Genomic DNA, 57,671 nt, shown 5'->3' on the forward strand with positions numbered 1-57,671 from the left:
ATTCGACTTCACCGACCCCAGCCACAACGGCCGCCCCTCCGGCCGGCCTTGACCGTAGGTCGCCAGCAACGCCTGCGCCTCGATCGGATCCCCCAACGCGGTCCCCGTACCGTGCGCCTCCACGGCATCCACATCAGCCGCCGACAGCCGCGCACTCTCCAACGCCGCCCGGATCACCCGCTGCTGCGACGGCCCGTTCGGCGCCGTGAGCCCGTTGCTGGCCCCGTCCTGATTCACCGCACTGCCGCGGATCACCGCCAGCACCTCATGCCCGTTCCGCCGGGCATCCGACAACCGCTCCAGCACCAGCACACCCACACCCTCACCCCAGCCCATGCCGTCGGCCCCCGCCGAGAACGCCTTTGAGCGGCCGTCAGGGGACAGTGCTCCCATGCGGCTGAACTCGATGAGGCCCTTCGGGCTGGCCAGCATCGACACGCCGCCGGCGAGGACCAGGGAGCATTCGCCGGTGCGCAGTGCCTGGCCGGCGAGGTGGAGAGCCACCAGCGACGACGAACACGCCGTGTCCACCGTCACCGCCGGCCCCTCGAGACCGAACGCATACGAGACGCGGCCCGAGATGACGCTGCCCGCGCTGCCGGTGACGGCGTAGCCTTCGGCGCCTTCCGGTACGCGGTTCTCGGCGGTGGCGTATCCGTCCGCGCCGGCGCCGACGTAGACGCCGACCGCCTGACCACGCAGGCTCGCCGGGTCGATGCCCGCTCGCTCGAGGGCTTCCCAGGAGGTTTCCAGCAGCAGCCGTTGCTGCGGGTCCATCGCCAGCGCCTCACGGGGCGAAATCCCGAAGAAGTCCGCGTCGAAGTCACCGGCGTTCAGGAGGAAAGCGCCATTCCGTACGGACGTCATGCCGAGGGTGGCGTAGAGCCGTTCGAGGTCCCAGCCACGGTCGGTGGGAAGCCCGCCGACGATGTCGTCACCGGCCGCGATGAGACGCCACAGTTCCTCCGGGGACTGGATACCACCGGGGAGGCGGCAGGCCATTCCGACGATCGCAACGGGGTCGTCGTCTGCCGGTGTCACCGGTGCGGGGGTGTGGGCTCGTCCGGGTGTCCGGGCCGCCTGCCGTACCTCGCCGGTGGCTGCGGTCAGCAGGTGCCGGGCCAGGGCAGCGGGGGTGGGGTGGTCGAAGATCAGGGAGGCGGGCAGCGCCAGCCCTGTCGCCTCGGCGAGCCGGGTGCGCAGTTCCACGGCCGTGAGGGAGTCGAAACCAAGGTCCCTGAACGCCAGGTCGGCCTCTACCTCCTCCGGAGTGTGATGTCTGAGGACGGACGCCACGTGGGCGCGCACCAGGTCGTGGACGACGCGCTCCTGCCCCGCCTCGTGTACTCCGGTGAGGCGGCGTGCGAGTTCCGGCTCCGGTTCGCCGTCGCTCCGCGCCCCGGGACGGACGGCGGTCGCCGCGGGGGCCGGGCGAGCCTCGGGCACCTCGTCCAGCAGCGGACGTGGGCGCGCCATGGTGAACAGCGTGGCGAATCGCTCCCAGTCGACAGCGCTGATGACGACGGATGTCTCGTCGTGGTCGAGGGCCTGCCGCAGGGCCTGGAAGGCCAGGCAGGGGTCGAGGCGGGGCAGCCCCTGGCGCAGGGACCGCTCGGTAAGCAGCTCGCGCCTGGTCGTGTCGTCGTCCCGGTCGTTGAAGGCGTCCCAGATGCCCCACGCCACCGACGTGGCCGACAGTCCGGAGGCCCGGCGCTGCTCGGCCAGTGCGTCGAGGTAGGCGTTGGCCGCCGCGTAGGCGCCTTCGTTGCCGCTGCCCCAGGTGCCGGCGACAGAGGAGAACAGGACGAAGGCGTCCAACTCGTCGGTGCGGAACAGCTCGTGGAGGTGGTGTCCGCCCGCGACCTTGGCGCGGACTGCGGAGGCGTAGCGGTCCACCGTGGTGTCCGCGAGCAGGCCGACGGCCGGGGCCATGGCCGCGTGGAAGACGGCCCGGATGGGCGGCCCCTCGGCCCGCAGGTTCTGGACCAGGGCGGTGAGCGCTTCGCGGTCCGCCACGTCGCAGGCGGCGATCGTCACACGGACGCCCTGTGCCTGGAGTTCGGCCCGCAGTTCGGCGGCGCCCGGTGCGGCCTCGCCGCGTCGGCCGGTGAGGACGATGTGTTCGGCGCCGTTGTCGGCGAGCCGGTGTGCGAGGTGGCTGCCGAGGGCTCCGGTTCCCCCGACGACCAGGACGGTGCCGCGAGGTTTCCAGGTGCGTGGCGCGGGCGTGCCGCCGAGGGGGGCCCTGACGAGGCGGCGTACGAGGATGCCGGAGGTGCGGACGGCCAGCTGGTCCTCCGCCTGGTGACCGGCGAGTGCGGTGCACAGGTGTTCCAGTGACCGCTCGTCGGGGTTGTCGGGCAGGTCGACGAGGCCGCCGTAGCGCTGGGGGTGTTCCAGGCCGGTCACCCGGCCCATGCCCCAGATCTGCGCCTGTTCGGGACGCCGTACGGGATCGTTTTCCGCAACGGAGACGGCGCCTCGGGTCACGCACCACAGGGGGGCGTCGATGCCCGCGTCTCCGAGTGCCTGGGCGATGCTCAGGGTGGCGGTGATTCCGGCGGCGAGGTCGGGGTGTTCGGGGTGCGGGGACTCGTCCAGCGCGAGCAGGGACAGTACTCCGCCGCAGGTTCGGCCGTCCGGGGTGGCCCGGCTGAGCAGTTCGGTGAGTGCTGCCCGGTCGTCGCCCGCGGGATCCACGGGTATGTGCGCCACGTCCGCGCCGCGGTGGGTGAGGGCGTCGAGAGCGGCCTGGATCCAGGGGTGGCCGGTGTTCCGCCGCGAGGTGACGACCAGCCAGGTGCCGGAGAGCCGGGCGGGGGCGGGGGGCCGGGGCATCGGCTTCCAGACGACGCGGTAGCGCCAGGAGTCCAGGACGGAGCGGTCCCGGAGCTTTCGCCGCCAGGAGGCCAGGACCGGGAGGAGCTGTTCGGCGTCTCGATGGCCGGTTCCGGGGCTGTCGGTGTCCGGGGGGAGTTCGAGGGTGCGGGCAAGGTCGGCGAGGTCGCCCTGCTCGACGGCAGCCCAGAAGCGGGCCTCCGCCGGGTCGCCCCCCGTGGACGTTTCGGCGGCGGGGCTCGTTCGGCTCTCGAGCCAGTACCGCTGCCGCTGGAACGCGTACGTGGGCAGGGCCACTCGATGTCCTTGGGGCACCAGCGCCTTCCAGTCGACCTCGACACCGTAGACGGACGCCGTGGCCATGGCGGTGACGATTGCCTCGTGCTCGGGCCGGTCCTTGCGCAGCAGCGGGATCGCCACGGCGTCGGTACGGCTGTCGGGTACCTCGATCAGGGACTCCTGGCTGAGGGCGGCCAGGGTCCCGTCCGGGCCGACTTCGAGGAACGCGGTCACGCCGAGCCGTCGCAGCTCGCGGATGCCGTCCGCGAACCGGACGGCGTCACGGGCGTGCCTCACCCAGTACCCGGCTGAGCACAGTTCGCCGGGCTCGGCCCGCCGCCCGGTCACGTTGGACACCATGGGGATCCCCGGCTCGTGGTAGGTGATCTCCTCTGCCAGGCGTCGGAAGTCGTCGAGCATGCCGTCCATGTGTGCGGAGTGGAACGCGTGACTCACCTGCAGGCGCCTCGTGCGGTGTCCCCGTTCGGCGAGTACGGCGGTCAGCTCCAGTACGGCGTCCTCGTCACCGGAGACGACCGTGGCCCGGGGGCCGTTGACGGCGGCGATGCCGAGCCGGTCCTGGTGGGCGGAGCCGGCGATGGCCTCGGTGACCTCCTCTTCGGGCGCCGACACGGCGACCATGGCGCCACCCGGGGGCAGGGCCTGCATCAACCGGCCGCGGGCGGCCACCAGGCGGGCCGCGTCGGGGAGCGAGAACACTCCGGCCGCGTATGCGGCGGTCAGCTCGCCTATGGAGTGGCCCATCACGTAGTCGGGCTCGACTCCCCAGTGGCGCAGCAGCCGCAGAAGAGCGACCTCCACCGCGAACAGCGCGCTCTGTGTGTACCGGGTCTGGTCCAGCAGCCGGGCGGTCTCCGAGTCCGGCGCGGCGAACATCACCTCGCGCAGTGGCCGCTCCAGCCGGCGGTCCAGTTCGTCCGTCACCTCGTCCAGGGCAGCGGCGAAGACGGGGTGGCGGTCATACAACTGTCGTCCCATGGTGGCCCGTTGGCTTCCCTGTCCGCTGAACAGGAAGGCTGTCATGCCGGGCTGACCTGCCCTGCCCTGTATGACGCCCTCGGCGTGACGGCCCTCGGCGAGTTCCGTAAGGCCGCCGAGGACGGTGTCCCGGTCGTCCGCGGGGGCCAGGAGCACGGCCCGGGTTTCCAGCAGGGAACGGGTGGTGGCCAGCGAGTACGCGATGTCCACGGGGTCCAGGTCCGGGCGCGCGGCGACGAATTGCGCCAGTCGCGCGGCCTGACCGCGCAGCCCCGCGCTGCCGCGGGCCGACACCACCCACGGCACGAGCCCGGACGACGGGGCGGGCGCCGCCGTACAGGCGTCCGCGCCGCCGACGCGGGTGGCCTGTTCGACGAGGACGTGGGCATTGCTGCCGCTGAAGCCGAAGGAGGACACGCCCGCCCGGGCCGGCCGGCCACGCTCCGGCCAGGCGCGGCGCTCGGTGACGAGGGAGACGGGCAGCCTCTCCCAGTCGATCCGGCGGGAGGGGGTGTTGATCAGGTGCGGGGGGATCTCGCGGTAGTGCAGGGAGAGGATGACCTTGAGCAGGCCGGTGATGCCGGCTGCCGCCTCCAGGTGGCCGATGTTCGCCTTGGCCGAGCCGATGTACAGCGGTGCGCGCTCGTCGCGTCCGGGGCCGAGGGCCTGCGCCATGGCGTGCACCTCGATGGGGTCGCCCAGGGGGGTGCCGGTGCCGTGTGCCTCCACGTAGTCGACGTCGGCGGGTGCCCAGCCCGCGCGGGCCAGTGCCTGGCGGATCAGGGCGGTCTGCGCAGCCGCGTTCGGGACGGTGAATCCTCCGCTGTCACCGTCCTGGTTGACGGCGGTGCCGCGCAGCACGGCGTAGATGCGGTCGCCGTCGCGTTCGGCGGCGGCCTGTGGTTTGAGGACGAGTGTGACCGCGCCCTCACCTCGCCCGTAGCCGTCCGCCACCTCGTCGAAGGTCTTGCAGCGGCCGTCGGGGGCGAGCGCCCCGCCGGCAGACATCGCCACCGACACGGTGGGCGACGCGATGACATTGACGCCGCCGACGAGAGCGACCTCGCAGTCGCCCGCCCTCAGTCCCTGGCAGGCGAGGTGCACGGCGGTCAGCGAGGCCGAGCAGGCAGTGTCCACCGCCAGGCTGGGTCCGCGCAGTCCGAGGAAGTACGACAGCCGGCCCGCGGAGGCGGCGAAGGTGTTTCCGGTGCCGTAGTAGAGGTCGATGTCGGCCATGTCGCGGGTGAGCAGTTCGTGATAGTCGGCCGTGTTGAGGCCGACGTACACCCCGACCTGGCGCCCCGTCAGGTCGGACGCGGGGTATCCGGCGTCCTCCAGCGCTTCCCAGGACACTTCGAGGGCGAGCCGCTGCTGTGGGTCCAGGGAGACGGCCTCGCGGGGCGAGATGCGGAAGAACGCGGCGTCGAAGCCGGAGACGTCGTCCAGGTAGCCGCCGTCGGTGGGTACGCCTGGGCCCGCCTCGGCCCAGATCGGATCGTCACGGCGGTGCGGTGGCGGGCTGGACACGGCGGAGCGGCTCTCGGTGAGCAGCGACCAGAAGTCCTGCGGGGAGGAGGCGCCGGGGAGCCGGCAGGCAATGCCGATGACTGCGAAGGAGCCGTCCTCCCCGGAATCGGTGACGCCGGCCGAGGGCGCGGGCTGTGGGGTCTCCTCTCCGGAGCGCTGCTGCGTCAGCTGGGTGAGGTGGGCGGCCAGGGCCTGGACCGACGGGTGCTCGAAGACCACGCTGGAGGGGAGCGTGACCGCGAACTCCGCTTCGAGGCGCTTGTGGAGTGCCACGGCGGTCAGCGAGTCCAGGCCCTGCTCGAACAGGCCTCGCCGGTGGGGCAGCGGGTGGCCCAGGCTGAGGCCGAGGAGGTGCCGGACGCAGGCGTCGACCCGGTGCGTGACCTGCGCGGAGGGCCGGGCGCCATCGACGGGCACCGCAGGCCCGCCGGATGTGGACGGTGTGTCGAGCGCGGGCCTGGCGACGGGCTCCGGTACGGCGTCCGGTATCGCTGCGGGGGAGCCGTTCTGCGCGGGCTGCCGGCCCTCTCGCAGCGCGGGCAGCCAGTACCGCTCGCCGTGCCAGGAAGGCACCGGCAGATCCCGGTAGCGACGCGGCCTGCCGGTGACCTGTTCCCAGTCCACCGCCGCCCCGGTGATGTGGAGCCGGGCCAGTGCCTTGTGCAGTGCCACGGGGCCGGGCTCGTCGCGACGCAGCGTGCCGAGTACGGCGCTGTCGCGCCCGCGGCGCCGTACGGCGTCGATCAGCGGCCGGGTGAGGACCGGGTGCGGGCCGATCTCCACCAGGGAGTAGGGCTCGGGCTCGGACAGGAGGCGGTCGATCGCCGGCCACAGCCGGACGGGTTCCGTGATGTTACGGCCCCAGTACGCGTCGTCGAGCCGGCCGGCGTCAGTGTGGGGATCGACGCTGGACAGGAGGCGCAGGGCCGGGTCGTGCGGAAGGAGGCCGGCGATCGCCTCCCTCAGGCGCGGGCCGCACGCGGCGACGAGCGGGCTGTGGAACGGGTAGTCGACGCGGGTACGGCGGCAGGGCAGCCCCCTGCCCTCCAGGACCAGCACAGCGGCCTCCACGGCGTCGTCCGGCCCGGCGACGACGACCGACTCGGGGCCGTTCACGGCGGCGACGACGACCGGGAGTCCGCTGTCCGCGAGGAGCCGCTCGACGGTGTCGGGGGCGCCCTGAACGGCGAGCATGCGTCCGGTGCCGGCGGTTTCCCGCAGGATCTGCCCTCGGCGCACGATCAGCCGGACGGCGTCCGGGAGATCCAGCACGCGGGCCGTGTGGGCGGCGGCGATCTCGCCGACGCTGTGGCCCACGACGGCCGCCGGGACGACTCCCCGCCGGGCGAGCCAGCGGGTCAGGGCCACCTGCACGGCGAAGATGGCCGGCTGGGCCAGGTCCGTACGGTCCAGGCCGCCGTCCTCGTGCCGCCGCAGCGTGTCGATCAGCGACCAGGACGCCTCGGCGCGGATCAGCGCGTCGCACTCGTCGAGCGTTTCCCTGATCTCGGGCTCGCTGCGCTGAAGGTCGGTCGCCATGCCGGGCCACTGGCAGCCCTGGCCGGAGAAGACGAAGACCGGCGCGGGTTCGCCCTCGGCGCCGAGGACGCCCGAGCAGGCGCCGTCGGGGTCCTCGAGTGCCGCGATCAGCCCTTCCCGGTCGGTGGCGACGGCCGCGAAGCGGTGGGCTTCGTGGGTGCGCCGCGTGGCGGCGGAGGCGAGCGTGTCGCCGAGCGGCTCGTCATCCTGTGCCAGTCGGTCTCGCATCGCCGTGATCTGGCCGGCGAGGCCTTCGTGGCGGGCGGCGGAGACCAGCAGGACGTGCGCACCCGGCGCCGGTGGTCCGGCGGCCGGTTCGGCCTCGTCGGGCGGAGCCTCCGCGATGAGGTGGACGTTGGTGCCGCTGAGACCGAACGCGCTGACGCCGGCGCGCAGACGGCGGCCGGTCCCGGCCGGGTCGGTGGCGGTCAGGTCGGTGCCGGTCAGGGGCACTGCGATGCCGCCGCCGCGCCAGTCGACGGCGGGGGTGAGTTCATCGATGTGGGGCTGCACCGGTGCATGACCGGTGGTGATGACCCAGATCGACTTGAGCAGTCCGGTGATTCCGGCGGCGGCGTCGGTGTGCCCGAAGACCGCCTTGTGCGAGCCGAGGAAGAGCGGCTTGCCGCCGGTACGGGCCGTGCCGTAGACCTCGGACAGGACGCCCAGCTCGATCATGTCGCCGAGGGGGGTGCCGGTGCCGTGGGCCTCCACGTAGTCGACGTCGTCCGGCCCGAGCCCCGCGTTGGTGAGGGCCGCCTGCAGGACGGCAGCCTGCGCCTCGGCGTTGGGGGCGGTGAGGCCGAGGCTGCCGCCGTCGTTGTTGACCGCGGAGCCGCGGATGACGGCATGGATCCGGTCGCGGTCGGCGACGGCGTCCGTAAGCCGTTTGAGGACGACGACGCCGCAGCCCTCGCCGCGGACGATGCCGTCGGCCGAGGCGTCGAACGGCCGGCACCGGCCCGAGGGCGAGATGGCTCCGATGCGGCTCATGAACACGCTGATCTCGGGGCTGAGCAGCAGGCTGACGCCGCCGGCGAGCGCGGTGTCGACGTCGCCGGCCCGCAGGCTCTGGCAGGCCTGGTGCACGGCGTAGAGCGAGGAGGAGCAGGCGGAGTTGACGGCGACAGCGGGTCCTCGCAGGTCGAACGCGTAGGCGAGGCGTCCCGCCGCGAAGCTGAACTCCGTTCCGGTGACGTAGTGCGGGCCGATGCCGTCGAGGCCGACGGCCTTCGTGTGCAGGAGGTGGTAGTCGCCGGCGAGCAGTCCGACGAAGACCCCGGTGCGGGAGGCGCGCCATTCCTCGCGAGGGCGTCCGGAGTCGGCCATGGCCTCCCAGGCCACTTCCATCAGGAGGCGGTGCTGCGGGTCGATGGCGGCGGCCTCGCGCGGCGTGATCCCGAAGTACGCCGGGTCAAAGCGTTCGATGTCGTCCAGGAACGACCCGGAGTGGTTGGTGATGGTGCCCGGCCGCTCCGGCTCGGGGTCGTGCAGCTCACGTGCCCAGCGGTCCTCCGGAACCGGCCGAAGGACGTCGGTGCCCGACCTGAGCACGCTGCCGAGAGAGCCGAGGTCCCGCACGCCGCCGGGCAGGCGGCATCCCATGCCGACGACCGCGATGGGCTCGGCATGGCGGGAGGTCACGTCCGTGCTGGCGACCATGGTCCTGAAACGCCTTTCGCTCTGACTTGCCCGGGCGGAGTACGGCCCGCCTGGTCAGGCCAGGCGGGCGACCATCGCGGTGATGCTGCGCACGTCCCTGAGGTTGTCCGCGTGGATCTCACGGGGCGGGACGACGACGCCGAACTCCTCGCGCACGAAGCCGATCAGTTGCGCGACTCTGAGCGAGTTGAGGACTCCCCACTCCAGCAGCGGTGAGGTGTCCTGCAGCTCGCCCTGCGGGTCTCCTTCGAGAAACTTCTCGCGGACGTACTCCGCGATTCGCTTGGTCATCTCCTGGTCAGGCATGACGTCACCTTCCGCTCGCGTGCGGCTGCTCAGTGGGGTGGGACACGACGGCCTCGGCGCGCGCCGCCTCCGTGAGGGCGGCGCGGTCGGTCTTTCCGTTGCGGTTGTGGGGCAGTTGGGGAAGGAAGTGGATCTCGTCGGCGAGCATGTAGCGGGGCAGTCGCTGTGCCGCGTGCCGCCTGAGTCCCAGAACCCCCACCTCGCGGCCTCGCGCCGGGACGACGTACGCCACCAGCCGGGCGTCCATGCCGCTGCCCACGACGACGACGGCAGCCTCCGCCACGTCGTCGTGCAGGGCGAGCACCGTCTCGACTTCGGTCGGCTCGACACGGTGTCCGCGCACCTTGACCATGTGGTCGCGACGGCCGAGGTACTCGAACGAGCCGTCGGGAAGCCGCCGGACAAGGTCTCCGGTGCGGTAGGGCCCCTGGTGCGGTTGCACACCCCAGTAGCCGAGCATCACCGTGGGACCCTCCACGAGCAGTTCGCCCACTTCCCCCACAGCGGCCGGCCGGCCGTCGGGGGTCTCGGCCCACGCGTGGTCGCCGCTCACGGGGGTGCCGATCGGCAGGGGCCGGTCGTTTTCCACGTCGGCGGGCCCGACCTCGTGACGGAGGCACACATTGGTCTCAGTGGGACCGTAGAGGTTGAGCAGGCGTGCGCCGGTCCAGCGCGCGAGTGCGCGCACTTGCGGCAGGGGGAACGGCTCGCCCGCGAACAGCACCGCGCGCAGCGCTTCGGGGGCGGGGCGGTCGAGCAGTGCGCCGTCTCGCATCAGCAGCGTCAGAGCGGACGGCACCGAGTACCACACGGTGATCCGCCACTGGTGGATCAGTTCCGCCAGCTGCGCGGGGGCGTAGGCGAGTTCGGAGGGTATGAGGTGGACCGAGGCGCCGACGGCGAACGCCGCGTACAGGTCGAGGACGGACAGGTCGAAGGTGAACGGCGCGTGGTTGGCGAAGCGGTCCTGTGGCCCGGGGCCAAGCTCCTTGACGGCCCAGTCGACGAACGCGCGTGCGTTCCCGTGGCTGATGCAGACCCCTTTGGGGGCGCCTGTCGAGCCCGAGGTGTAGAGGATGTAGGCGAGGTCGTCGGGTGCGACCTCCGCGTCCACCGGGGCGGCCTCGGGGTCCGGTTCCTGCGCCAGGTCGGCGCTGGGCAGCAGGGAGCCGAGAGCGTCCCGGAGCCCGGCGAGCCGGTCGGCAGAGGTGAGGACGGCGGCGGCCGTGCAGTCGCGTGCCATGGCGGCGACGCGGGCCACGGGCACGGCGCCGTCGGCGGGCACGTAGGCGGCGCCGAGCCGCAGCACCGCCTGCATGGCCACCACGAAGTCCGGGGACTTGTCGGCCCACAGCACGACGCGGTCCCCGGCAGCGACTCCCATCGCGCGCAGCCGGTGGGCAAGGGCGTTGGCTGCGTAGTCGAGTTCGGCGTAGCACAGGTCGCCGGTGGGCCCGGCCACGGCCGGCCGGTCGGGTTCCCTGGCGGCGGAGTCGATGGCCAGCCGGTGCAGGCTCATGGCAGGACCGTCCCTTCGGCGGCCCTCAGGCGGGGTCGACTCGGGCTGTGCCGTTGGCTCGTACGGTTCACAGGCCGAGCCCTCTCGCGACGACTTCCCGCTGGATGTCGGTGGCGCCGGAGAAGATCCCGCCGGGTACGGAGTCCCTGAGGTGCTGTTCGATCCCAGCGGATCTGAGGTATCCGTCACCCCCGAAGACCTGGATGGCGTCGAGGCTGTTGGCCACTGCGGCCTCGGAAACGGCGATCTTGGACAGGGCTACCGCCTCGTTGTGGTCGCGGCCTCCGTCGAGGAGCCAGCAGGCGCGGTACAGCAGCAGGCGGGCACTCTCGAGCCGTTGCTTCATTCCGGCGATGCGGTGCGAGACGGCCTGGAACTCGCCGATGGGACGGCCGAACTGGCGCCGGGTGCGCGCTCGTTCGACGCACTGCTGTAGTTGACGCTCCATCAGGCCCAGGTAGACGGCGAACAGGCAGCCGCGTTCCCACGCCATCGAGTGCTGGAAGACGGCCGTGCCCTGCCCCTCCCGGCCCAGCCGGTAGGTCTCGGGCACCCGGCATTGCCGGAAGAGCACTCGCCCGGCCGGGCAACCGCCGAGGCCCATCTTCTCGAAGGGCTCACCAATGGCCACTCCGGGAGCGGTTCTTGGCACCGCGAATGCCGTGATTCCGAGGAAGCCGGCGGCGGGGGCGGTCGTGGCGTAGGTGACGAACACGTCGGCGGCGGGGGCGTTGCTCGCGAACGACTTGTCGCCGTGCAGCACATAGCCCCCGGGCTCCTGCTCGGCGGTCACGCCGAGACGGGAGAGGTCGGAGCCGGCCTCGTCCTCCGTCATGGCGTTCGCCGCGATCAGCTCGCCGGACGCCAGTCCGGCGAGCAGTTCACCCCGGACGTCGCCGTCGGCGAAGTCGCGAATCGGAACAGCGCAGGCCAGCAGGTGGGCGGCCACGGCGAACACCAGCCCGGTGTTGGGGCAGGCCCGGCCGAACGCCTGGAGGCACAGCGCGGTGTCCAGCGCTCCGAGACCGCCCCCGCCGTACTCGGCGGGCATGCACAGCCCCGTGAGCCCGATCTGCGCCGCGCTTTTCCACTGCGTGCGGGTGAAGGGCAGCTCCGACGACGTGCCGGGCCCGCCCAGCTGCTGCGTGACTTCGGCGGAGACACGGTCGTAGCGACATCGCTGTTCATCGGTGAGGTCGAAATCCACTGACGCGGTACCTCGCATTCGTGCCGGACAATTCCGCCGTTTCCCACGGACACGCTACGGGACCGGCACCGGGTTCAGTCAGCCCTTGGTAACCCCTAAAATCATCCCTGAGACCCCTACGGAATCACCCCGCACAAGGCCCCTACCCCTATTTCTGCGGACAGGTGACGTAAGGCGCTGGTACGGGTTGCCGCATTGCCGCCGCGGCAGATAAGTTGCCGGGAGCAGCGACTCGGCCGCAGACCTTCCTCAGACGGGACGGATTCGCCATGGGGCACCTCTCAGAGATAGCCATCAGCCTCAACAAGGCGTTCAACGCGGGTGATACGGAAAGACTGCGGGAACTCATCTCACCCGATGTCGTCGCCCATCTCGCGGGGACGTCGAGCGACGCCGAGCACCCCCCGGGCACGCCGCGCGACCGGGAGGGCTTGCTGGGCGTGTGGCAGCTCACCCGGGCGTTCTTTCCCGATCTCCATTCCACCCTGGAGGAAATCGTCGAGACCGAGGACGTGGTGGCCACCAGGTCCGTGGTCCGGGGCACCCACACTCTGGATTTCATGGGAATGCCGCCGACGGGAAAGACCTTCGAGATGATGACGATGAACATGAACCGGGTGCAGGACGGAATCATCGTCGAACACTGGGCTCTCAGTGACAACGTGACCATGCTGGCGCAGCTCGGCTACAAGTTCACGGGTACCTCCTGACGCCCGGCGTTCGACCCTGGAGCTGAGCTGGCGATGCAGGCCCATGGCCCTTGCCGCTTTCTGCAGGACCCACAGACACTCCCTCGCGCACCAGCTATTGATCAACTCAGCGTAAGAAGTCGCGCGGAATCGCTCCGCACGACCAAGCGGCATCGCTGCGAGTTCATGCCGGCGCCCTCGCAAGTCTCGGAATTGCGCGGACCGTGTCGCGTGGTCCGGTTCGTCTCCTATTCCATGAACCCGAGCAGGCTATGACGCACAGTCCTCGATCGTGCCTTGGCCCGTCCTCGTACCGTCCTTCGCCCGGCACGGGTATGGCGATAAATTCATAACAGAGTGTTGACGGAAGCACGTCAATATGGAATGGTGCAGTCAACAGTGCGAGCTGACACCCGTACACACGGAACAGGCCTAACTGCGCACGTGCCGCCATCATCCACGAATTATGGGGATCTCCCCCTCCAGCCCCCGGCAAACCGCTGCCCAGAGCACCGGCAACTGCATCCAGGGCGAGGGACAGCTGCGGATAAACGTGTGAACGGCGTGCGTGCCAGCTCTTCCAGGAAAGGCACGATCTCCACCGAGAAAGGCAAGGAATGACTTCTCAGCCAGCCGGCCAGTGGATTCTGGCGTTCGACGCTTCATGCTGCAAGTGCAGCAAGGTCGCACAGCAGGTCCAGCAGTCCAGCGGCGACAAGCTCGACATCAAGCCCCTGTCCGATCCCGAGGTGACGGCCTGGCGCACGCAGGCCCTGGGCGACAACGCCCCCTTCGCCCCGACCCTGATCAGCGTCGAAGAGGGCGGCAGGGTACGCGCCTGGACCGGGTTCGCCATGGCGGCACGGCTGCCCAGGCTGCTGGGCCCGAGCACCACGTTGCGACTCCTGGCCGCGCTGGGCGCGCTGCGCAAGGGAACCGCCGCACCGGCGGACCAGGGCGGCTCGTCGGGGATGGGGCGTGGACAGTTCCTGCGCCTGGCCGGCGCGGGCGCGGTCGCCGCCCTGTTCGCCGCGAACGCGTCTCCGGCCGCCGCCAAGGAGCTGACTGAGGCCCAGAAGTGGGTCCAGGCGAACAAGGCCAAACTCCCGCAGACCTACAGCACCTTCGCGCGGTACGACATGGCGCACCGGAAGGCGATCTACGCCGAACTCAGCCCGTCGGTGCGCAGCAACATGTGGGTGGACCACCTCAAGGCCTACCGTGCCGCCCACCCCGATCTGTCGGCCGACCAGGTTGAGATCATCGACCGGACCGTCGAACTGGCGCGTCAGGAGTCCACGTTCAGCGGCGAGCCGACTCCCGAGCTCGAGCAGCAGTTGCAGGCTCTGCGGGACCCCGCCATCGCCGCCTTCGGCAAGGCGGAGGCAGGGGCATTGCTGGCAACGCTCGGCCCGGCTCCCGCTGCCGCTGCCGCTCCCAAAGCAGCGAAGGGCGTCCTGGCCGAATGCGACTGCAACTGGCCGAACGACTACTGCGATTCGGGCAACTGTGTGATGTGCCAGAACTGCGGTGCCTGCTGTACGTGCCACAGGGGTTGCGGCCATCTCTGGGTGCAGACATGCAACGGAGAGTGCACCAACTAGCACTGCGGACGAAAGTTGTGATCCGCACTAATAAGGACAAGCGATGACTTCTCAGCCAGCCGGCCAGTGGATTCTGGCGTTCGACGCTTCATGCTGCAAGTGCAGCAAGGTCGCACAGCAGGTCCAGCAGTCCAGCGGCGACAAGCTCGACATCAAGCCCCTGTCCGATCCCGAGGTGACGGCCTGGCGCACGCAGGCCCTGGGCGACAACGCCCCCTTCGCCCCGACCCTGATCAGCGTCGAAGAGGGCGGCAGGGTACGCGCCTGGACCGGGTTCGCCATGGCGGCACGGCTGCCCAGGCTGCTGGGCCCGAGCACCACGCTGCGACTCCTGGCCGCGCTGGGCGCGCTGCGCAAGGGAACCGCCGCACCGGCGGACCAGGGCGGCTCGTCGGGGATGGGGCGTGGACAGTTCCTGCGCCTGGCCGGCGCGGGCGCGGTCGCCGCCCTGTTCGCCGCGAACGCGTCTCCGGCCGCCGCCAAGGAGCTGACTGAGGCCCAGAAGTGGGTCCAGGCGAACAAGGCCAACCTCCCGCAGAACTATGCCGCGTTCACCCGTCATGACGTGACATACCGCAGGGCGATCTACACCGAACTCGCCCCGTCAGTGCGCAGCAACATGTGGGTGGATCATCTGCAGGCCTACCGTTCTGCCCACCCCGACCTGACGGCCGACCAAGTTGACGTCATCAACAGGGCCGTGAAACTGGCCCGTCGGGAAGCCACCTTCAACGAAGAGCTGACTCCCCAGCTGGACCAGCAGGCGCAGGATCTTCGCGATCGCGCCATCGCCGCCTTCGGCAAAGCTGAGGCAGGAGCGCTGCTGGCAACGCTCGGCCCCGCTCCCACTTCGGCGGAGCTGGCCGCGTCGGACTGCACGTGCGCCCAGTTTTCCGACTACTGCGACAGGGGGAACTGCGTGCAGTGTGCCTACTGCGACGATTGCTGGTGTAAGTGCAACAGGGGCTGCGGCACTCTCTGGGCGTACAAGTGCCAAGGAACGTGTGAGGACTAGCGGACCAGGACCAGGCACGCCTTCGACACCGCAGGCTGCGGCGGACCGACACCCCTCGGTCCGCCGCAGCCCGCACGGCAGTCGGTGAGCCGGTTGGCCGGTGGCAGAGGACGATGCCGAGCTTCCGCCGCGCGGGTGCCTCACGGGTCCGAGTTATCGCCTCGGGATATCGAGAAGGCCAGCATTAACAGCATCGGCGCTGCGGTCTTCGGTCATGCTTTCCTCCCCGCGCCCGGGGCCCGGCACCATCCAGCCGCTCGCCCTGTGGGGTGTTGCTGACGTAGCCTTCTGCGCTGGTGTTGATTCGGGCGCTGGTCCCGATATCGTTGGGTTTCTTTTGGGAGTTGCTGGCATGGTTGCTGGTCGTGTGGTGCGGTTCGACAGTGCGCGGGGTTATGGGTTCATCGCTCCGGACGATGGTGATGAGGACGTCTTCCTGCACGTCAACGACTTGAGGATGCCGGAGCACCAGTTGCATCCGGGCCTCGTCGTCGAATTCGAGGTCGCGGAGGGAGACCGCGGGCCGAAGGCCTCGGCTGTGAGGCCGGCCGCGGGAGCCAACGGCAAGCCGCGGGACGTCGCCGCGGGATCCCTCGCGGGGCCCGTCAGGCAACTGGACGGCGACGATTCACTGTGCGACGTGCTCACCGCGAACGAGTACCTCCACGAGGTCACCGAGGTCCTGCTCTCCGCGGCCCCCTCACTGACCGGGGAACAGATCCTCCAGATTCGTCGCGGGCTGCTCCAGTTCGGAAAGAACCACGGGTGGACCGAAGACTGAGAGATCACGACAGGGCGCCTACTGAGAGGCCTACCGACCCTTCACCCGGCACCCTCGGGGCAGCAGCCGTGGACGGAACGGCTCCACTCCACGACCCTCAGCACCCGCACCGGCTCGATCGGCAGCATCACACGCCGCGCCCCCCGACCACTCACCTTCTTCTTGGTGTCCACGCTGATCACCGGGTCACCGGCCTGGAGGAAGTCGGCCACCGTCGCGTAGAGGTGCCCAAATTGCGCGTCCCGGTCCGGGTGGTGGCTGCCGGCCAGCACCCGCGCGTTGCCGCGCAGGCTGAACCCGGCCGCATTCAGCAGGGCCGCGAGTGTGTCGCGACCCACCTTCCGGCCCTGGACGGCGAGCTCGTCCGCCAGGCCTCGCAGCGATTTCGTCGTCCAGGTCAGCGGCTTCATCGGATCGCCCTGCCTGCTGCCCTCGACCAGCTCCAGTAGCGCCGGCAGCGGCCCCGGGTCCTTGTCCGCCAGGGCTGGACGGCCCGCACCCGACCGCCGTACACGCTCGTCTGGTTCCGCCCCCGCATCGAACTCGGCCAGGCCGCGGCTGACGCAACCCTTCGAGACCCCTGCGGCCCGCGCCACCGCGGCGATCCCGCCGTGCCCGAGCTGCCGGGCCTCCGCGCCGTACAGGATCCGACGCTGCCGCTCGTTCCGATGCGGCGTCACCGCCTCCAGCTTCGCCCGCAACGATCCGACCGTCCCATCGATGCGCCTCGTATCACAAGAACGAGCCCAACTATCGCAAGCTACCCACTAATTCATCGACGGCCCCTGAGCGCCGGTGTGCCCCAGCCGCTCCGACCCGACCTTAACGGACTCCCCTGCCGCAATCAGCAGAGATGCCGAGGCATTCCGCGGGGCGTGGAGCCCGGTGGCGGGCCCGCCCCGCGGGGAAGGCCCGCCATCTCACCGAAGGTCACCGAGCAGACAGCACGGGATCGCCGGCCGCGTCCTCCGTACGCAGCCAGATGGCGCGCTGGGGGAAGGGGATGTCGATGGCGTCCTCGTCGAGGTCCTTGACCCGGCGGCGCAGTTCGCGGGTGACGGCCCACTGCTGCAGCGGAGTGGTCTTGACGGCGACGCGCACGATGACGCCGTCGGCGGCCAGCGACTGCACGCCCCACACCGCGGGGTCCTCCAGCAGGAGGTCGGCGAAGGCCGGTTCCTGACGAAGGCCCTGACCGGCCTCCTCCAGTATGCGGTACACGGTGTCGAGGTCGGCGTCGTAGGCCACGGCGACGTCCAGGACGGCACGGGCCCAGTCCTGGCTGTCGTTGCGCACGCGCAGGATCTCGCCGTTGCGGATGCGCCAGAGGCCCCCGTTGAGGTCCCGCACATGCGTCAGCCGAAGGCCGACGTGTTCCACTTCGCCGACGGCCTCGCCGAGATCGACCGAGTCGCCCACGCCGTACTGATCCTCGGCCATGATCAGCAGACCGGACAGATAGTCGGCGACCAGGCTCTGGGCGCCCAATCCGATCGCCAGGCCGACGACGCCGGCACTGGCCATGAGCGGACCCAGGGCGATGCCCACCTGGTCCAGCACCATGGCGACCCCGACCAGCGACAGGATGATCGTCACCGCGCTGCTGAGCACCGAACCGATGGTGCGGGCGCGCTGCTCGCGCCGCTGCCGGCCGAGTGACCGGTCGCGGTGCAGGACGACCAGGCCCCGGCCCGGTGACCGCGACGGCGGGGCATCGCCGTCACCACCGGCAGGTTCGAGTACGTGCCGCACGACCCGGGTGATGGCCCGCTTGGCCACCCAGCGGACCACGGCCAGGACCGCGAAGATGAGCGCGATCCGCAGTGGAATCCCGATGAGTGCCTCTGTGTGGTCCTGGACCCAGCCCGACCATGGGGCGGTCGGCTCTATGCCTGCTCCCCGGTCTGGCTCTGCGAGGGGAAGGGCTGTCAGCACTGGGGGGGGGCTCCGTTCCTCGGTGTGGCAGTGCGCGGGCCCCGCCCACCCACAGTCGCGGCAAGCATGATCGTCGATCCCACAGGGCGGGACGGACTTACGGCAGCCCCTCTTGACAGCCCTCGGGCGCCACGGGCAATCTTCCGTTAAGCAGAAACGCGATTCCACAATACGGAATACCGTCTGGAAGACACGTCGGAAGACAAGGAAGGGAGCGCCGACCCGATGGGATTCGCAGACCAGCGCTTCAACGTCAACCTGTCGATCCTCTTCACGGAGCTCCCCCTCCTGGAGCGCCCCGCTGCCGCCGCCGCGGCCGGCTTCACCGCGGTCGAGCTGTGGTGGCCGTGGGTCGACTCGCCCGTCCCCGAGCGGTCCGAGCTCGACGCCCTGAAGCGGGCGATCGAGGACGCCGGCGTCCGGCTCACCGGCCTGAACTTCTACGCCGGGCAGCTCCCGGGCCCGGACCGCGGCGCCCTGTCGATCCCCGGCGAGGAGTCGGAGCGGTTCCGCGCCAACATCGACGTGGCCGCCGACTTCGCCGCCTCCCTGGGCTGCACGGCCCTCAACGCCCTGTACGGCAACCGCGTCGAGGGCGTGGACCCGGCCGAGCAGGACGCGCTGGCGCTGGAGAACCTGACCCTGGCGGCCCGGGCCGCGGACCGGATCGGCTCGGTTCTGCTGATCGAGGCGCTGAACCAGCCCGAGTCACCGCTGTACCCACTGGTGTCCGCCCCGGCGGCCGTGGACGTCGTCGACAAGGTCAACGAGGCGACAGGCCTGGGCAACGCGCGGTTCCTGATGGACCTCTACCACCTGTCCATGAACGGCGAGGACCTCCCGTCGGTGATCGAGCGGTACGCCGCGAGGACCGGTCACGTCCAGATCGCCGACAACCCCGGCCGCGGCGCCCCCGGGACGGGCTCACTGCCCCTCGAAGACCTCCTCGACCAGTTGCGGAAGGCGGGCTACGACGGCTGGATCGGCCTCGAGTACAAGCCGGGCGATCGCCCGAGCGCCGAGACCTTCGGCTGGCTGCCCCGCTGACCCCCGCACCGAAAGGCACCCCATCATGAGCAACGCACTTCCCAAGGTCGCCTGGATCGGCCTCGGCATCATGGGCTCCCCGATGTCCGAGAACCTGATCAAGGCGGGTTACGACGTCACCGGTTTCACGCTGGAGCAGGACAAGCTGGACCGGCTCGCGACGGCGGGCGGAACCGCCGCCTCCTCCATCGCCGAGGCCGTGCGGGACGCCGACGTCGTCATCACGATGGTTCCGGCCTCCCCCCAGGTCGAGGCCATCTCCTACGGCCCGGACGGCATCCTGGAGAACGCCAGGCCCGGCGCCCTGCTGATCGACATGTCCTCGATCACGCCGCAGACCTCGATCGACCTGGCGAAGGCCGCGAAGGACAAGGGCATCCGCGTCCTGGACGCCCCGGTGTCCGGCGGTGAGGCCGGCGCCATCGAGGCCGTGCTGTCCATCATGGTCGGCGGCGAGCAGGCCGACTTCGACACCGCGAAGCCGATCCTCGAGGCGCTCGGCAAGACCATCGTGCTGTGCGGCCCGCACGGCTCCGGCCAGACGGTGAAGGCCGCCAACCAGCTGATCGTCGCCGTGAACATCCAGGCGTGCGCCGAGGCCGTGGTCTTCCTGGAGAAGTCCGGCGTGGACCTGAAGGCGGCCCTGGACGTCCTCAACGGCGGGCTCGCCGGCTCGACCGTGCTGACCCGGAAGAAGGACAACTTCCTCGGCCGGGACTTCAAGCCGGGCTTCCGCATCGACCTGCACCACAAGGACATGGGCATCGTCACGGACGCCGCCCGCACCGTCGGCGCGGCGCTGCCCGTCGGCGCCGTGGTCGCCCAGCTGGTCGCGAGCCTGCGCGCGCAGGGCGACGGCGGCCTGGACCACTCGGCGCTGCTGCGGGCCGTGGAGCGGCTGTCCGGCGCGCAGCTCTGACCCCTTCCCGGCCCTCGTAGCCCCGGGGCCCCACCAGACCCCGGGCGGCGCCGCCGCTGACACCTGTCCTGTCGCGCCCAAAGGGGCGGCGCCGCCCGGCCCAGCCGCACCCACCGCTTCAACAAACTGTTGACGCACACTTCGCCCCGACCCTAGGCTCCACGAAGCGGAAACACTTTTCCGCTGCCCTCTCGTATCGGAAGGTCACGATGTCGCAGCGCGTGCTCACCACCGAGTCCGGCGCCCCCGTCGCCGACAACCAGAACTCCGCCACCGCCGGCGCCGGCGGCCCGCTTCTGCTCCAGGACCAGCAGCTGCTGGAGAAGCTCGCGCGCTTCAACCGCGAGCGCATCCCGGAGCGCGTGGTGCACGCCCGCGGCTCGGGCGCCTACGGCCACTTCGAAGTGACCGACGACGTCACGGAATTCACGTACGCCGACTTCCTGAGCACCGTCGGCCGGCGCACCGAGGTGTTCGTGCGCTTCTCCACCGTGGCGGACTCGCTCGGCGGCGCGGACGCGGTGCGCGACCCGCGCGGCTTCGCGGTCAAGTTCTATACGGAGGAGGGCAATTACGACCTCGTCGGGAACAACACCCCGGTGTTCTTCATCAAGGACCCGATCAAGTTCCCCGACTTCATCCACTCGCAGAAGCGTGACCCGTTCACGGGGCGTCAGGAGCCGGACAACGTCTGGGACTTCTGGGCGCACTCCCCCGAGGCCACGCACCAGGTGACCTGGCTGATGGGCGACCGCGGCATCCCGGCCTCGTACCGGCACATGAACGGCTACGGCTCGCACACCTACCAGTGGACGAACAGCGCGGGCGAGGCCTTCTTCGTCAAGTACCACTTCAAGACCAACCAGGGCATCCGCTGCCTCAGTGCCGAGCAGGCCGCCAAGACCGTCGGCAGGGACCCGAACTCCCACCAGACGGACCTGCTCCAGGCCATCGAGCGGGGCGTGCGCCCGTCCTGGACCCTCTACGTCCAGCTCATGCCCGCGGCCGAGGCGGACGGCTACCGCTTCAACCCGTTCGACCTGACCAAGGTCTGGCCGCACCAGGACTACCCACTGCGGCGCGTGGGCCGGCTGGTGCTGGACCGCAACCCGGACAACGTCTTCGCCGAGGTCGAGCAGGCCGCGTTCTCCCCGAACAACTTCGTGCCGGGCATCGGCCCCTCGCCCGACAAGATGCTCCAGGGCCGCTTGTTCGCCTACGCGGACGCCCACCGCTACCGTCTGGGCGTCAACCACACTCTGCTGGCCGTGAACGCCCCGAAGGCGACGACCGCGCGGAACTACGGCCGCGACGGCCTCATGGCGACCAACGCCCAGGGCCGCGGCGCGAAGAACTACGAGCCGAATTCCTACGACGGCCCGGTGGAGACCGGCCGCCCGCTGTCGGCACCGCTGGCGGTGAACGGCCACACGGGCACCCACGAGGCCCCGCTCCACACCAAGGACGACGACTTCTTCCAGGCCGGCGAGCTGTACCGGCTGATGTCCGCCGAGGAGAAGTCCCGGCTGATCGCGAACATCGCCGGCGGCCTGTCCCAGGTCTCCCGCGACGACGTGATCGAGAAGAACCTCGCGCACTTCCACGCCGCCGACCCCGAGTACGGGCGGCGCGTGGAGGAGGCGGTACGCGCCCTGCGCGAGGACTGAACTCCCTGACCGCGTCCGACCGCGCGGGGCGACCCGGATGAGGGGTGGCCGCCCCGGGCACGGACGCGGGCAGGGTGTGGACCGCGGCGGCTGCGAGCCAGTGCGGTGGTGAAGGACCGGGAGCGGGCTTCTCGACCCGAGGGAAGACCGTTCCGGGCCCCGTCGCACCGCCGCGGTCCCAGCACCACTCTGCGCACCTCTCTCCTCCCTCCCCTCACAGACCCCGTCCGGCGGCGCGAATGTCCTGTCGCGCCCAGCCTCGCGTCGTCGGGCGGCCAGCCCCTTCAGGGTGCGGAACAGGTGCGTCCGCAGGAGCCTGAAGGCATGGCACATCCCACCGAGCATCCGCATGTCGTGGTCCACTCCCCCGCCCTGGACGGATCCCGCCGGGTCACCCTGGGCGAGGAACCCCTGGGCGTCGCCACCCACGCCGACGACGTCGCCGAGATCCTGCGGCTGGCCGACCTGTACGTCACCGACGTCGCGGAGAGCGACCTCGTCGAATGGCAGGGCGGCGGCCCGGACGACTGGCCGGGGCTCTCGGAACACCACGACGCCTGAACACGCCTACGGCACCGGTCGTAGGCCCCGTACGGAACCCTCAAATGAACCTCTGAACCCGGCCCCGGGGGCTTCAACAGCCCCCGGGGCCGGGCACATTCTCGTCACACGGGGACCGCCGGCACGGGGGCGGCGGACCCCGTCACGGGGGTGAAGCCATGAGCGACGATACGGCGGTCCGGCTGGAGCCGCACGAGATCGCACTGCTGGGGGAAGGCCCGCGGGCCGCCGTCACCGTCGCCGTGGTGGACCTGTATCTGCGGGGGCTGGTGGAGGCCGACCGGCCGGGGACGATACGGAAGGGCATCGCGGACGTCGTGCCCGCTCAGCGGCCGCCGTCCCCCTTGGCGCAGGCGGTGCACACGTCCCTGCGCGAGCCCGCCGGGCTCCGGACGCTGGTGAAGGACCCGGACATCCGGATCGCGGTGGCGCTGATGCGCATCCCCCTCGCGGGGGCGGGCCTGCTGCGCTACCCGCTGCTCGGCCCGACGCGCGCCGCCCGCCGCCGGGTGCGGGAGCTGCGGCAGAGCCATCCGCTGCCCGCGAGCAGGCGCGGTCTGACCGACGACGAGAGGCTGCTGGCCGTCGCGCTGCACGGCGAGCCGGCCCTGCGCCTGCTGGTGCCGCGCTTCGCCCTGCGGGCGGGGCTGGTCCGCCGGGCCGAGGTGGGCGGCAAGGACCTCCTCAAGAACTCGCCACGTGGCAGGGGCGGCAGTGGCGGGGGCTACCACTACTGCGGTGGAGGCGGGGGCGGATGCGGTGGCGGCGGAAGCTGACCCCGTGCGTGAGTGACATGCGTGAGGGGCGGTCCGTCCCCACGGACGGACCGCCCCTGCGCTCGTACGTGCTCCCGCGCGTCAGACCTTCAGCGTCTTGATCGAGGTCGGCGCATGGCCGGGCTCCGTGGCGAGCTCCTCGAACTCCACGACGTTGCCGATGTCGTTGGTCGTCGACATGGAGATGTTGGTGACCCGTTCCAGGATCGCCTCGACGACGACCGGGACCCGGTGCTCCGCGGCGAGCTTCTTGGCCTGCTCGAAGGCGGCGCCCAGCTCGGCGGGGTCGGTGACGCGGATCGCCTTGCAGCCGAGGCCCTCGGCGACCCTGACGTGGTCGACGCCGTAGACGCCGAGCTCGGGCGCGTTGATGTTCTCGAACTCCAGATTGACCTGGAAGTCGATGTCGAACGCCCGCTGCGCCTGGCGGATCAGGCCCAGGTAGGAGTTGTTGACGAGGACATGGACGTACGGGATCTTGTGCTGCGCGCCGACGGCCAGCTCCTCGAGCATGAACTGGAAGTCGTAGTCGCCGGAGAGCGCCACGACGGACGCCTCCGGGTCGGCCTTGGCGACGCCGAGCGCGGCCGGGACGGTCCAGCCGAGCGGGCCGGCCTGGCCGCAGTTGATCCAGTGGCGGGGCCGGTAGACGTGCAGCATCTGCGCGCCGGCGATCTGCGAGAGGCCGATGGTGGAGACATAGCGGGTCTCCGGGCCGAAGGCCTTGTTCATCTCCTCGTAGACGCGCTGCGGCTTGATCGGGATGTCGTCGAAGTGCGTACGGCGCTGGAGCGTGGCCTTCCTCTCCTGCGCGGCGGCGGCCCACTCGGTGCGGTCGGGCAGCCTGCCCGCCGCCTTCAGCTCCCGTGCCACCTCGACGAACAGCTCCAGCGCGGCCTTGGCGTCGGAGGTGATGCCGTAGTCCGGGGCGAAGATCTTGCCGATCTGGGTGGGCTCGATGTCGACGTGGACGAACTTCCGCCCGGCCGTGTAGACGTCGAGCTTGCCGGTGTGGCGGTTGGCCCAGCGGTTGCCGATGCCGAGGACGAAGTCGGACTCCAGGAAGGTCGCGTTGCCGTAGCGGTGCGAGGTCTGGAGGCCGACCATGCCGGCGTTCAGCTCGTGGTCGTCGGGGAGGAGGCCCCAGCCCATCAGGGTCGGGACGACCGGGGTGCCGGTCAACTCGGCGAACTCGACGAGGAGTTCGGCGGCGTCGGCGTTGATGATGCCACCGCCCGCGACGATCAGCGGCCGCTCGGACTCGTTGAGGAGCGTGATCGCCTTCTCGATCTGGGCGCGGGTCGCGGCCGGCTTGTAGACCGGGAGCGGCTCGTACGTCTCCGGGTCGAACTCGATCTCCGTGAGCTGGACGTCGATCGGCAGGTCGATGAGGACCGGCCCCGGGCGGCTGGAGCGCATCAGATGGAAGGCCTGCTGGAAGACGCCGGGGACCTGGGCCGCCTCCAGGACGGTCACGGCCATCTTCGTGACCGGCTTGGCGATGGAGGCGATGTCGACGGCCTGGAAGTCCTCTTTGTGGATCACGGCGGTCGGGGCCTGGCCCGTGATGCACAGGATCGGGATGGAGTCACCGGTCGCGGAGTACAGGCCCGTGATCATGTCGGTGCCGGCCGGGCCGGAGGTGCCGATGCAGACGCCGATGTTGCCCGGCTGGGTGCGGGTGTAGCCCTCGGCCATGTGCGAGGCGCCCTCGACGTGCCGGGCGAGGGTGTGTGCGATGCCGCCGGAGGCCTTGAGCGCCGCGTAGAAGGGGTTGATCGCCGCGCCCGGGACACCGAACGCGTCGGTCACGCCCTCGCGCTTGAGGATCTCAACTGCCGCGCGGGCAGCGGTCATTCGAGCCATCGAGTACTCCTGCTTCGGCTGTCGGATTCGCACTCCCGTCGCGCCCCGCGGTGAGCTCTTCCGTATTGCGGAAAGTATTTTCTACGATCTGGAATTAATGTAAGTGGGGTGGACGAAGGCCGTCAAGAGAGGGCAAGGGGCGGACAGGCAGGGGCTTGAAGGAGCACGATGGAACGGCTGTCCCGATGCGACGCGTTCTGGAGTGACATGGCCGAGACCGTCCCGGTGCGCTGCCCGGCCTGCCACCGCGAGCACCACTACACGGCTCCGGTGTACCCCTGCGTGTGCGGCGTGCCGGTCACCCCGCCGCTCGACCGCCACAGCGCGGCGACGCCCGTCCCGCATCGCGTCTGGCAGGACGACTGGGTGACGGTGCGCTGCGCGTCCTGCGGCCGGAGCGGGCAGTGGCCGCGCCCGGAGCTGGGGTGCGCGTGCGGGACGGTGCTGCGGGTTCCGGTGGCGGAGGGGCGAGGGCCGGCCGACGGGCAGGTCGCGAAGGACCAGGACGCCGAAGCCGTCCCGAAGGCCACGCCGGACGCACGCGACGCCGCGGCCGCCGGCGCCATCGCCGGTACCCCTGCCGCTCCCCCCGCCGCCGGCGCTGCCGTCAGGCCGCCCTTCCGCTCCGTCACCATCCGGACCGCGCGCGACGCCGTCACAGCCACCGCGCTGTATCTGCGCTGGCTCGGCTACCGGGACGTACGCCGGGCGGACCAGCGCCCGCCGTCGGGCATCGGCCTCGCCGCCCGTGGCGTCCTCGCGCAGGTCGACCCGGCGGTGCGCCCGGCGACGCTGCGGGACGTGGAGTGCCTGTGGCTGACGGCCATGACGGAGTCCGCCGACTGCCTCTACTTCTCCCTCACCGGCTACGCGGACGACGCCCGGGCCCGCGCCGACGCCCTGGGCATCCCCCTGTTCGTCCTCGACCTCACGGGCACACCGCGTCCGGTGAACGCCCCGGCCGACGCGCTGGACACCACCGGCACCGGGGAGCGGGCACCCTGACCACTCCGGGGCCGGTCAGTCGCCGCTCGGCTTGGCGAACTCCTCGATCAGCACGGGATACTGCTCCCCACCGTGTCCGGCGGCGATCGAGCGGTCGGCCATCGCCTTGATCAGCTTGGGCAGTTCGGCGTTGACACCCACCGCCTCGCTCTCCTCGATCAGGTGCGCCATGGCCCGCGCGTCGGTCTCCAGGGCGGAGACCTCGGCCGGGAAGGAGCCGCTGTCGATCTGCTGGGCGTATCCCGGCAGCCATTCGGCCACGCCGGCGGCGATCCGCTGCGCGAACGGCGCGTACTTCGCCGCGTCGACACCCGCGGTCCTGAGCAGGGCGGTGCCCTGGAGCCAGGCGTTCAGGACGCTCCACATCATCGCCAGGCCGGCCACGTCGTACAGCGACGCCAGGCCGTGGTCGGCACCGACGTGGGTGACGGTGCCGAGCGCGTCGAGTGTCGACTTGTGTGCGTCGAAGTCCGCCTGCGGCCCGCTGTGCAGAATGATCGCCTCTGCGGTGCCGATCGCCGGCGGGACGGCCATGATGGCGCCGTCCAGGTAGCGGGCGCCGCGCTCCTCGGCCCAGCGGGCTGTCTCCCGGGCCTGGGCCGAGTCGCCGGAGGTCAGGTTGATCAACGTCTTGCCGGCGAGGTCGGCATCGCCCGCGTCCAACAGCTCCCGCACGGCTTGGTAGTCGGTGACGCAGATGATCGTCAGGGAGCCCGCGCCGAGCGCGTCACCGACCGTCGGCGCGAGCCGTGCGCCCTCGCCCACGAGGTGGTCGGCCTTGGAGGCCGTACGGTTCCAGACGGTCGTGGGATGTCCGGCTTTCAGGAACGCGGCGGCGAGGGCCTGGCCCATCAGCCCGAGTCCGATGATTGTCACGGGTGTGTCGGTTGTGTTCATGGCAGCATCGTCAACGTTGATACCGATGTGAAGGTCAAGCGAGGTTTCGATGCGTATCGGGGAACTGAGTCGCCGGACGGGCGTGAACGCCCATCAGTTGCGCTATTACGAGGCCCAGGGCCTGCTGGAGGCGGACCGCGGCGCGAACGGATATCGCGAGTACGGTGAGAACGCCCTGCTGCGGGTGAAGCAGATACGCCATCTGCTCGGCGCCGGATTGTCGTCGCAGGACATCGCGTACCTGCTGCCCTGTGCGGTCGGAGAAGCCCCGGAGCTGCTCGGATGTCCCGAACTGCTGGCCGCGATGCGGTCACGGCTACGGCGACTGGACGACCAGATGGCCACGCTCGCCCGTTCCCGGGACGCTCTCGCCGACTACATCGACGCGGCGGAGCGCATGGGAAGCGAGATCTACCCGCCCTTCGCCGATGCCGATCCGGAGCCCGTGCCCGCCTGAGGAGTTGGTGAACCCATGACTTCGAGGTCCGCCGGCACCCGCGTCCGCCCCGCGGCACCCGCCGAACTCCCCGCCCTCCAGGACATCGAACGTGCCGCCGGGGCCCCCTTCCGCGACCTCGGCATGCCGGAGATCGCCGACGACGCGCCGCCGGGGCTGGACGTACTGGAGCGCTACCGCCGGGCCGGCCTCTGCTGGGTCGCGACGGACGAACGGGACCACCCGGTCGCGTATCTGCTCGCCGAACCCGTGGACGGCGCGCTGCACATCGAGCAGGTCTCGGTCCACCCGCGTGCCGCGCGCCGTGGCGTGGGCCGAGACCTCCTGGCACACGCCGCCGGCCACGCCCGCGAGGAGGGCCTGACCGCCCTGACGCTGACCACCTTCGCGGAGGTCCCGTGGAACGCCCCCTACTACGCCCGCCTCGGCTTCCACACCCTGACCGAGCCGGACCTCACCCCCGGCCTGCGCGAGATCCGCGCGACGGAGGCCGCGCACGGGCTCGACCGCTGGCCACGGGTGTGCATGCGCGCGCCGCTGTGACCTACTCCCGCCCGTCCGAGAACCTCTCCCGCAGCTCCACCTTGCGCACCTTCCCGGACACCGTCATCGGGAAGGAGTCGAGGACCTGAATCCTGCTCGGGATCTTGTAGTGCGCCAACTGCCCGTCGCAGAAGGCCCGTAGGTCCTCCAGGGTCGGCGGAGCGGCCGGGTCGCGGGGGATGACGCAGGCCAGGACCTCCTCGCCGTAGTGGTCGTGCGGGACGCCCACGACCTGGACGTCCTGGATGCCGGGGTGGGCGTAGAGGAACTCCTCGATCTCGCGGGGGTAGATGTTCTCCCCGCCCCGGATGATCATGTCCTTGATGCGGCCGACGATCTCGACGTAGCCGTCCTCACGCATCACGGCGAGGTCGCCGGTGTGCATCCAGCGGCCGGCGTCGATGGCCTCGGCGGTCTTCTCCGGCTCGTTCCAGTAGCCGAGCATCACGCTGTAGCCGCGGGTGCACAGCTCGCCCGCCGTGCCCCGGGGCCGCGTGACACCCGTCGCGGGATCGACGATCTTGACCTCGATGTGCGGCAGGACCCGTCCCACGGTGCCCGTGCGGTGCTCCAGGTCGTCGTCCCTGCGGGTCTGGAGGGACACCGGGGAGGTCTCGGTCATGCCGTAGCAGATGGAGACCTCCGCCATGTGCATCTCGGCGACCACCCGCTTCATCACCTCGACCGGGCAGGGCGAGCCCGCCATGATGCCGGTGCGCAGGGAGGAGAGGTCGTACGCCGCGAAGTCGGGGAGGTTGAGCTCCGCGATGAACATGGTCGGGACGCCGTAGAGCGAGGTGCAGCGCTCCTGCTGCACCGCCTCCAGCGTGGCCTTCGGGTCGAAGGACGGGGCGGGGATGACGATGCACGCGCCGTGCGAGGTGGCGGCCAGATTGCCCATCACCATGCCGAAGCAGTGGTAGAAGGGCACCGGAACGCACACCCGGTCCCGCTCGCTGTAGGCGATCGACTCGCCCACGAAGTACCCGTTGTTGAGGATGTTGTGGTGCGAGAGGGTCGCACCCTTGGGGAAGCCCGTCGTGCCCGACGTGTACTGGATGTTGATCGGGTCGTCGCAGGACAGTTCGGCGTACTGGGACCGGGCGTCAGGGGTCCCGCGCCCCAGGAGCGCCTCCCAGCTCCGGTCGCCGAAGTACACGACCTCCCGCAACTCGGCGCACCTGCCCCGCACCTGCTCGATCATCGCCCGGTAGTCGCTCGCCTTGTGGCGGACGGAGGCGAACAGCAGGGACACCCCCGCCTGGTTGAGGACGTACTCGACCTCGTGGGTGCGGTAGGCGGGGTTGATGTTGACCATGATCGCGCCGATGCGGGCGGTGGCGTACTGGACGAGCACCCACTCGGGGCAGTTGACCGCCCAGATGCCCACCCGGTCGCCCTTGGCCACACCGGACGCCATCAGGGCCGACGCCAGCTCGTCGACCGAGGCACCGAACCGCGCGTACGTCCAGCGCCGCCCGGACGGGACGTCGACCAGCGCCTCGCGCTCCGGCCAGGTGGCCACCGCACGGTCCAGATTGGCCCCGATCGTGTCGCCGAGCAGGGCCGTCCCGCCGGTTCCATGGCTGTACGAATTCACCGGAAGTCCTCCTCGCGGTACTCGGCGTCCGAGCCGGCCGCCGTGGCCTCGCGCAGTTCGATGCGGCGGATCTTGCCGGAGACGGTCTTGGGCAGGTCGCCGAACTCCAGGCGGCGGATGCGCTTGTAGGGGGCCAGGGCCTCCCGGGAGTGCTCGAACAGCACCTTCGCGGTGTCGGGGCCGGGCTCCCAGCCGTCCGCGAGGACGATGTACGCCTTCGGCACGGCGAGGCGCAGCTCGTCCGGGGAGGGGACGACCGCCGCCTCCGCCACCGCCTCGTGCTCCAGCAGCGCGCTCTCCAGCTCGAAGGGCGAGATCTTGTAGTCACTGGCCTTGAAGACGTCGTCCGCGCGGCCGACGTAGGTGATGTAGCCGTCCTCGTCGCGGGCTCCGATGTCGCCGGTGCGGTAGTAGCCGCCGGCCATCGACTCCGCTGTGCGGTCCGCGTCGCCGTGGTAGCCGGTCATCAGGCCGACGGGGCGGTCGGAGAGGTCGAGGGCGATCTCCCCCTCGCTCGCGCCCGGCGCGCCGGAGACGGGGTCCAGCAGTTCGACGCGGTAGCCGGGGCTCGGCCGGCCCATCGAGCCGGTCTTGAGGGGCTGGCCGGGGCTGTTGGCGACCTGTACGGCCGTCTCGGTCTGGCCGAAGCCGTCCCGGATGGTGACGCCCCAGGAGCGGCGGACCTGCTCGATGACCTCCGGGTTGAGCGGCTCCCCGGCGGCGACGACCTCGCGCGGCCGGGTGCGCAGCTGGGTCAGGTCGGCCTGGATGAGCATGCGCCAGACGGTCGGCGGGGCGCAGAAGGTGGTGACGCCCGCCCGGTCCATCTCCGCCATGAGACGGGCCGCGTCGAAGCGCGTGTAGTTGTACAGGAAGACGGTCGCCTCGGCGTTCCAGGGGGCGAAGAGGTTGGACCAGGCGTGCTTGGCCCAGCCCGGGGACGAGATGTTCAGATGCACGTCGCCCGGCTTCAGGCCGATCCAGTACATGGTGGACAGGTGACCGATCGGGTACGACGTGTGGGTGTGCTCGACGAGTTTGGGCCGGGCGGTGGTGCCCGAGGTGAAGTAGAGCATCAACGGGTCGTCGGAGCGGGTCGGGGCGTCGGGCGTGAAGTCGGCGGGAGCCTCGTAGGCGTCCTCCAGCGACAGCCAGCCCTCGGGGGCGGCACCGGCCGCGACGCGCGTGTAGTCGCCGGGTACCTCGGCGAACTTGCCGGTGTCCTCCGGGCGCGCGATGACATGCCGGACCCGGCCGCGGTCGACGCGGTCGCGCAGGTCGGCGGGGCCGAGCAGCGGGGTGGCCGGGATGACCACCGCCCGCAGTTTCATCGCGGCGAGCGCGGTGATCCACAGCTCGGCCTGGTTGCCGAGCATGACGAGGATCCGGTCCTCGGCGCGCACGCCCCGGGCGCGCAGCCAGTTGGCGAATCGCGCCGAGCGCATGGACATCTCGCCGAAGGACAGCCGGGTCTCGCGGCCGTCCTCCTCGACGATGTGCAGGGCGGTGCGGGCGTTGCCGTGAGCGATCTCGTCGAACCAGTCGAGCGCCCAGTTGAAGTACTCGGGACGGGGCCAGCGAAAGCCGTCGTAGGCCGTGGCGTAGTCCTCGCGGTGTTCCAGCAGGAAGTCCCGCGCCCCGCGGAACATCTCCGTCGCCGATGTCATCTGTCCTCCTGAGTACCGGACCATTGCCGGGCGGCTCCGAACCATCGTGTAATCCGTGATGCAGGTCTCACTACCCCCGAACGGGGGGTGCGCCCGCACAGGAGCCGTAGTGAAGGGGCGAACAGGTGACAGCAGACGCGTCCGACGCCGTCGAGATACGGAACGCGCTGCTGCGTCTGCGGCGCGCCACCGGCCTCCCGATCGCCTTCGGCGGGCTGATGGAGGCCGGGCGGCAGATGCGCATCAGCGAGCTGAGCGGCACGGCGACGGACGCCCTGCGTTCCCTCGCGGTGACGTCCGGGAACGGGCTGGGCGGCAAGACGGTGGTCCTGGCCCGGCCGTGCGTGGTCACGGACTACTCGGCGTCGCGGCAGATCAGTCATGAGTACGACGCCCCGGTGGCCGTGGAGGGGCTGCGCTCGGTGCTGGCCGTTCCGGTGGTCGTACGGCACGGGGTGCGCGGGGTGCTGTACGGGGCGCTGCGGACGGCCCTGCCGATGGGCGAGCGGATGCTGGACGCGGCCGTGGAGGCGGCACGGGACGTGGAGCGGGCCCTGGTCGTGCGGGACGAGGCGCGCACGCTCGCCGCCGGGGGCGGTGCGGGCGCGGGGTGGGAGCAGGTGCGGGAGGCGCACGCGGCGCTGCGGGCGCTGGCGCCGAAGATCGCGGACCCGGAGCTGCGGAACGAGCTGCTGGAGGCGTGTGCGCTGCTGACGGCCGAGTCCGCCGCGCCGGCCCGGGTCCGCCCGGCGCCGCGCGAGGTGGACGTGCTGGCGTGTGTCGCTGCGGGGGCCACGAACGCGGTCGCCGCCGAGCGGCTGGGCGTGACGCCCGAGACCGTCAAGGGATATCTGCGGTCGGCCATGCGGAAGCTGCGGGCCCGGACCCGGGGCGAGGCCGTGGTCGCCGCGCGTCGGGCGGGATGGTTGCCGTAGGTTTGTGATGCTTTCTGTCGCGCCGGTCCGTTCGATATGCCGAAACGCTCCCGACGGGGCGTCGCCGTCGCCTTCGGCCGCATTCGGGAGCCCAATGAATTCACCCGCCGGCGTAGGTTGTTATTTCCCTCACCACGCCGTCCGTCCGAAATTCAAAGAGCTGTTGCCTAATATTGGCCAGGACACGACACACGGAGGGGAGCGGTGACCGTGCCACGGGACTTCCAGGAGCCTCCCAGGAGCCGCCCCGACCTGGTCATCGGCCGGGAGGACCTGTTCACGTCGGCGCGTGAACACCTGGGCCGAGGCGGAAGTGTGCTGCTCCACGGCCCCGCTGGAATAGGAAAGTCGACCGTCCTGCGGGCGCTGGCCGCGGATTACGGCGGCTCGGCCCGGACCGTGTTGCGCTGCTCGGCCACCGAGTCCGAATCCCACCTGCCCTTCCTGGCGCTGGCCGACCTGTTCGGCCTGGTCCTGGACGAGGTCGCGGGACAGCTGCCCGCCGCCCAGCGCACCGCCCTGGAGTCGGCGCTCACCGGACGCGGCGAGTCCAGCCTCCAGCGCGACGGGCTCGCGCTGCGCCTGGCCGTGCTGTCGGCGCTGCGCGCCCTCGCCGCCGGGGGCCCGGTGCTGGTCGTCGCCGACGACCTCCAGTGGCTGGACGCCGCCAGCGCCGAACTGCTCGGCTTCGCCGCCCGCCGTCTGGGCGACACGCCCGTGCAGATGCTGTGCGCGGTGCGGACCGAGGGCCAGGAGTACGACCGCCATCTACGCGCGTCTCCGCCCGACACGCTCGCCGTCCGGCTCGGCCCGCTGTCCCGTACGCAGGTGTCGGCGCTCCTCGACCACCGCGGCTACACCCCGCTGTCCCGCTCCACGATCCGCGACATCCACCGCACCAGCGGCGGCAACCCGCTCTTCGCCCTGGAACTGGGCCGCGCCCTGGCCGAGAGCCCCACCCGGCCCCGGCCCGGCGAGCCGCTGCCCGTGCCCACCTCGCTGCGGGCCCTGGTGCTGAGCCGGCTGGAGATGCTGTCGGACGAGGCGCGCCGCACCCTCCTGGTGGCCAGCGCCGGTGCCCGGCCCACGCTGGCGCTGCTGCACGCGGCAGGCCGGGAGCACGCCGAGGCCGAGACGGCCCGGGCGGCGGCGCTCGGGCTGCTGGCGACCGAGGCGGAGGGGCCCGCCGTACGGTTCGCGCATCCGCTGATCTCGGCCGCGCTGTACGCGGAGGCCCCGGCGCAGGAGCGGCGGGCCGTGCACGCCGCGCTGTCCACGGCCGCCTCCGACCCGATCGAGCGGGCCCGGCACCTGGCCCTGGCGACCACCGGCACCGACCCGGAGGTGGCGGCCCGGCTCGCCGAGGCCGCCGCGCTGGCCCGGGACCGCGGTGCGCCGTCCGTGGCCGCCTCGCTCGGGCTGCTCGCGGCCCGGCACACCCCGGCGGACAGCGCCCCGGGCCCGGACGAGCGGCGGCTGCAGGCCGCGGAGGACGCGATCACCGCCGGCGAGGCCGATCTCGCCCGGGACATCGCCCGCGACGTACTGACGCGTGCCACCGTGCCCGCCGAGCGGGTGCGGGCCTGGATGGTGGTCATCGAGGCGGCCGGTCAGGCGCTCGGCGAGGTCGACGCCGTCTTCCCGCAGGTCCTGGCCGACGCGGGCGACGACCCGCGGCTGCTCGCCCAGGTCCACTACCAGCTCGCCTGGCGCGGCCTGGTCGTGGAGGGCGACTTCGCCGAGGCCCGGCAGGAGGCCGAGCACGCGGCGGAGCTGGCCGCCCGGGGCGGGGACCGGCGCACCGAGCTGATGGCGCTGTCCTTCCAGGCCTCCACCGAGACCCTGATGGGCCATCCGGGAGCGCCCGCGACCGTGAAGCGGGCGTTGCGCGAGCCCCAGGACCCGTATGTGGCCTGCCACCACAACGGCGCCGGCTCGGCCCGGTTCCGCTGGCTGATCATGAGCGACCAGCTGCCCGAGGCGCGGGCGGTGATCACCGCGCTGCTGCGCGAGGTGCGGCGGCGCGGCATGGTCGAGAGCGAGGTGCACTTCCTGCGCTTCCTCGCCGACACGGAGCTGCGCACCGGGCACTGCGGCCGGGCCCTGGACCTGGCCCGCGAGAGCCTGAGGCTGGCCCGGGACGCCGGGATCGGCGAGGGCGCCTCGGCGATGCTCGCCTCACTCGCCGAGGCCTCCGCCGGGGACGTGGACCGGGCGCTGGCGCTCGCGCGCGAGGCGGCCGACCACGCCGAGGTCGACGGCGACCAGATGTATCTGTCCCGGGCCCTGGCGGCCCTGGGCTACGCCCAGTTGGTGGCCGGGGACCCGGCGGCCACGGTCCGTTCGCTGCGCCGGGTGCGGGAGCTGGAGCACGGCCTCGGCATCAACGACCCGGCGCGCGGCCGCTGGCACGGCGACCTCGCCGAGGCCCTGGTCCGCATCGGCGAGCCGGGCGAGGCCCAGGACGTCATCGACACGACCCGCGCGCACGCGCTGCGGCTGGGCCGGGAGAGCGTGCTGGCCGTGCTGGACCGGGCCGAGGCGCTGGTGCGGGCGGCACGCGGCGATCACGAGGCCGCCCTGGTCCGGTTGGCGTCCGTGCGGGACCGGCTCGGCAGGCTGGGCTACGGCCTGGAGGAGGCGCGGGCCGCCTTCGCGCTGGCCCGGCTGCGCGCCCAGGCCGCCGCCCTGCCCCGCACCGGGAACACTCCCCTGCCGGGGACGGCGTCGTACGACGAGGCCGCCCGGCTGTTCCGGCGCTGCCGGGCGCTGCCCTGGCTGCGGCAGGTCGACGCGGCCGCCGCGGCCGGTTCCACGGCGGTCGAGCCGGCGGCCGTCGCGCCGCCCGTCGCGCTGGACGCGCTGGAGGGCCTGGCCTCGATGGAGCGTCAGGTCGCCTCGCTCGTGATGGAGGGCGCGACCAACCGGGAGATCGCGGCCCGTCTGTTCATCAGCGTCAAGACCGTCGAGGCGACTTTGACCCGGGTATACCGGAAGCTGGGGATCCGTTCGCGGGTGGACATCGTCCGGCTGGCCGCGGGCCGCCGCACGAACTGAGCCTCACCTGGGTCTACTTGACCCGACCGAGGGTTTTCCCTGCCCAACTCCCTTAGGGGGTTCCCTCATTGGGAGCCCCGTCGTCCGGGCTCTAGCTTTGGGGCGTGCCGCTCGCCGGGCACACGGAGATCCGAACAACGGCGTCAGGGTCCCCGTGCTTCACCAGCACCCGCGCGACCCCCCACCGGCAACTCCCCAAGGAGACCCATGTTCGGGCTCAACGCCGCCAAGAAGGCCGCCGCCGTCGCCGCGGCGACCGCCGCCGCCGCCACGACCGCGCTGCTCGCCGCCCCCACGGCCGTCGCCGCGCCCCAGCCGATCGTCGGCGGTACCACGACCACGACGACCGCGTACCCGTTCGTCATGCAGATCACGGACGCCTCGCAGAACCAGTTCTGCGGCGGCACGCTGGTCTCGCCCACCAAGGTCGTCACCGCCGCGCACTGCATGGTCGGTGAGTCCGCCGGCAGCGTGCGGGTGGTCGGTGGCCGCACCTACCTCAACGGCACCAACGGCACGGTGAGCAAGGTCAGCAAGATCTGGATCCACCCGAGCTACACCGACGCCACCAACGGCGACGACGTGGCCGTGCTGACGCTGTCGACGTCGATGCCGTACACCACGGCGAAGTACGTCTCCTCCTCCCAGACCTCGGTGTACGCGGCCGGGGCCACCGCCCGCATCCTCGGCTGGGGCACCACCTCCGCGGGCGGCAGCTCCTCCAACCAGCTGCGCACCGCGACCGTTCCGACCGTGTCCGACTCCAGTTGCGCGAGCTCCTACGGCTCCGACTTCGTGCAGAGCGACATGGTGTGCGCCGGCAAGGCCTCCGGCGGCGTGGACACCTGCCAGGGCGACAGCGGCGGTCCCCTGCTCATCGGGGGCGTCCTGGCAGGCATCACTTCCTGGGGCGAGGGCTGCGCCCAGGCCGGTTACCCGGGTGTCTACACCCGGCTGACCACCTTCTCCAACCTGGTCACCGCGCAGGTCAACTCGTGACCTTCCACTGACTCCTGAGTACCCCTCAGGTGAAAGACCAGGGGGCGTTGCGGGCCTCCACGAGCGGCCCGCAACGCCCCCTCTCCATGTGCGGTGCGTCATTTCCGTACGGTGCCGAAGCCGATGTCGTACGACGTCCCCGGGTGCATCACACGCAGCATCCGCTCGCCCTCGGCGGTGACCTCGTCCCGCTGGGCCCGGGTGAGCCGGCCGAAGGGCTCGATCACGAGGGCGTTGTCCTCCAGCCGCCACAGGCCCGCGAGGAAGCCGTCCACGAGGAGCGTGGGGTAGGCGATGTTGCCCTGCCAGGAGCGGCCCCGGTGTTCTGGGGGAACGACGCGGGTGCGGTCGGCGTGGGACAGGAGCAGGTTGTCGAACTCGGGCAGGAAGCGCGGCGGGGCAGGGGTGTCCGGGCCGGGACGCGGGGCGTCCGGGAGGTCGAAGAGCTCGGCGCCGCCCTCGTCCTGGAAGGCGAGGAGTCGCGGGCGGAGCCGTTCGAAGGTGTCCCGCAGACGGGTCAGTCCGGCCCAGGTCTGCATGTCCTTCACCGAGGCCGGGCCGAAGGCGGCGAGATAGCGCAGGACGACCGCGTCGGGGGCGGGTGCGGGTTCGGCGGGGCGGCCGAGCCAGTGCTCGGCGGTGGTGAGACTGACCTGCCCGCTGCGGCCCCACAGACCGCGCGGGGTCACCTGCACGAGCGGCAGCCGGCACCGGGCGGCGACCGCCAGGGCCTGCGGATCGGCGTCGGGCCACTCCTGGAGCAAGGCCTCGCGCAACTGCTTCATCGTGCGGGGCTCGGCCTCGACGAGGTCCCGGGCGAGTCCGGCGAGCCGGTCCAGGTCGACACCGGCGAGTCCCTTGCGGAAGGTGACCAGCTCCCGGTCCCGGGCGGGCTGCACCAGCGGCCTCAGGGTGAGGCAGTCGTCCGCGGTGTGGGTGTGGATGGTGGAGCGCATCGTGACGATACGCACGACCTCGCGGTCGGCCATCGGCTTCGACAGCGCCTCGGGGCCGAAACCCTCGAGGCGGGCGGCGAGCGCGTAGTACGGCGGCTTGACGTTCTGCGCCTGGAGACCGACGAGATGCTCGACGGCCGCGACGGCGGACATCCGGGCGGGGCGCAGCAGCAGTTGCCGGTCGAGGGTGGCGCGGTTGAGGGCACGGGTACCGAGGACGCTCCGCTGGGTGTGGGCCATGAGGGCACGGTAGCCGGGGTCGCGGACAGGTTCTGTCCGCGACGGCCGTGCGTCCGGGAGCCGGCGGTATTCCGGGCGCGGCGGGGTAATGGGACGTCGACCGAACCCCGTTGAGAAGGAGCCGAGGATGACCGACGACGCCTACCTGTTCCTGCTTGACGACCCGTCCGCGCCGCTCGGCGTGGCCCCCGCCGCCGTCGGCGATCTCGCGTGCATGGAGACTCCCGCGGTACGCGCGTGGCTGGACGCGCAGGGAAGCACGCCGGCCTCGCCGCGGCTGCGTCTGCTGCCCCCGGAGGAGACGGCGGCGATCCCCGAGGGAGCGGAACGGCTGCCGGTCCCCCTGGGCGACGAGGAGTTGAGCCGGGTCCGCCACCTGAACGCACCACAGTCGCTCGCGCGGATCGAGGAGGAGCTGCTCGCCTTCCGCGACTGCGCGGACGGCCGGGACGGCCTGATCGCCCGCGCGCTGGCCGCCGGCGTGGCACCGCACCGCGTCGTCGAACTGACCGGGGTGGACCCTGCGACGGTGACCGAAGCGGCGAGCCGCTGACGTCGCGGGTCACGCGCCGGGTCCGGGGTCCGGCCGGACGGCTGATGTGATGCCGGCGCGGGCCGCCTCCAGCTGGGCGGCGAACGCGATGCCGAGGAAGAGCGCCACAGCGGTGAGGTTGGCCCACAGCAGCAGGGCGATGAAGGCGGTGAGCGGCCCGTACACGGCGCCGAAGGCACCGCTCTCCTCGACGTACAGTGCGAGCAGCCAGGTGGCCGACACCCACAGCAGGAGGTGCACGGCCGAGCCGAAGGCCAGCCAGGTGTAGCCGGGCTGGACGCGGCGGGGCGACCAGCGGAAGATCACGGCGGAGGCCACCCAGGCCAGCGCGAGCCCCACGGGGATGTCGAGCACACTCCACCACTGCGGCCCGCTGCCCTCCCATCCCGCGGACTCCGCCACCGCGTCACCCACGGCCTCACCGGCGACCAGGACGACGAACCCCAGCACCAGGGGCAGGCCGGCGGCGAGCGCGAGAACGATCCCCCGCGCGTACTTGCGCGGGAACGGACGGTCGCGCTCGATGCCGTAGATGCGGTTGGCCCCGCGCTCGATCTGGCCCATGGCCGAGGCGAGGTTCAGCAGCGCGAATCCCAGGCCGAGCCACAGGGCGAGCGTGCTCCAGACGTCGCCGTGAGCGGTGCGCCGCGTCCCCTCGAAGGCGTCCTCGACGATCTCGGCGCTGGCACCCGGCACGATCCGGCCGAGCGTGAGCTCGATGATCCGGCCCACGCCCTCGGTGTGCACCGATGTGGCCAGCCCGACGAGCGCCACGGTGCACGGAACCAGTCCGAGCACCACCTGGAAGGCGAGGGCCCGCGCGTTGCTGAAGCCGTCCGCGTAGCGGAACCGTGCGAAGGAGTCGGTCAGCAGCCGCAGGCCCCCGTAGTGGCGCAGGGCGGTGAACGCCTCGTCTCCGGAGAGCTCGTCTCCGATCATGTCCCGGGTCTGGGGGACGTGGACGGCGGTACCCATGGCGTGGACGCTCCTTGTCGGACGGCTGGTCAGTGTCCGGTTTCCCCGTCCTCTTCCCTCGACGCCGCGCCCACCGGTACCGGCCTTCGGGGGAATTCCGGGGACGCGCCGCGGTCCGGCGGGCGGTGGGTGGTACGGGCATGAGATGGCCGCGTCTGCCGAACCGCCCGCCTCGCCGTCCGGACGCCCGGACGGCGAGGAGCCTCATGTCCCGGCCCTGCTGCGGACCGCGGCCGCGTACGCCTGGCGGATCATCGCCGTCGGCATCGTCGTCCGCGTCGCCTTCTCGGTGCTCGGGCAGTTCCACCGGATCGCCGTCGCCGTCTTCCTCGGTCTCGTCATCGCCGCCGTGCTGCGCCCCGCGGCCGGTCTGCTGGCCCGGTTCATGCCCAGGCCGCTCGCGGTCGGCGTGGCGATCGCCGGCGGCATCGTCCTCGTCCTCGGGGCGCTGGCCCTGGTGGGTGAGACCGTGGCGGATCAGCGCCGCGGGCTGGAGCGGGAGTTCGTGGCGGGGATCGACCGGATCGAGCGCCGGCTGGAGGAGCCGCCGTTCCGGCTGCCCGCGGACGCCTTCGCCGATCTGCAGTCCCGGATCGGCAGGCTCCTGTCGAGCCATCGCTCCACCCTCATCAGTACGGCGCTCAGCGGCGCGAGCCGGCTGCTGGAGGTGCTGACCGTGCTGGCTCTGGCCCTGTTCTGCGCGGTCTTCTTCACGCACTCGGGCGATCGGCAGTGGCGGTGGCTGTGCGACCAGCTCCCCGACGGGGCGCGGCAGCGGGTCACGGTCGCGGGCCGGGCCGCCTGGCGGACCTTCACCGGCTACACGCACGGCATCCTGCTGGTGGCGGCGACCAACGCGGTCCTCGTGGGCATCGCCCTGTTCGCTCTCGGGGTGCCGCTCGCCGTGCCGCTGGCGCTGCTGGAGTTCCTGGCCGCCTTCATCCCCTTGATCGGCTCGCCGATCGCCCTGGCGGTCGCGGCCGTCGTCGCGCTGGCGACGAAGGGGCCGCTCATCGCCCTGGTGGTGGTGGCCCTGATCGTGATCATCGGACAGATCGAGGGCCACCTCCTGCACCCCATCGTGATGAGCTGGGCCGTCCGGCTGCACCCGGTGGTGGTGGCCCTGGCGGTCGTCGGCGGGGCGGTGGCGGCGGGGGTGATCGGCGCGGTGGTGGCCGTACCGCTGGTGGCCGTGGTGTGGTCCGTGTACCAGGCGCTGCGCGGGTCCGGGGACCAGGTCACCAAGCCGGCGTGAACGCCGTCCGGGTCAGGGAGACCGGGGCCACAGTCAGGGAGAGGGCAAGGTCACAGCCGTGGCCACTGCTGCTCTTTCGTTAACGTGGCCTAACATCCGAGCATGACGGTCCTGCCTGACGACGGGCTTGAGCTGGCCGGCGAGTTCCCTGATGTGCCCCATGAGCAGTGGCAGCGCCTTGTGGCGGGTGTGCTGCGCAAGTCGGGCAAGGACGTCGAGGGAGCCGAGGCCGAGGAAGCCCTGTCCACCGCCCTGGAGGACGGGTTGCGCACCCGGCCCCTCTACACCGCCCGCGATGCCGCGCCCGAGCCTGGTTTCCCCGGTTTCGCGCCCTTTGTGCGGGGCGGCCGTGCCGAGGGGAACACGACCGGCGGCTGGGACGTACGGCAGCGGCACGCGGTGGCCGACAACGCCACGGTGCTCGCGGACCTGGAGAACGGCGTCACCTCCCTCTGGCTGACCGTGGGCGAGGACGGCATTGCGGTGCCGTCCCTCGGCAAGGTCCTCGACGGCGTCTATCTCGACCTGGCACCCGTCGTCCTCGACGCGGGGCGCGAGACCGAATCCGCCGCGCGGGAGCTGCTGCGGCTCCACGAGGAGCGGGGCGTCGCCCGGGACGTGGCGCGCGGCAACCTGGGCGCGGACCCGCTCGGCCACGAGGCCCGTACCGGACAGGGGTACGACGTCGCGCCGGTGGCGGAGCTCGCGCGGCGGTGCGCCGGGGAGTACCCGGGGCTGCGGGCGCTGACCGTGGACGCGCTGCCGTACCACGAGGCCGGCGGTTCGGCCGCCCAGGAGCTGGGCTGCTCGCTGGCCACGGCGGTGGCATATCTGCGGGAGCTGACCGAGGCCGGGCTGAGCGTCGAACAGGCCTGCGCGCAGCTGGAGTTCCGGTACGCGGCGACCGCCGACCAGTTCCTGACGATCGCCAAGCTGCGGGCCGCGCGCCGGCTCTGGGCGAGGGTCGCCGAGGCCTGCGGGGCCCCGCGCGCGGGGGCGCAGCTCCAGCACGTCGTGACCTCGCCGGTGATGATGACGCGCCGCGACCCGTGGGTGAACATGCTGCGCACGACCATCGCGACGCTGGCCGCGGGGGCGGGCGGGGCCGACTCGGTCACCGTGCTGCCCTTCGACCACGCGCTCGGCCTGCCGGACGCGTTCGCCCGCCGTATCGCCCGCAACACCTCCACGATCCTCATCGATGAGTCGCACCTGTCCCGGGTGATCGACCCGGCGGGCGGCTCCTGGTACGTGGAGCGGCTCACCGATGAACTCGCCCAGGCGGGCTGGGAGTTCTTCCGGCGGATCGAACGGCTCGGCGGCCAGGCGGCCGCCCTGCGGTCGGGCGACCTCGGCCAGGACCTCGCCGACACCTGGGCGGCCCGCAGCGGGAAGCTCGCCAAGCGGCGCGAGCCCATCACGGGCGTCAGCGAGTTCCCCCATCTCACCGAGAAGCCGGTCGTCCGCGAGCCGGCTCCCGAGCCGAGGTCCGGCGGGCTGCCGCGGGTGCGCCGCGACGAGGCGTACGAGGCCCTGCGCGCCCGCTCCGACGCCCACCTCGCGGCGACCGGGTCCCGGCCCCGGATCTTCCTGGCCGCGATCGGCCCGGCCGCGGCCCACACCGCACGTCTGACCTTCGCCTCGAACCTCTTCCAGGCGGGCGGCATCGAGCCCGTCACGGAGGGCACCTTCGAGGAGAGCGGCGCGAGCGAGGCCGTGCTGTGCTCCAGTGACGCCCTGTACGAGGAACAGGCCGAGGCGGTCGCCGGGCAGCTCAAGGCCGCGGGCGCCGCGCAGGTGTTCCTCGCCGGGCGGCCGGGGAACCACCCCGGTGTCGACCGTTACGTCTTCGCGGGCTGTGACGCCGTCGCCGTGCTGTCCGCCACCCTCGACCGCATGGGAGTGTCCTGATGGGAATCCCCGACTTCTCCGGGATCGAGCTGGGGACCCCGACCGCCGACGGCGGCCCCGACGAGTGGCGTACGGCGGTCAAGAACGCGTCCGGCGGGGACGACCTGCTCTGGGAGACCCCGGAGGGCATCGCGGTCAAGCCGCTGTACACCGGCCGTGACCTGGAGGGCCTGGACTTCCTGGAGACGCGCCCGGGCGCGGCGCCGTATCTGCGCGGCCCGTACCCGACGATGTACGTCAACCAGCCCTGGACGATCCGCCAGTACGCCGGCTTCTCCACGGCCGAGGAGTCCAACGCCTTCTACCGGCGCAACCTCGCGGCCGGGCAGAAGGGCCTGTCGGTCGCCTTCGACCTGCCCACGCACCGGGGTTACGACAGCGACCACCCGCGGGTGACCGGTGACGTCGGCATGGCGGGTGTGGCGATCGACTCGATCTACGACATGCGCCAGCTGTTCGACGGCATCCCGCTGGACAAGATGACCGTGTCGATGACGATGAACGGCGCCGTGCTGCCGGTGCTGGCGCTGTACATCGTGGCGGCGGAGGAGCAGGGCGTACCGCCCGAGAAGCTGGCCGGGACCATCCAGAACGACATCCTCAAGGAGTTCATGGTCCGCAACACCTACATCTATCCGCCGAAGCCGTCGATGCGGATCATCTCCGACATCTTCGCCTTCACCTCGCAGCGGATGCCGCGCTACAACTCGATCTCCATCTCCGGCTACCACATCCAGGAGGCCGGGGCGACGGCCGACCTGGAGCTGGCGTACACGCTCGCGGACGGCGTGGAGTACATCCGCGCGGGCCGTGAAGCCGGTCTGGACGTGGACGCGTTCGCGCCCCGGCTGTCGTTCTTCTGGGCGATCGGCATGAACTTCTTCATGGAGGTCGCCAAGCTGCGCGCGGCGCGCCTGCTGTGGGCGAAGCTGGTGAGGCAGTTCGACCCGCAGAACGCCAAGTCGCTGTCCCTGCGCACCCATTCGCAGACCTCGGGCTGGTCGCTGACCGCGCAGGACGTGTTCAACAACGTCACGCGCACCTGCGTCGAGGCCATGGCGGCGACCCAGGGGCACACACAGTCGCTGCACACCAACGCCCTCGACGAGGCGCTCGCGCTGCCGACCGACTTCTCGGCGCGCATCGCCCGCAACACGCAGCTGCTGCTCCAGCAGGAGTCCGGCACGACTCGCGTGATCGACCCGTGGGGCGGCAGCGCGTACGTGGAGAAGCTGACGTACGACCTCGCGCGTCGCGCCTGGCAGCACATTCAGGAGGTCGAGGCAGCGGGCGGCATGGCCAAGGCCATCGACGCGGGCATCCCCAAGCTGCGCATCGAGGAGGCCGCGGCCCGCACCCAGGCCAGGATCGACTCCGGTCGCCAGCCGGTCATCGGCGTCAACAAGTACCGGGTCGACAGCGACGAGCAGATCGAGGTGCTCAAGGTCGACAACTCCTCGGTGCGGGCCCAGCAGGTCGAGAAGCTGCGGCGGCTGCGCGAGGAGCGGGACGAGAGCGCCTGCCTGGACGCGCTGGACGCGTTGACCCGGGCCGCCGGTGGCGAGGGCAACCTGCTGGAGCTCGCGGTGAACGCCGCCCGCGCCAAGGCCACCGTCGGGGAGATCTCCGACGCCCTGGAGAAGGTGTACGGGCGGCACGCGAGCCAGATCCGTACCATCACCGGCGTGTACCGCAACGAAGCCGGAGAGTCCCCGTCCGTGGACCGTACCCGCACCCTCGTGTCCGACTTCGAGGAGGCCGAGGGCCGCCGTCCGCGCATCCTGGTCGCCAAGATGGGCCAGGACGGCCATGACCGCGGCCAGAAGGTGATCGCCACCGCGTTCGCCGACCTCGGCTTCGACGTGGACGTCGGCCCGCTGTTCCAGACCCCCGCCGAGGTGGCCCGGCAGGCCGTCGAGGCGGATGTGCACATCGTCGGGGTCTCGTCGCTGGCGGCCGGTCACCTCACCCTCGTACCGGCGCTGCGCGAGGCGCTCGCCGAGGAGGGGCGCGAGGACATCATGATCGTGGTCGGCGGGGTGATCCCACCGCAGGACGTGCCCACGCTGCTGGAGATGGGCGCGGCGGCCGTCTTCCCGCCCGGGACGGTGATCCCGGACGCGGCGTACGACCTGGTGAAGGGGCTGGCGGCCGACCTCGGGCACGAGCTGTGATCGATGTCGACGCGTACGCCAAGGGCGTACTCGACGGGAAGCGGGCGATCATCGCCCGCGCCATCACGCTCGTCGAGTCGACCCGGCCCCAGCACCGGGCGCTGGCCCAGGAGTTGCTGACCGAGCTGCTGCCGCACAGCGGGCGGGCCCGGCGGATCGGCGTCAGCGGGGTGCCGGGCGTGGGCAAGTCGACGTTCATCGACGCGTTCGGCACGCTGCTGACCTCGCTCGGGCACCGGGTGGCCGTCCTCGCCGTCGACCCCTCCTCCAGCCGCACCGGCGGCTCGATCCTCGGCGACAAGACCCGGATGGAGCGCCTGGCGGTGGATCCGGCGGCGTTCGTCCGCCCCTCCCCCACGGCGGGCACGCTGGGCGGGGTGGCGAAGGCGACCCGTGAGTCGATCGTGGTGATGGAGGCGGCGGGCTACGACGTGATCCTGGTGGAGACGGTCGGCGTCGGCCAGTCCGAGACCGCGGTCGCGAACATGGTCGACTCGTTCCTGCTCCTCACCCTCGCCCGCACCGGCGATCAGCTCCAGGGCATCAAGAAGGGCGTCCTGGAACTGGCCGATGTGATCGCCGTCAACAAGGCGGACGGCCCGCACGAGCGCGATGCCCGGGCCGCCGCGCGTGAGCTGGCGGGCGCGCTGCGCCTGATGCACGGCAAGGACGCGGCGTGGACCCCGCCCGTGCTGAGCTGCAGTGCCCGCGAGTCGGCCGGTCTGGACACCGTGTGGGAGCGCCTGGAGCAGCACCGCACCCTGCTGGACTCGACCGGCCGCCTCACCGCCAAGCGCCGTGACCAGCAGGTCGACTGGACCTGGACCATGGTCCGCGACGAACTCCTCGGCCGTCTGCGGGCCGACCCGGCGGTACGGGCACTGGCGCCCGCCCTCGAACAGCGGGTCAGGGACGGCGAGTTGACGCCGACCCTGGCCGCCGAGCGGATTCTCGGGGCGCTCGGGGGCTCCGGGCAGGACATTCTCTGAGCTGATTCCTGGCTGATTCCGGCCGGAGCGGGGCGATCCTTGGACCCCCCGGCCGGAATCCATGCACCCCACTTGCATGATTATGCGTGATGATACATACTCTTCCTATGTCCAAGGTCCTCACCTCCCTGCCCGCCGGCGAGCGCGTCGGCATCGCCTTCTCGGGCGGTCTCGACACCTCCGTCGCGGTCGCGTGGATGCGCGACAAGGGCGCCGTCCCGTGCACCTACACCGCCGACATCGGCCAGTACGACGAGCCCGACATCGCCTCGGTGCCCGGCCGTGCGAAGACCTACGGTGCCGAGATCGCGCGTCTGGTCGACTGCCGCGCCGCGCTGGTCGAGGAGGGCCTGGCCGCGCTGACCTGCGGCGCGTTCCACATCCGCTCGGGCGGGCGGGCGTACTTCAACACCACGCCGCTCGGCCGTGCCGTCACCGGCACGCTCCTGGTCCGGGCGATGCTCGAGGACGACGTCCAGATCTGGGGCGACGGCTCGACCTTCAAGGGCAACGACATCGAGCGGTTCTACCGCTACGGCCTGCTCGCCAACCCGCACCTCAGGATCTACAAGCCCTGGCTGGACGCGGCCTTCGTGACCGAGCTCGGCGGCCGCAAGGAGATGTCGGAGTGGCTGCTCGCCCACGGGCTGCCCTACCGGGACTCGACGGAGAAGGCGTACTCCACGGACGCCAACATCTGGGGCGCCACCCACGAGGCCAAGACCCTGGAGCACCTGGACACCGGCGTCGAGACCGTCGAGCCCATCATGGGCGTGAGGTTCTGGGACCCCGAGGTCGAGATCGCCACCGAGGACGTGACGATCGGCTTCGACCAGGGCCGCCCGGTGACGATCAACGGCAAGGAGTTCGCCTCCCCCGTCGACCTGGTCATGGAGGCCAACGCCATCGGCGGCCGGCACGGCCTGGGCATGTCGGACCAGATCGAGAACCGGATCATCGAGGCCAAGAGCCGCGGCATCTACGAGGCGCCCGGCATGGCGCTGCTGTACACGGCCTACGAGCGGCTGGTCAACGCGATCCACAACGAGGACACCCTCGCCCAGTACCACGCCGAGGGACGGCGCCTCGGCCGGCTGATGTACGAGGGCCGCTGGCTGGACCCGCAGGCGCTGATGATCCGCGAGTCGCTGCAGCGCTGGGTGGGCGCGGCCGTCACCGGCGAGGTGACGCTGCGGCTGCGGCGCGGTGAGGACTACTCGATCCTCGACACGACCGGCCCGGCGTTCAGCTACCACCCGGACAAGCTGTCCATGGAGCGCACCGAGGACTCGGCGTTCGGCCCGGTGGACCGGATCGGCCAGCTCACCATGCGCAACCTCGACATCGCCGACTCGCGCGCCAAGCTGGAGCAGTACGCCGGCATCGGCCTCATCGGCACCGGAAGCCCCACGATCGGCGCCTCGCAGGCGGCCGCGACCGGCCTCATCGGCACCATGCCGGAGCTGCCCGAGGGCGGCGCCGAGGCCATCGCCTCCCGCGGCGAGGTCTCCGAAGAGGACGCGTGGCTGGACCGCGCGGCGATGGAGTCCGGCACGGACTGACCGGCCCCTCACAGCACCGCGAAGGCCGGCTCGACACCGTCGAGCCGGCCTTCGCGTTTCCCGGGGCCGTGATCAGCGGTTCGGGCATCGAGCACGGCGTTGACTCCCGCCGGGCATCGCCGTAGGTTCACGTGCCATGCAAGAACCCACAGGTCGAGCGAGGAAGCCGTTGCAGCAGACCAGCATGCAGGCCAGGGTCGCCGAAGAGCTGCGGCAGATGATCATCAGCGGTGAACTGCCGCCTCGCTCGGGCCTGTCCGAGATGGCCCTCTCGGAGACGTTCGGTGTCAGCCGCACCCCCATTCGCGAGGCCCTCAAGCAATTGCAGACCGAGGGCCTGGTGGAGGTGCGGCCGCGGGTCGGCACGTTCGTCGCGGTGCCGTCGCGGCGGGAGATCACCGAGCTGTTCCAGATGAAGGAGCTGCTGGAGGGCGCCGCGGCCCGGCTGCTGGCGTTCCGCGGGAACGTGCCCGAGGTGGAGCGGCTGCGGACCAATATGCGCGAGGCCGACGAGGCCGTCCGCGCGGGCGACGCGGAGCGCTACGCGGAGCTGGTCCACGAGTTCCACGACCTGATCGTCATCGGCGCGGACAACACCAAGCTCGACGCGTACTACCGCTCGCTCATGAACCAGCTGGCCTACGGGCGTCTGGTCCGCACGTCCCTGACCCGGCCGGGCCGCCTCACTCAGTCCGACACCGAACACCATCGCGTGCTCGATCTGATCCTCGCCAAGGACGGCGACGGCGCGGAGCGCGTGATGCGCGAGCACGTCCGCCGCAGCCACCAGGCGCTCATGGCGGAGATGGACGAGCGCCGGGAGGGATAGCCGCGCGGGGCCGGCCGAACGGACGAGGGCCGGCGCGGCGGTCCCGGGAATCCGGCCGAACGGCCGAGGTGCGCACCCGTGTTCCCGGGTGAGAGTGGAGCCACCTCATCTGCTCGAACCACCCCTCAGGAGTACGAGATGCAGCGCGGTTTCCTCGTCGGTGCCGTCGGCGGTGTGACCGTCGTGGCCGCCGTCAGCGGTCTCGCCACCTGGCTGCTGGCCGCGAAGGACGTCCAGCACACCACGATCGACACCGTCCCCCGTGCCTTCTACGTGAAGGTGGACGGCCACCTCGCGGTGGAGAAGACCATCCTCGAGGCGCGTATCGACGGCTGGTACCACCCGCTGCCGTGGGTCGGGGAGAACATCCACGACGTGTCCTGCCCGGACCATCTGAAGGCGGTGGCCGGTGCGACCGAGACGTGCACGGCCCGGGCCGACGGCGGGCGGGTCTCGATTCCCGTGCGCGTGATCAAGGTGGAGGGAGACCCCGCGACACCGCGGGTCACCTGGCGGTTCGAGCGCTGACACACTCCCCGGGACGCGTCGGGGACACCGTCCCCGCCCTCAGCGGCAACGGTGTCCCCGACGACTGAGCACGGCTCAGCGCGATGTGCCGGCCATCTCCGGGACCGGCGCGTCGAGGGCGTCCAGGCCGCGCAGGATGTCCTCCACCCGCTGCTTGGCGTCGCCGAAGAGCATCTGCGTGTTCTCCCGGAAGAACAGCGGGTTCTGCACACCCGCGTACCCGGCGGCCATGGACCGCTTGAAGACGACCACGTTGGCCGCCTCCCACACGTGCAGCACCGGCATGCCGGCGATGGGGCTGGCCGGGTTGTCGGTGGCGGCCGGGTTGACGGTGTCGTTGGCGCCGATGACCAGGACGACCGAGGTGGCGGCGAAGTCGTCGTTGATCTCGTCCATTTCGAGGACGACGTCGTACGGCACGTTCGCCTCGGCGAGCAGCACGTTCATGTGCCCGGGCAGCCGGCCGGCGACGGGGTGGATGCCGAAACGCACCTCGACGCCCCGCTCGCGCAGCTTGCGCGCCAGTTCGGCGACTGGGTACTGGGCCTGGGCGACGGCCATGCCGTACCCCGGCGTGATGATCACCGAGGTGGCGTCGCGGAGCAGTTCGGCGGTCTCCTCGGCGTTGATCTCCCGGTGCTCGCCCTGCTCGCCGTCGTCGGCGGCCGCCGCCGGGGTTCCGAAGCCGCCCGCGATCACCGAGATGAAGGAGCGGTTCATCGCCTTGCACATGATGTACGACAGGTAGGCACCGGAGGAGCCGACCAGCGCGCCGGTGACGATCAGCAGGTTGTTGGCGAGCAGGAAGCCCGAGGCCGCCGCCGCCCAGCCGGAATAGCTGTTGAGCATGGAGACGACCACCGGCATGTCACCGCCGCCGATGGAGGCGACCAGGTGCGCGCCGAGGGCGAGCGCGATCACGGTGACGGCGATCAGCAGGCCGATGTTCGGCCGGGCGACGAACGCGACGGTGAGCGCGACGAAGGCGACCAGGGCGCCCACGTTGAGGACGTGCTTGCCGGGCAGCGTCAGCGGGTTCGACTTGATCCGCGCGGACAGCTTCAGATAGGCGACGACCGAGCCGGTGAAGGTGACGGCGCCGATGAACACCCCGATGAACACCTCGGCGTGATGGATGCCCAGCAGCGAACCGCTGAGCTCGGCGTCGACGTCCAGGTAGCCGTTCCAGCCGACGAACGTGGCGGCGAGGCCGACGAGGCTGTGCATGATGGCGATCAGCTCGGGCATGCCGGTCATCTCGACGACCCGGGCGCGCCACAGTCCGATGCCCGCGCCGACGGCCGTGGCGACGGCGATCAGCACGAGACCGGTGGCGGTGATGCTCCGGGAGGCGAGAGAGACGGTGGCGGCCAGGGCGATGACCATGCCCGCGATGCCCCAGACGACTCCCGAGCGGGAGGTGCGGTGCTGCGAGAGGCCGGCCAGGCTGAGGATGAACAGCAGCGCGGCGACGACGTAGGCGGCCTCTGCGGCCGTGACTGTGGTCATCCGTGATCAGCCCTTCGAGAACATGCCGAGCATGCGGCGGGTGACGGCGAATCCGCCGAAGATGTTGATGCTCGCCAGCAGGATCGCGGCGAACGACAGCACGGTGACGGCGGTGTTCCCCTGCCCGATCTGCAGCAGCGCGCCGACCACGACGATCCCGGAGATGGCGTTGGTGACCGACATCAGCGGGGTGTGCAGGGCGTGGTGCACATGGCCGATGACATAGAAGCCGATGACGATCGCCAGGACGAACACCGTGAAGTGGCCGATGAGTTCACTCGGTGAGAAGGCCGTCACCAGGAAGAGGCCGAGGGCTCCGGCTCCGACGAGGGCGTACGGCGCCCACGCCGGCCGGGCGGGCTTCGCCGGGGACTCCGAGGGCACGGCCACGGGTTCCGGGGCCCCTGCCGGGGCGGGTGCGGCGGACACCTGGACCGGCGGCGGGGGCCAGGTCTTCTCGCCCTCGCGGACCACGGTCATCGACCGCTGCACCACGTCGTCGAAGTCGAGGACGAGCCGGCCGTCCTTACCGGGCGTCAGCAGCTTCATCAGGTTGACGATGTTGGTGCCGTAGAGCTGCGAGGCCTGGGCGGGGAGCCTGCCGGGCAGGTCGGTGTAGCCGATGATCGTCACGTCGTTGTCGGTGACGACGGCCTTCCCGGCGACCGTGCCCTCGACGTTGCCGCCCATGGCCGCGGCCATGTCGACGATGACGCTGCCGGGCTTCATGCGCGCGACGTCCTCGGCGGTGATGAGCCGGGGCGCCGGGCGGCCCGGGATGAGCGCGGTGGTGATGATGATGTCCACGTCGGCGGCCTGCTCGGCGTAGAGCTGCGCGGCGAGCCGGTTGTAGTCGTCGGAGGTGGCCTTGGCGTAGCCGTCGGTGCTCACCTCCTGCTCGGCACTCACCGTCAGGAACTCGCCGCCCAGCGAGCGGACCTGCTCGGCGACCTCGGGCCGGGGGTCGGTGGCGCGGACCACTGCGCCGAGGCTGCGGGCCGCGCCGACCGCCGCGAGTCCGGCCACACCGGCCCCGGCCACCAGCACCTTGGCGGGCGGCACCTTGCCGGCGGCGGTCACCTGGCCGGTGAAGAAGCGTCCGAAGGCATGCGCGGCCTCGACCACGGCCCGGTATCCGGCGATGTTCGCCATCGAGCTGAGCACGTCCAGGGACTGGGCGCGCGAGATACGCGGGACCGCGTCCATGGCGAGCACCGTGATCGGCCGCCGCGTCAGCTCCTCGACCAGTTCGGGGTTGAGCGCGGGGCTGATGAGCGCGATCAGGGTCGCCCCGTCGCGCAGCCGGCCGATCTCCTCGCTCGAGGGGCCGTTGACCTTCAGTACGATCTCCGCCGACCACGGGTCCCCGAGGCGGGCTCCCGCCTCCTCGTAGGCCGTGTCGGAGAAGCGGGACGAGGCTCCCGCTCCCGGTTCGACCACCACGTCGTATCCGAGCGCGACGAGTCTCCCCACGGTGGCCGGCGTCGCCGCCACCCTGGTCTCGCCCGCAGTGGACTCGGCGGGTACGCCGATCCGCTGGGGTTCCGGTTCCGCTGGGACCATCGTCTGCCTCTCATGTCGTTCGAGTGCCGTTCCTCCTTGGTGCCCGCATCCTGCACGTTCGACGCGGCATCCACGGCGGGCCGTGGTCACATGGCCGAGGAGTTGGTCCTCACACCGCCGAGGGGTTGCCCGGCGGCGCGCTCGCGTGTATCGCGCCAGGGTGATCCACTGGGCGAGGACGCCGATGCAGGTGACCGCGAGGGCCCCGGCCGCCTTGCCGAAGCTGTACGCGAAGCTCTGCCCGCTGCCCCGGACCGCCGTGGGGAACAGTTCCGTGAAGAACGGGCCCAGCGTCGCGTAGTTGCCGATCGTGAAGAACCCGAACGGCGCACCCATGAGGACCAGTCCCCACCCGGACGGCGGCAGGAACATGTAGGCGACGGTCACCACCCACGAACAGGCCAGGAAGAGCTGGAACGTCCGGCGCCGCCCGAGGACGTCGGCCAGGTAGGCGCTCGCCAGGAACCCGAAGAAGGAGCCGCCGGTCACCAGGAACAGGTAGAACCCGGCGTCGCCCGGCGACAGCTCCCGGACCGTCTTCATGAAGGTCGGCAGCCAGTTGACGATGGCCCCGCCGACGCCGACCACGCCGAACGCCAGCAGTGACGCCTTGACGGTGGTCCCCCGCACTCCCGGTGCGAAGATCGCCCCGAGACCGGGGCCACGGCCCTCGGCTCTGATGGCGGCGCGGGTCTGTTTGTACAGCTCCGGCTCCTCGATGGTGCGGCGCAGCCACAACACGAGCAGGCCGGGCAGCACCCCGATCATCAGCAGGACACGCCAGTTGTACTCCGCCGGCACATGGGCGAGGACCACCCCGGCGATGAGCGAGGCCAGGCTCCAGCCGAAGCCGAGGCCCTGGAGCACACGGACGACGATGAGCTGCTCGAAGTTCTGTGCGAAACCCGCGATGAAGGTGAACACCGCGAACCAGAGAATGGTGAACTGCATGACCCGTGCGCGGCCCCAGCGGTCGGCCAGGAAGCCGCAGGCCCAGCCGCCGACGGCCGCCGAGAGCAGTGTCGCCGTGGCCGGATAGCCTGCTTGCGCGGTCGTCAGGCCCCAGGCCGTGATGAGCACGGGGAGCACGAAGCTGAAGAGCTGCGCGTCCATCGCGTCGACCGCCCATCCGGCGAAACATCCCCAGAACGTGGTGCGCTCCCGTTTGGTGAGCTCGCGGTACCAGCTGAACATTCGGTCGTCCCTCCCCATGTCTTCGTCGGTGGCCGGCTCAGACGACGAGCGGTGTCAGAGCGCCGTCCATGGTCAGCGAGGCGCCGGTGACGTAGGAGGCGCGGACGCTGGCGAGGTAGAGGGCCGCGTCGGCGACCTCCTCCGGGGTGGCGTAGCGCCCGAGCGGGATGCGCTCCTGGTTGCGGCGCAGCAGTTCCTGAGGCGGCTTGCCGGTCATGCGCGACTCGGCGTCCAGGGACAGCTGCACCCGGCCGGTCATGGTCGCCCGGGGTTGATGACGTTGACGCGGACGCCGGCGTGTCCCCAGGCCGCGGCCAGGCCTGCGGACGCCAGCATCAGGGCGGCGTTCGCCGCGCCGCCGGGCAGATGGATGGGCGAGGCGATCTCGCCGCCGGTGCCGACGATGTTGACGACCGAGCCCGACCCTCTGGCCACCATGCGGGGCAGCAGGTGGTCCAGGACGTTCATGTAGGTGAAGAACTTCGCGTCCATCGCCGTGCGCCACTTGTCCGGCGTCAGCTCGCCCGGGGGCACGCGCCGGGCACCGCCGGCGGAGTTGATCAGCACATCGACCGGGCCGGTCCGCTCCTCGGCGGCGGCCACGACGTCCTCGGCCGCCGCCCCGTCGGACAGGCCGGCCGCAGGGACCAGCTCTTCCTCCGGGTTTCCGACGGGGTACAGCCGACCTCACGCATGCTCGGCTCTCGGTCACGGATCCTTCCCCACCAATGCCGCTTCTCTGGACGGAATCGAGCGCGGCACCCTGGACTGCGCGGTCGGCATGTTTCCCGCACTCCCCGCGATATTCATGTGCGGGTTCTGCGGACGGAACACTATGTGTGCGTGATGCGCCGCGACCATGCGTTGGCCCGCGCCATGACGCTGGATCAGTTCGCTTCCGCCGACCACGTCTTGGTGACGCCCTCCGGTATGGATCTGGGCGTGGTCGACGGCTGGCTCGGGCTTCAGGGCCGTAGCCGGACGATCGTGGCCGTCGTCAACCACTTCGCCGACGCGTTGCGCATCGTCGCGAAAAGCGACCCCTTGACGTGCGTCCCGAACGGAATCCTCGAGGGACACGGCCAGGAACTCGTCGAGCGGCACGAGTTGGCGGTCGGCGCATCGCCCTTCCAGACCGAGAAACTGGCCTACAAACTCGTCTGGCACGAGCGGCTGCAGAGCCACCCCGCCCATCAGTGGTTCCGCTCACTGGTCGCCGGCACGTGCGGAACGCCGGCCGGCGCGGCCCTGTGATGCGACCCGACGTGGCCGGGCGCAGACTGAGGGCGTGAGCAGCACGCGCCCGGGGCGCGGCCAGGCCTCGCCCCCCTCCCGATCGGCGCCGCAGCAGCAGACTGTGGCACTGGCGGCGATGATGTTCGCCGTCGCCATGACCTTCATCGACCAGACCATCGTGTCGATCGCGGCTCCGGACATCGTCCGTGAGCTGAACCTGTCGTCCTCCGGCATGCAGTGGGTGGTGAACGCCTATCTGCTGGCCCTCGCGGCGTTCTTCGCGCTCGGGGGGCGCCTCGCGGACCTCTACGGACCACGCCGGGTCGTCGTGATCGGCACGCTGGTGTTCGTCGTGTCGTCGGTGCTGTGCGGCTGTGTTCCCGAGGGCAGCGCGGCGCAGACCTGGCTGATCGTGTTCCGCGCCACCCAGGGGTTCGGGGCGGCACTGCTCTTCCCGGCGGCTCTGGCCGTGGTGGTGGCGGTGTTCCCGGTGGAGAGACGCGGTCGCGCCCTGGCCCTGTTCTTCGGTGTCTCCGGCGCGCTGACCGCCCTGGGCCCGCTGCTGGGCGGCTGGCTCACGAACTGGACCTGGCGCGCCGTCTTCTGGGTCAACGTCCCCGTGGCGATCGTGGCGCTGGCCCTCACCGCTCTGGCGCACATCTCCGACCGGCGGCGGTCCGGCACCCTGGACGTCCGTGGCGCCGCGCTGATCGCGGTCGGCATGGGCCTGAGCGTTCTCGGCTTCCAGCAGGCCTGGTCCTGGGGCTGGGACAGCTGGGCGACCTGGGTGTGCGTCGCGGGCGGCCTCGCTGTGCTCCTCGGGTTCGTCCGGTTCGAGCGCGACGTGGAGCATCCGCTGATCGACCTGCGGGTCTTCCGCGACAGGGCGTTCACCGTGGACGCGGCGGTGCTGTTCTTCTCGATGCTCGCGTTCGTCCCGCTGTTCTTCTTCACCTCGGTCTACGCCCAGGTGTCGCTGAGCGCCTCGCCGAACCAGGCGGCCCTGTTCCTGCTGTACTTCTTCGTCGGCTTCGCGATCGCCTCGCAGTGGGGTGGCCGGATCCTCGACAAGAAGGGCGCGCGACCGGCCCTGAAGCTGGGCACGGCCGTGGGCTGCGTCGGGTTCGCCCTGTGGGCGAACAAGCTCACCGACCTGTCCATGCACGACCAGTGGCCGTACGCGGCCCTCGCCGGAGCCGGCATCGGCTTCATCCTCGCGCCGGCCTCCACGGACGCGGTCAACCGGTCCATCGGCGCCTCGTACGGTGAGGTCACCGGCATCACCCAGACCGTGCGCAACTACGCGGCGAGCGTGGGCCTGGCCGTCTACGGCACGGTCCTGACGCACGTCACGACCGACAAGGTGGTGCAGACCCTGGAGTCCCGGGGCATGTCCACGGACGACGCGGACACCGTGGCCCACGACGTCACCGAGTCGATCACGGGCAACGGCGACGCCCAGGCGCCCACCGGCTCCTCCCCCGCGGCGGAGGCGACCCGGGACGCGATGGGCGCCATCCGCATGGACTTCGCCGAGGCCAACCAGTGGGTGTTCTACGGCATGGCCATCGCCCTGGGCATCGGGTACCTGTGCGCCCTGCGCCACCCGGGCGGCCGGCCGGACACGACCGCGCCGGTGGCGGAACCGGCCGCGCAGAAGCGGTGACGGCGCCGCACGGCCGTACGGCGGCGGGCTCGTCAGGTGAACAGGTCGGTGGTACGCGCCTGGATCTCGTCCGGCGTCAGCTCCTCGATCGTCTGGGAGATCATCCAGAGGTGGCCGAACGGGTCGGCGAGACGGCCGCCGCGCTGCCCGTAGTGCTGGTCGGCGACGGGGTACACCACCGTCGCGCCGGCCCGCAGCATGGCCTCGGCCACGGCGTCGGCGTCGGACACGTCGAGCGCCATGATCACCGGGGAGCCGCCGAGGGAGGTCGGTGCGGGGTCGCCGTCGTCGGCGTCCTTGACCGCGATCACCGCGCCGCCGAGACGCAGCATGGCGTGCACGATCCGCCCCTCGGGGTCGGTGTACCGCTCGATCTCCTCGGCGCCGAGCGCGGTCCGGTAGAAGTCGATCGCCCGCGGGCCGTCGGAGACCACGAGCCGGGGGTAGATCCGGGTGACGGCGGATGCGTCGGGGGAGGTGCCGGGTGGGGTGGGGTGTGTGTTCGTCATGCCTTCACGATCGCGGGTCCCGGGGGCCGTGGATTGTAGAAAACGGCCGGGCCGGGCGGGCCCGTCACCCGCCGAGCGGAACGTGGTTGCGCTCCAGCGACGAGCGCGGTGCGTACGCGGTCGGGGTGATGCCCGCGAGCGCGCGGAACTCATGGATCAGATGCGCCTGGTCGTGGTAGCCGCAGTCAGCGGCGAGGACCGCCCAGTCCGGCGCCCCGGCCCCGGAGTTCACGCGCCGCAGCAGCCGCTGGAAGCGCCGTACCCGCGCATACCGCTTGGGCGGGAGTCCCAGCTGTTCGGCGCAGCTGCGGGCCAGCCGCCGGGAGGTCCAGCCGAGCCGGTCGGCGACCTCGCCGACGGGCATGCCGCGGTCGAGCAGGACGGCGGCGAGGCGGACCGCCGGGTCGGGCTCCAGGGGACGCTCCGCCCGCTCCAGCAGGGTCGTCTCCAGCTCCCGCAGCCCCGCCTCCGGGCCGCCGGCGGCCATCGCCCGAAGCAACCGCTCGCGCAGCACCGTGCCGTCCGTGCCCCACAGCTCGTCGAGTCCGACCAGTTCGTCGCGGACCGCGGAGACCGGGGCGGGGAGGAACGGATACGCCCCTGCCGGGCGGAACGCCACCCACACGACGGCGCGCTGCTGCGCCGGGTCGATCAGGGCCGGCTCCGTGGACGGCCCCTGCACGGCCGCGCCCCGGGTGCGCCGGTCGGTGCCCTTCAGCGGCGACGAGGACAGGGCGTCCCCGTCGAGGTTCACCAGCAGCTGCGCCCCGCCCGTCGGCAGGGCCAGCTCGGCGGCGTGCGCGAACCGCCCCTCGACGTAGCCCAGCGCGCTGATGAGCGGCTCGAGGGCGGCCGCCGTGGGCCGGACCGTGAGCGAGAGGGCTGTCTCCTCCGCCGTAGGAGCCATGCGTCCAGCCTACGGCCGGGGTACGACACCGGGCCCTTGGGCGGAGCCGGCCCGGGACCGGGTCAGGCGGTGGCCGAGAGACGTGCGGCCAGGTCGCGGCCCGCGGACTTGAAGGCTGGGGGAAGTTTTCAGGCCCTTCACCTCGCCCGGACGGTCAGCACCGTCTGAGCCCCCAGTCCGAGCAGCGCCTTGCGGGCGGGGGAAGCGGCGACCAGCTCGCGGGGCAGGACCATGGCGGGCTTGCCGGGCCGGCCGGTGACGGAGCGGGGTTCGAAATAGTCTCCTTGCAGTCCGTGCGCGATCCCGCCCGAGGAGGAGACCCCGATGGAACCCGGCGCCGCCCTCGATCCGCTGGACCTGAAGCTGCTGCAGGCGCTCCAGCTGGACGGGCGGGCGCCGTTCAGCAGGATCGCCCAGGTGCTCGGCGTCTCGGACCAGACCGTCGCCCGGCGTTACCGGGGACTGCGCACCCGTGCGCACCTGAAGGTGCTCGGCGTGACCGACGAGAACCGCCTCGGCCGCAGCAGCTGGATCGTCCGGCTGCGCTGCACCCCGGACGTGGCCGAGCGGCTCGCGGGCGCGCTCGCCCGCCGCCCGGACACCTCGTACGTCAGCCTGAACTCCGGCGGCACGGAGGTGATGTGCACGATGAAACCGCGCAGCCGGGAGGCCCGCGACGAGCTCCTCTTCGACCGGCTCCAGCGCACCCCGCGCGTCACGTCGGTGAGCGCCCACTGCGTCCTGCACCCCTTCTACGGCGGCGCACTCGGCTGGCTCAACAAGGCCGACGCCCTCTCCCCCGACGAGGAGGCGGCACTACGCCCGCCGCCCGTCGCGACGGCCACGGGCCCGGTCGGCCTGGACGCGGACGACGAGTCGCTCCTCGACGCCCTCCGGCACGACGGACGGGCCACACTCACCGAACTCCAGGCGGCCACCGGCCAGTCGGAGTCCATGGTCAAGCGGCGCCTGGAGCGCCTGCGGTCCACCGGGGTGCTCTACTTCGACGTCCAGCACGACGCCGAGCTCCTCGGCCACGAGGTGGAGGCGATGCTGTGGCTCACCGTGGCACCGGCCTCCCTCGCCGCCGTCGGCCGCGTCCTCGCCGGGCACCCCCAGGTCCCCTTCGCCGCGGCCGTCACGGGCCAGGCCAACATCCTCGCCGCGACCCTGCACCGCAGCGCCGGGGACCTGTACACGTACCTGAGCGAGAAGATCG

General features: G+C 71.5%; 44 protein-coding genes and 1 pseudogene (1 of these 45 running past the window's edge). 26 read left to right on the top strand and 19 right to left on the bottom strand.

Features of this window, described 5'->3' with window-relative positions; all coding sequences use genetic code 11:
- From AC07DF_RS39570 to AC07DF_RS39585, 4 genes are all read right to left on the bottom strand, one after another.
- On the bottom strand, window positions 1–8,844 hold an 8,844-nt coding region (locus AC07DF_RS39570; RefSeq protein WP_478982123.1), incomplete at its 3' end, for a type I polyketide synthase.
- 54 nt (window positions 8,845–8,898) lie between these two features.
- A complete protein-coding gene (locus AC07DF_RS39575; RefSeq protein WP_478982125.1) occupies window positions 8,899–9,150 on the bottom strand; it encodes an acyl carrier protein in 252 nt (83 codons plus the stop codon).
- A gap of 4 nt (window positions 9,151–9,154) precedes the next feature.
- Entirely contained in the window at window positions 9,155–10,669 is a 1,515-nt protein-coding gene (locus tag AC07DF_RS39580) for an amino acid adenylation domain-containing protein (RefSeq protein ID WP_478982127.1), read from the bottom strand.
- A 67-nt stretch (window positions 10,670–10,736) separates the two neighbouring features.
- A complete protein-coding gene (locus AC07DF_RS39585) occupies window positions 10,737–11,876 on the bottom strand; it encodes an acyl-CoA dehydrogenase family protein (protein ID WP_478982129.1) in 1,140 nt (379 codons plus the stop codon).
- Between the two features lie 269 nt (window positions 11,877–12,145).
- Between AC07DF_RS39585 and AC07DF_RS39590 the strand changes: the two genes are divergently transcribed.
- The 4 genes from AC07DF_RS39590 to AC07DF_RS39605 all read left to right on the top strand — a co-directional run bounded on the left by AC07DF_RS39590 (window position 12,146) and on the right by AC07DF_RS39605 (window position 15,965).
- Window positions 12,146–12,586 (top strand): ester cyclase, encoded by a 441-nt coding sequence (locus AC07DF_RS39590; RefSeq protein WP_478982131.1) that lies wholly within the window; start codon window positions 12,146–12,148, stop codon window positions 12,584–12,586.
- A 596-nt stretch (window positions 12,587–13,182) separates the two neighbouring features.
- Window positions 13,183–14,169, top strand: a complete 987-nt coding sequence (locus AC07DF_RS39595; protein ID WP_478982133.1) for a bacteriocin fulvocin C-related protein — start codon at window positions 13,183–13,185, stop codon at window positions 14,167–14,169.
- Between the two features lie 43 nt (window positions 14,170–14,212).
- Window positions 14,213–15,184 (top strand): bacteriocin fulvocin C-related protein, encoded by a 972-nt coding sequence (locus tag AC07DF_RS39600; protein ID WP_478982135.1) that lies wholly within the window; start codon window positions 14,213–14,215, stop codon window positions 15,182–15,184.
- Window positions 15,185–15,536: 352 nt separating this feature from the next.
- The gene (locus tag AC07DF_RS39605; RefSeq protein WP_165343870.1) at window positions 15,537–15,965 is read left to right on the top strand and encodes a cold-shock protein; all 429 of its coding nucleotides are present in this window, start codon (window positions 15,537–15,539) and stop codon (window positions 15,963–15,965) included.
- A 41-nt stretch (window positions 15,966–16,006) separates the two neighbouring features.
- Here the strand turns inward: AC07DF_RS39605 and AC07DF_RS39610 are convergent, their stop codons facing one another.
- Together AC07DF_RS39610 and AC07DF_RS39615 are read right to left on the bottom strand one after the other, a co-directional pair.
- Window positions 16,007–16,645 carry an ISAzo13-like element transposase-related protein gene (locus tag AC07DF_RS39610; RefSeq protein WP_478982137.1) on the bottom strand — a complete coding sequence of 213 codons (639 nt, stop codon included), beginning with the start codon at window positions 16,643–16,645 and terminating at the stop codon, window positions 16,007–16,009.
- Window positions 16,646–16,895: 250 nt separating this feature from the next.
- Window positions 16,896–17,900, bottom strand: a complete 1,005-nt coding sequence (locus AC07DF_RS39615; RefSeq protein WP_478982139.1) for a mechanosensitive ion channel family protein — start codon at window positions 17,898–17,900, stop codon at window positions 16,896–16,898.
- 225 nt (window positions 17,901–18,125) lie between these two features.
- On the opposite strand from AC07DF_RS39615, the gene AC07DF_RS39620 reads away from it, so the two are divergent.
- From AC07DF_RS39620 to AC07DF_RS39640, 5 genes are all read left to right on the top strand, one after another.
- Window positions 18,126–18,947: a TIM barrel protein gene (locus AC07DF_RS39620; protein ID WP_478982141.1), complete on the top strand. Its 822-nt coding sequence runs from the start codon at window positions 18,126–18,128 to the stop codon at window positions 18,945–18,947.
- A gap of 25 nt (window positions 18,948–18,972) precedes the next feature.
- A complete protein-coding gene (locus AC07DF_RS39625; RefSeq protein ID WP_478982143.1) occupies window positions 18,973–19,866 on the top strand; it encodes a 2-hydroxy-3-oxopropionate reductase in 894 nt (297 codons plus the stop codon).
- A 209-nt stretch (window positions 19,867–20,075) separates the two neighbouring features.
- The gene (locus AC07DF_RS39630; protein ID WP_478982145.1) at window positions 20,076–21,533 is read left to right on the top strand and encodes a catalase; all 1,458 of its coding nucleotides are present in this window, start codon (window positions 20,076–20,078) and stop codon (window positions 21,531–21,533) included.
- Between the two features lie 324 nt (window positions 21,534–21,857).
- Window positions 21,858–22,094: a hypothetical protein gene (locus tag AC07DF_RS39635; RefSeq protein WP_189721359.1), complete on the top strand. Its 237-nt coding sequence runs from the start codon at window positions 21,858–21,860 to the stop codon at window positions 22,092–22,094.
- Window positions 22,095–22,252: 158 nt separating this feature from the next.
- The gene (locus AC07DF_RS39640) at window positions 22,253–22,870 is read left to right on the top strand and encodes a DUF2207 domain-containing protein (RefSeq protein WP_478982148.1); all 618 of its coding nucleotides are present in this window, start codon (window positions 22,253–22,255) and stop codon (window positions 22,868–22,870) included.
- 81 nt (window positions 22,871–22,951) lie between these two features.
- On the opposite strand, the gene gcl is transcribed toward AC07DF_RS39640, so the two are convergent.
- Complete coding sequence (gene gcl, locus AC07DF_RS39645; RefSeq protein WP_478982150.1) at window positions 22,952–24,736, bottom strand: glyoxylate carboligase; 1,785 nt, start codon at window positions 24,734–24,736, stop codon at window positions 22,952–22,954.
- 207 nt (window positions 24,737–24,943) lie between these two features.
- Here gcl and AC07DF_RS39650 point away from each other — a divergent pair, with 207 nt between their 5' ends.
- Complete coding sequence (locus AC07DF_RS39650) at window positions 24,944–25,741, top strand: hypothetical protein (RefSeq protein WP_478982152.1); 798 nt, start codon at window positions 24,944–24,946, stop codon at window positions 25,739–25,741.
- A 15-nt stretch (window positions 25,742–25,756) separates the two neighbouring features.
- On the opposite strand, the gene AC07DF_RS39655 is transcribed toward AC07DF_RS39650, so the two are convergent.
- The gene (locus AC07DF_RS39655; protein ID WP_478982154.1) at window positions 25,757–26,638 is read right to left on the bottom strand and encodes an NAD(P)-dependent oxidoreductase; all 882 of its coding nucleotides are present in this window, start codon (window positions 26,636–26,638) and stop codon (window positions 25,757–25,759) included.
- Between the two features lie 49 nt (window positions 26,639–26,687).
- Between AC07DF_RS39655 and AC07DF_RS39660 the strand changes: the two genes are divergently transcribed.
- Together AC07DF_RS39660 and AC07DF_RS39665 are read left to right on the top strand one after the other, a co-directional pair.
- Window positions 26,688–27,095, top strand: coding sequence for a MerR family transcriptional regulator (locus tag AC07DF_RS39660; RefSeq protein ID WP_478982156.1), 408 nt, complete (start codon window positions 26,688–26,690; stop codon window positions 27,093–27,095).
- Window positions 27,096–27,110: 15 nt separating this feature from the next.
- Window positions 27,111–27,638, top strand: coding sequence for a GNAT family N-acetyltransferase (locus AC07DF_RS39665; RefSeq protein ID WP_478982158.1), 528 nt, complete (start codon window positions 27,111–27,113; stop codon window positions 27,636–27,638).
- 1 nt (window position 27,639) lies between these two features.
- On the opposite strand, the gene AC07DF_RS39670 is transcribed toward AC07DF_RS39665, so the two are convergent.
- Complete coding sequence (locus AC07DF_RS39670) at window positions 27,640–29,238, bottom strand: AMP-binding protein (RefSeq protein ID WP_478982160.1); 1,599 nt, start codon at window positions 29,236–29,238, stop codon at window positions 27,640–27,642.
- Window positions 29,235–30,905 carry an AMP-binding protein gene (locus AC07DF_RS39675; RefSeq protein ID WP_478982162.1) on the bottom strand — a complete coding sequence of 557 codons (1,671 nt, stop codon included), beginning with the start codon at window positions 30,903–30,905 and terminating at the stop codon, window positions 29,235–29,237. The genes AC07DF_RS39670 and AC07DF_RS39675 overlap by 4 nt, the downstream gene beginning before the upstream one ends.
- Before the next feature lie 125 nt (window positions 30,906–31,030).
- Here AC07DF_RS39675 and AC07DF_RS39680 point away from each other — a divergent pair, with 125 nt between their 5' ends.
- The 3 genes from AC07DF_RS39680 (at window position 31,031) to AC07DF_RS39690 (ending at window position 35,896) form a co-directional block, all read left to right on the top strand.
- On the top strand, window positions 31,031–31,840 hold the full coding sequence (locus AC07DF_RS39680) for a helix-turn-helix transcriptional regulator (protein ID WP_478982164.1): 810 nt from the start codon (window positions 31,031–31,033) through the stop codon (window positions 31,838–31,840).
- Window positions 31,841–32,044: 204 nt separating this feature from the next.
- Window positions 32,045–34,897 carry an ATP-binding protein gene (locus AC07DF_RS39685; RefSeq protein WP_478982166.1) on the top strand — a complete coding sequence of 951 codons (2,853 nt, stop codon included), beginning with the start codon at window positions 32,045–32,047 and terminating at the stop codon, window positions 34,895–34,897.
- A gap of 207 nt (window positions 34,898–35,104) precedes the next feature.
- Window positions 35,105–35,896 (top strand): S1 family peptidase, encoded by a 792-nt coding sequence (locus AC07DF_RS39690; protein ID WP_478982168.1) that lies wholly within the window; start codon window positions 35,105–35,107, stop codon window positions 35,894–35,896.
- A 98-nt stretch (window positions 35,897–35,994) separates the two neighbouring features.
- On the opposite strand, the gene AC07DF_RS39695 is transcribed toward AC07DF_RS39690, so the two are convergent.
- Complete coding sequence (locus AC07DF_RS39695; protein WP_478982170.1) at window positions 35,995–37,092, bottom strand: winged helix DNA-binding domain-containing protein; 1,098 nt, start codon at window positions 37,090–37,092, stop codon at window positions 35,995–35,997.
- A 127-nt stretch (window positions 37,093–37,219) separates the two neighbouring features.
- On the opposite strand from AC07DF_RS39695, the gene AC07DF_RS39700 reads away from it, so the two are divergent.
- Window positions 37,220–37,645, top strand: a complete 426-nt coding sequence (locus AC07DF_RS39700) for a DUF6003 family protein (RefSeq protein ID WP_478982172.1) — start codon at window positions 37,220–37,222, stop codon at window positions 37,643–37,645.
- A 9-nt stretch (window positions 37,646–37,654) separates the two neighbouring features.
- Here the strand turns inward: AC07DF_RS39700 and AC07DF_RS39705 are convergent, their stop codons facing one another.
- A complete protein-coding gene (locus AC07DF_RS39705) occupies window positions 37,655–38,620 on the bottom strand; it encodes a YihY/virulence factor BrkB family protein (protein WP_478982174.1) in 966 nt (321 codons plus the stop codon).
- A gap of 145 nt (window positions 38,621–38,765) precedes the next feature.
- Between AC07DF_RS39705 and AC07DF_RS39710 the strand changes: the two genes are divergently transcribed.
- The 7 genes from AC07DF_RS39710 (at window position 38,766) to AC07DF_RS39740 (ending at window position 47,868) form a co-directional block, all read left to right on the top strand.
- On the top strand, window positions 38,766–39,875 hold the full coding sequence (locus AC07DF_RS39710) for an AI-2E family transporter (RefSeq protein WP_478982176.1): 1,110 nt from the start codon (window positions 38,766–38,768) through the stop codon (window positions 39,873–39,875).
- Window positions 39,876–39,977: 102 nt separating this feature from the next.
- On the top strand, window positions 39,978–41,786 hold the full coding sequence (locus AC07DF_RS39715) for a methylmalonyl-CoA mutase family protein (RefSeq protein ID WP_478982178.1): 1,809 nt from the start codon (window positions 39,978–39,980) through the stop codon (window positions 41,784–41,786).
- Window positions 41,786–43,960: a methylmalonyl-CoA mutase gene (scpA, locus tag AC07DF_RS39720; protein WP_478982180.1), complete on the top strand. Its 2,175-nt coding sequence runs from the start codon at window positions 41,786–41,788 to the stop codon at window positions 43,958–43,960. The genes AC07DF_RS39715 and scpA overlap by 1 nt, the downstream gene beginning before the upstream one ends.
- On the top strand, window positions 43,957–44,949 hold the full coding sequence (meaB, locus tag AC07DF_RS39725; protein WP_478982182.1) for a methylmalonyl Co-A mutase-associated GTPase MeaB: 993 nt from the start codon (window positions 43,957–43,959) through the stop codon (window positions 44,947–44,949). The genes scpA and meaB overlap by 4 nt, the downstream gene beginning before the upstream one ends.
- Before the next feature lie 107 nt (window positions 44,950–45,056).
- Window positions 45,057–46,511 carry an argininosuccinate synthase gene (argG, locus tag AC07DF_RS39730; protein WP_478982184.1) on the top strand — a complete coding sequence of 485 codons (1,455 nt, stop codon included), beginning with the start codon at window positions 45,057–45,059 and terminating at the stop codon, window positions 46,509–46,511.
- Window positions 46,512–46,680: 169 nt separating this feature from the next.
- On the top strand, window positions 46,681–47,340 hold the full coding sequence (locus AC07DF_RS39735; protein WP_382496502.1) for a GntR family transcriptional regulator: 660 nt from the start codon (window positions 46,681–46,683) through the stop codon (window positions 47,338–47,340).
- Between the two features lie 138 nt (window positions 47,341–47,478).
- A complete protein-coding gene (locus AC07DF_RS39740) occupies window positions 47,479–47,868 on the top strand; it encodes a DUF4333 domain-containing protein (RefSeq protein ID WP_478982187.1) in 390 nt (129 codons plus the stop codon).
- A gap of 75 nt (window positions 47,869–47,943) precedes the next feature.
- Here the strand turns inward: AC07DF_RS39740 and pntB are convergent, their stop codons facing one another.
- The 5 genes and pseudogenes from pntB to AC07DF_RS39765 all read right to left on the bottom strand — a co-directional run bounded on the left by pntB (window position 47,944) and on the right by AC07DF_RS39765 (window position 52,815).
- Complete coding sequence (gene pntB / locus AC07DF_RS39745; RefSeq protein WP_478982189.1) at window positions 47,944–49,377, bottom strand: Re/Si-specific NAD(P)(+) transhydrogenase subunit beta; 1,434 nt, start codon at window positions 49,375–49,377, stop codon at window positions 47,944–47,946.
- A gap of 6 nt (window positions 49,378–49,383) precedes the next feature.
- Entirely contained in the window at window positions 49,384–50,940 is a 1,557-nt protein-coding gene (locus AC07DF_RS39750) for a Re/Si-specific NAD(P)(+) transhydrogenase subunit alpha (RefSeq protein ID WP_478982314.1), read from the bottom strand.
- Between the two features lie 207 nt (window positions 50,941–51,147).
- A pseudogene (locus AC07DF_RS39755) lies at window positions 51,148–52,152 on the bottom strand (MFS transporter); the annotation flags it as partial.
- Between the two features lie 19 nt (window positions 52,153–52,171).
- Entirely contained in the window at window positions 52,172–52,393 is a 222-nt protein-coding gene (locus AC07DF_RS39760) for an SDR family oxidoreductase (protein WP_478982191.1), read from the bottom strand.
- A complete protein-coding gene (locus AC07DF_RS39765) occupies window positions 52,390–52,815 on the bottom strand; it encodes an SDR family oxidoreductase (protein ID WP_478982316.1) in 426 nt (141 codons plus the stop codon). The genes AC07DF_RS39760 and AC07DF_RS39765 overlap by 4 nt, the downstream gene beginning before the upstream one ends.
- Before the next feature lie 12 nt (window positions 52,816–52,827).
- On the opposite strand from AC07DF_RS39765, the gene AC07DF_RS39770 reads away from it, so the two are divergent.
- On the top strand, window positions 52,828–53,388 hold the full coding sequence (locus AC07DF_RS39770) for a LysR substrate-binding domain-containing protein (protein WP_478982193.1): 561 nt from the start codon (window positions 52,828–52,830) through the stop codon (window positions 53,386–53,388).
- Between the two features lie 118 nt (window positions 53,389–53,506).
- The gene (locus AC07DF_RS39775) at window positions 53,507–55,036 is read left to right on the top strand and encodes an MFS transporter (protein WP_478982318.1); all 1,530 of its coding nucleotides are present in this window, start codon (window positions 53,507–53,509) and stop codon (window positions 55,034–55,036) included.
- Window positions 55,037–55,068: 32 nt separating this feature from the next.
- Here AC07DF_RS39775 and AC07DF_RS39780 read toward each other — a convergent pair whose 3' ends face one another.
- On the bottom strand, window positions 55,069–55,545 hold the full coding sequence (locus AC07DF_RS39780; RefSeq protein ID WP_478982195.1) for a VOC family protein: 477 nt from the start codon (window positions 55,543–55,545) through the stop codon (window positions 55,069–55,071).
- 64 nt (window positions 55,546–55,609) lie between these two features.
- Window positions 55,610–56,452 carry a helix-turn-helix domain-containing protein gene (locus AC07DF_RS39785; RefSeq protein WP_478982197.1) on the bottom strand — a complete coding sequence of 281 codons (843 nt, stop codon included), beginning with the start codon at window positions 56,450–56,452 and terminating at the stop codon, window positions 55,610–55,612.
- 324 nt (window positions 56,453–56,776) lie between these two features.
- Here AC07DF_RS39785 and AC07DF_RS39790 point away from each other — a divergent pair, with 324 nt between their 5' ends.
- Window positions 56,777–57,671, top strand: the 5' portion of a protein-coding gene (locus AC07DF_RS39790; protein ID WP_478982199.1) for an Lrp/AsnC family transcriptional regulator. Its footprint extends 89 nt past the window's final position; only the first 895 of its 984 coding nucleotides appear in the window; it begins with the start codon at window positions 56,777–56,779; its stop codon lies beyond the right edge, outside the window.

The sequence above is a fragment of the Streptomyces sp. NPDC044719 genome (assembly GCF_056433405.1).

Coding starts and splice junctions, on each gene's coding strand:
- AC07DF_RS39660 (WP_478982156.1), top strand. CDS start 26,688: ATGCGTATCGGGGAACTGAGTCGCCGGACGGGCGTGAACGCCCATCAG.
- AC07DF_RS39600 (WP_478982135.1), top strand. CDS start 14,213: ATGACTTCTCAGCCAGCCGGCCAGTGGATTCTGGCGTTCGACGCTTCA.
- AC07DF_RS39655 (WP_478982154.1), bottom strand. CDS start 26,638: ATGAACACAACCGACACACCCGTGACAATCATCGGACTCGGGCTGATG.
- gcl (WP_478982150.1), bottom strand. CDS start 24,736: ATGGCTCGAATGACCGCTGCCCGCGCGGCAGTTGAGATCCTCAAGCGC.
- AC07DF_RS39590 (WP_478982131.1), top strand. CDS start 12,146: ATGGGGCACCTCTCAGAGATAGCCATCAGCCTCAACAAGGCGTTCAAC.
- AC07DF_RS39700 (WP_478982172.1), top strand. CDS start 37,220: ATGACCGACGACGCCTACCTGTTCCTGCTTGACGACCCGTCCGCGCCG.
- AC07DF_RS39650 (WP_478982152.1), top strand. CDS start 24,944: ATGGCCGAGACCGTCCCGGTGCGCTGCCCGGCCTGCCACCGCGAGCAC.
- AC07DF_RS39690 (WP_478982168.1), top strand. CDS start 35,105: ATGTTCGGGCTCAACGCCGCCAAGAAGGCCGCCGCCGTCGCCGCGGCG.
- pntB (WP_478982189.1), bottom strand. CDS start 49,377: ATGACCACAGTCACGGCCGCAGAGGCCGCCTACGTCGTCGCCGCGCTG.
- AC07DF_RS39665 (WP_478982158.1), top strand. CDS start 27,111: ATGACTTCGAGGTCCGCCGGCACCCGCGTCCGCCCCGCGGCACCCGCC.
- AC07DF_RS39635 (WP_189721359.1), top strand. CDS start 21,858: ATGGCACATCCCACCGAGCATCCGCATGTCGTGGTCCACTCCCCCGCC.
- AC07DF_RS39695 (WP_478982170.1), bottom strand. CDS start 37,092: ATGGCCCACACCCAGCGGAGCGTCCTCGGTACCCGTGCCCTCAACCGC.
- scpA (WP_478982180.1), top strand. CDS start 41,786: ATGGGAATCCCCGACTTCTCCGGGATCGAGCTGGGGACCCCGACCGCC.
- AC07DF_RS39780 (WP_478982195.1), bottom strand. CDS start 55,545: ATGACGAACACACACCCCACCCCACCCGGCACCTCCCCCGACGCATCC.
- AC07DF_RS39740 (WP_478982187.1), top strand. CDS start 47,479: ATGCAGCGCGGTTTCCTCGTCGGTGCCGTCGGCGGTGTGACCGTCGTG.
- AC07DF_RS39750 (WP_478982314.1), bottom strand. CDS start 50,940: ATGGTCCCAGCGGAACCGGAACCCCAGCGGATCGGCGTACCCGCCGAG.
- AC07DF_RS39760 (WP_478982191.1), bottom strand. CDS start 52,393: ATGACCGGCCGGGTGCAGCTGTCCCTGGACGCCGAGTCGCGCATGACC.
- AC07DF_RS39605 (WP_165343870.1), top strand. CDS start 15,537: ATGGTTGCTGGTCGTGTGGTGCGGTTCGACAGTGCGCGGGGTTATGGG.
- AC07DF_RS39630 (WP_478982145.1), top strand. CDS start 20,076: ATGTCGCAGCGCGTGCTCACCACCGAGTCCGGCGCCCCCGTCGCCGAC.
- AC07DF_RS39595 (WP_478982133.1), top strand. CDS start 13,183: ATGACTTCTCAGCCAGCCGGCCAGTGGATTCTGGCGTTCGACGCTTCA.
- AC07DF_RS39580 (WP_478982127.1), bottom strand. CDS start 10,669: ATGAGCCTGCACCGGCTGGCCATCGACTCCGCCGCCAGGGAACCCGAC.
- AC07DF_RS39620 (WP_478982141.1), top strand. CDS start 18,126: ATGGGATTCGCAGACCAGCGCTTCAACGTCAACCTGTCGATCCTCTTC.
- argG (WP_478982184.1), top strand. CDS start 45,057: ATGTCCAAGGTCCTCACCTCCCTGCCCGCCGGCGAGCGCGTCGGCATC.
- AC07DF_RS39675 (WP_478982162.1), bottom strand. CDS start 30,905: ATGACATCGGCGACGGAGATGTTCCGCGGGGCGCGGGACTTCCTGCTG.
- AC07DF_RS39710 (WP_478982176.1), top strand. CDS start 38,766: ATGGCCGCGTCTGCCGAACCGCCCGCCTCGCCGTCCGGACGCCCGGAC.
- AC07DF_RS39715 (WP_478982178.1), top strand. CDS start 39,978: ATGACGGTCCTGCCTGACGACGGGCTTGAGCTGGCCGGCGAGTTCCCT.
- AC07DF_RS39640 (WP_478982148.1), top strand. CDS start 22,253: ATGAGCGACGATACGGCGGTCCGGCTGGAGCCGCACGAGATCGCACTG.
- AC07DF_RS39775 (WP_478982318.1), top strand. CDS start 53,507: ATGATGTTCGCCGTCGCCATGACCTTCATCGACCAGACCATCGTGTCG.
- AC07DF_RS39785 (WP_478982197.1), bottom strand. CDS start 56,452: ATGGCTCCTACGGCGGAGGAGACAGCCCTCTCGCTCACGGTCCGGCCC.
- AC07DF_RS39625 (WP_478982143.1), top strand. CDS start 18,973: ATGAGCAACGCACTTCCCAAGGTCGCCTGGATCGGCCTCGGCATCATG.
- AC07DF_RS39705 (WP_478982174.1), bottom strand. CDS start 38,620: ATGGGTACCGCCGTCCACGTCCCCCAGACCCGGGACATGATCGGAGAC.
- AC07DF_RS39575 (WP_478982125.1), bottom strand. CDS start 9,150: ATGCCTGACCAGGAGATGACCAAGCGAATCGCGGAGTACGTCCGCGAG.
- AC07DF_RS39770 (WP_478982193.1), top strand. CDS start 52,828: ATGCTCGGCTCTCGGTCACGGATCCTTCCCCACCAATGCCGCTTCTCT.